This window comes from Pseudomonas sp. B21-036 (genome assembly GCF_024748925.1).
GTDB classification, from domain to species: Bacteria; Pseudomonadota; Gammaproteobacteria; order Pseudomonadales; family Pseudomonadaceae; genus Aquipseudomonas; species Aquipseudomonas palmensis.
In genome coordinates, this window is record NZ_CP087178.1 from 1,365,537 (window position 1) to 1,421,919 (window position 56,383).

General features: G+C 63.9%; 51 protein-coding genes (2 of these 51 only partly in view). 34 read left to right on the forward strand and 17 right to left on the reverse strand.

Translation table 11 applies throughout. The features are described 5' to 3' along the window. Positions 1–219 carry the beginning of a glycerol-3-phosphate 1-O-acyltransferase PlsB gene (plsB, locus tag LOY33_RS06070; RefSeq protein ID WP_258662257.1) on the reverse strand. 2,277 nt of this gene lie to the left of the window's left edge, so 219 of the gene's 2,496 nt are visible here — the first part of the coding sequence; its start codon is at positions 217–219; the stop codon falls past the left edge of the window. A 222-nt stretch (positions 220–441) separates the two neighbouring features. On the opposite strand from plsB, the gene LOY33_RS06075 reads away from it, so the two are divergent. Beyond that, positions 442–651 carry a cold-shock protein gene (locus LOY33_RS06075; protein ID WP_038996759.1) on the forward strand — a complete coding sequence of 70 codons (210 nt, stop codon included), beginning with the start codon at positions 442–444 and terminating at the stop codon, positions 649–651. A gap of 108 nt (positions 652–759) precedes the next feature. Here the strand turns inward: LOY33_RS06075 and LOY33_RS06080 are convergent, their stop codons facing one another. The 4 genes from LOY33_RS06080 to LOY33_RS06095 form a co-directional block, all read right to left on the reverse strand. After that, positions 760–1,137, reverse strand: coding sequence for a hypothetical protein (locus LOY33_RS06080; protein ID WP_043863238.1), 378 nt, complete (start codon positions 1,135–1,137; stop codon positions 760–762). Between the two features lie 19 nt (positions 1,138–1,156). After that, positions 1,157–1,969 (reverse strand): putative RNA methyltransferase, encoded by an 813-nt coding sequence (locus tag LOY33_RS06085; protein WP_054915009.1) that lies wholly within the window; start codon positions 1,967–1,969, stop codon positions 1,157–1,159. Further along, positions 1,969–3,120, reverse strand: a complete 1,152-nt coding sequence (gene dapE / locus LOY33_RS06090) for a succinyl-diaminopimelate desuccinylase (protein WP_043863240.1) — start codon at positions 3,118–3,120, stop codon at positions 1,969–1,971. Before dapE ends, LOY33_RS06085 begins: the two co-directional genes overlap by 1 nt. Positions 3,121–3,297: 177 nt before the next feature. Further along, complete coding sequence (locus tag LOY33_RS06095) at positions 3,298–5,889, reverse strand: glycosyltransferase (RefSeq protein WP_043863241.1); 2,592 nt, start codon at positions 5,887–5,889, stop codon at positions 3,298–3,300. 289 nt (positions 5,890–6,178) lie between these two features. On the opposite strand from LOY33_RS06095, the gene tcdA reads away from it, so the two are divergent. Next, the gene (tcdA, locus tag LOY33_RS06100; protein ID WP_058541484.1) at positions 6,179–7,003 is read left to right on the forward strand and encodes a tRNA cyclic N6-threonylcarbamoyladenosine(37) synthase TcdA; all 825 of its coding nucleotides are present in this window, start codon (positions 6,179–6,181) and stop codon (positions 7,001–7,003) included. Here the strand turns inward: tcdA and LOY33_RS06105 are convergent. The 5 genes from LOY33_RS06105 to pncA all read right to left on the reverse strand — a co-directional run bounded on the left by LOY33_RS06105 (position 6,982) and on the right by pncA (position 10,828). Beyond that, positions 6,982–7,392, reverse strand: coding sequence for a SufE family protein (locus LOY33_RS06105; RefSeq protein WP_078480074.1), 411 nt, complete (start codon positions 7,390–7,392; stop codon positions 6,982–6,984). The genes tcdA and LOY33_RS06105 overlap by 22 nt on opposite strands. After that, positions 7,389–8,594, reverse strand: coding sequence for a cysteine desulfurase (locus LOY33_RS06110; protein ID WP_258662260.1), 1,206 nt, complete (start codon positions 8,592–8,594; stop codon positions 7,389–7,391). The genes LOY33_RS06105 and LOY33_RS06110 overlap by 4 nt, the downstream gene beginning before the upstream one ends. Before the next feature lie 54 nt (positions 8,595–8,648). Beyond that, positions 8,649–9,683, reverse strand: a complete 1,035-nt coding sequence (dapD, locus tag LOY33_RS06115; RefSeq protein WP_043863245.1) for a 2,3,4,5-tetrahydropyridine-2,6-dicarboxylate N-succinyltransferase — start codon at positions 9,681–9,683, stop codon at positions 8,649–8,651. A gap of 39 nt (positions 9,684–9,722) precedes the next feature. Continuing rightward, positions 9,723–10,070 (reverse strand): ArsC family reductase, encoded by a 348-nt coding sequence (locus tag LOY33_RS06120; RefSeq protein WP_043863246.1) that lies wholly within the window; start codon positions 10,068–10,070, stop codon positions 9,723–9,725. A gap of 68 nt (positions 10,071–10,138) precedes the next feature. After that, complete coding sequence (gene pncA, locus LOY33_RS06125; RefSeq protein ID WP_258662262.1) at positions 10,139–10,828, reverse strand: bifunctional nicotinamidase/pyrazinamidase; 690 nt, start codon at positions 10,826–10,828, stop codon at positions 10,139–10,141. A gap of 158 nt (positions 10,829–10,986) precedes the next feature. Here pncA and LOY33_RS06130 point away from each other — a divergent pair, with 158 nt between their 5' ends. Beyond that, positions 10,987–12,633, forward strand: a complete 1,647-nt coding sequence (locus LOY33_RS06130) for a Na+/H+ antiporter (protein ID WP_043863248.1) — start codon at positions 10,987–10,989, stop codon at positions 12,631–12,633. Positions 12,634–12,742: 109 nt separating this feature from the next. Here LOY33_RS06130 and LOY33_RS06135 read toward each other — a convergent pair whose 3' ends face one another. The 4 genes from LOY33_RS06135 to map form a co-directional block, all read right to left on the reverse strand. Beyond that, on the reverse strand, positions 12,743–13,486 hold the full coding sequence (locus LOY33_RS06135) for a M12 family metallopeptidase (protein ID WP_258662263.1): 744 nt from the start codon (positions 13,484–13,486) through the stop codon (positions 12,743–12,745). 94 nt (positions 13,487–13,580) lie between these two features. Then, entirely contained in the window at positions 13,581–14,774 is a 1,194-nt protein-coding gene (gene dapC, locus LOY33_RS06140) for a succinyldiaminopimelate transaminase (protein ID WP_054915003.1), read from the reverse strand. 23 nt (positions 14,775–14,797) lie between these two features. After that, complete coding sequence (locus LOY33_RS06145) at positions 14,798–17,500, reverse strand: [protein-PII] uridylyltransferase (protein ID WP_043863250.1); 2,703 nt, start codon at positions 17,498–17,500, stop codon at positions 14,798–14,800. Positions 17,501–17,520: 20 nt separating this feature from the next. Beyond that, positions 17,521–18,303 carry a type I methionyl aminopeptidase gene (gene map / locus LOY33_RS06150; protein WP_043863251.1) on the reverse strand — a complete coding sequence of 261 codons (783 nt, stop codon included), beginning with the start codon at positions 18,301–18,303 and terminating at the stop codon, positions 17,521–17,523. Between the two features lie 345 nt (positions 18,304–18,648). Here map and rpsB point away from each other — a divergent pair, with 345 nt between their 5' ends. From rpsB to ispD, 23 genes are all read left to right on the forward strand, one after another. Further along, positions 18,649–19,389 (forward strand): 30S ribosomal protein S2, encoded by a 741-nt coding sequence (gene rpsB / locus LOY33_RS06155; protein WP_043863252.1) that lies wholly within the window; start codon positions 18,649–18,651, stop codon positions 19,387–19,389. A gap of 193 nt (positions 19,390–19,582) precedes the next feature. Then, the gene (tsf, locus tag LOY33_RS06160) at positions 19,583–20,446 is read left to right on the forward strand and encodes a translation elongation factor Ts (protein WP_043863253.1); all 864 of its coding nucleotides are present in this window, start codon (positions 19,583–19,585) and stop codon (positions 20,444–20,446) included. A gap of 182 nt (positions 20,447–20,628) precedes the next feature. Next, entirely contained in the window at positions 20,629–21,372 is a 744-nt protein-coding gene (gene pyrH, locus LOY33_RS06165; RefSeq protein WP_038614006.1) for a UMP kinase, read from the forward strand. Further along, on the forward strand, positions 21,369–21,926 hold the full coding sequence (gene frr, locus LOY33_RS06170) for a ribosome recycling factor (RefSeq protein ID WP_043863254.1): 558 nt from the start codon (positions 21,369–21,371) through the stop codon (positions 21,924–21,926). Before pyrH ends, frr begins: the two co-directional genes overlap by 4 nt. Before the next feature lie 18 nt (positions 21,927–21,944). Beyond that, entirely contained in the window at positions 21,945–22,700 is a 756-nt protein-coding gene (gene uppS / locus LOY33_RS06175) for a polyprenyl diphosphate synthase (protein WP_043863255.1), read from the forward strand. Next, positions 22,700–23,515: a phosphatidate cytidylyltransferase gene (locus tag LOY33_RS06180; protein ID WP_123752966.1), complete on the forward strand. Its 816-nt coding sequence runs from the start codon at positions 22,700–22,702 to the stop codon at positions 23,513–23,515. Before uppS ends, LOY33_RS06180 begins: the two co-directional genes overlap by 1 nt. Continuing rightward, positions 23,512–24,702 (forward strand): 1-deoxy-D-xylulose-5-phosphate reductoisomerase, encoded by a 1,191-nt coding sequence (gene ispC / locus LOY33_RS06185; protein ID WP_123752967.1) that lies wholly within the window; start codon positions 23,512–23,514, stop codon positions 24,700–24,702. Before LOY33_RS06180 ends, ispC begins: the two co-directional genes overlap by 4 nt. Positions 24,703–24,759: 57 nt before the next feature. Continuing rightward, a complete protein-coding gene (rseP, locus tag LOY33_RS06190) occupies positions 24,760–26,112 on the forward strand; it encodes an RIP metalloprotease RseP (RefSeq protein ID WP_123752968.1) in 1,353 nt (450 codons plus the stop codon). Between the two features lie 74 nt (positions 26,113–26,186). Beyond that, on the forward strand, positions 26,187–28,535 hold the full coding sequence (bamA, locus tag LOY33_RS06195; protein ID WP_043863259.1) for an outer membrane protein assembly factor BamA: 2,349 nt from the start codon (positions 26,187–26,189) through the stop codon (positions 28,533–28,535). Positions 28,536–28,580: 45 nt separating this feature from the next. Next, positions 28,581–29,084: an OmpH family outer membrane protein gene (locus LOY33_RS06200; protein ID WP_043863260.1), complete on the forward strand. Its 504-nt coding sequence runs from the start codon at positions 28,581–28,583 to the stop codon at positions 29,082–29,084. A 2-nt stretch (positions 29,085–29,086) separates the two neighbouring features. Then, the gene (gene lpxD, locus LOY33_RS06205; RefSeq protein ID WP_058541488.1) at positions 29,087–30,142 is read left to right on the forward strand and encodes a UDP-3-O-(3-hydroxymyristoyl)glucosamine N-acyltransferase; all 1,056 of its coding nucleotides are present in this window, start codon (positions 29,087–29,089) and stop codon (positions 30,140–30,142) included. Between the two features lie 112 nt (positions 30,143–30,254). Beyond that, complete coding sequence (gene fabZ / locus LOY33_RS06210; RefSeq protein WP_038613986.1) at positions 30,255–30,695, forward strand: 3-hydroxyacyl-ACP dehydratase FabZ; 441 nt, start codon at positions 30,255–30,257, stop codon at positions 30,693–30,695. Then, a complete protein-coding gene (gene lpxA, locus LOY33_RS06215; protein ID WP_043863262.1) occupies positions 30,692–31,468 on the forward strand; it encodes an acyl-ACP--UDP-N-acetylglucosamine O-acyltransferase in 777 nt (258 codons plus the stop codon). The genes fabZ and lpxA overlap by 4 nt, the downstream gene beginning before the upstream one ends. A gap of 1 nt (position 31,469) precedes the next feature. Further along, positions 31,470–32,597: a lipid-A-disaccharide synthase gene (lpxB, locus tag LOY33_RS06220; protein ID WP_123752969.1), complete on the forward strand. Its 1,128-nt coding sequence runs from the start codon at positions 31,470–31,472 to the stop codon at positions 32,595–32,597. After that, on the forward strand, positions 32,598–33,227 hold the full coding sequence (rnhB, locus tag LOY33_RS06225; RefSeq protein WP_054914999.1) for a ribonuclease HII: 630 nt from the start codon (positions 32,598–32,600) through the stop codon (positions 33,225–33,227). Between the two features lie 102 nt (positions 33,228–33,329). Next, positions 33,330–36,851 (forward strand): DNA polymerase III subunit alpha, encoded by a 3,522-nt coding sequence (dnaE, locus tag LOY33_RS06230; RefSeq protein WP_258662272.1) that lies wholly within the window; start codon positions 33,330–33,332, stop codon positions 36,849–36,851. Between the two features lie 106 nt (positions 36,852–36,957). Further along, entirely contained in the window at positions 36,958–37,905 is a 948-nt protein-coding gene (locus tag LOY33_RS06235) for an acetyl-CoA carboxylase carboxyltransferase subunit alpha (protein ID WP_043863266.1), read from the forward strand. Between the two features lie 63 nt (positions 37,906–37,968). Next, positions 37,969–39,252, forward strand: a complete 1,284-nt coding sequence (tilS, locus tag LOY33_RS06240; RefSeq protein WP_258662274.1) for a tRNA lysidine(34) synthetase TilS — start codon at positions 37,969–37,971, stop codon at positions 39,250–39,252. 271 nt (positions 39,253–39,523) lie between these two features. Beyond that, complete coding sequence (locus tag LOY33_RS06245; protein WP_043863268.1) at positions 39,524–41,152, forward strand: CTP synthase; 1,629 nt, start codon at positions 39,524–39,526, stop codon at positions 41,150–41,152. Positions 41,153–41,155: 3 nt separating this feature from the next. Then, entirely contained in the window at positions 41,156–42,001 is an 846-nt protein-coding gene (kdsA, locus tag LOY33_RS06250; protein WP_043863269.1) for a 3-deoxy-8-phosphooctulonate synthase, read from the forward strand. Between the two features lie 155 nt (positions 42,002–42,156). After that, positions 42,157–43,446, forward strand: coding sequence for a phosphopyruvate hydratase (eno, locus tag LOY33_RS06255; protein WP_043863270.1), 1,290 nt, complete (start codon positions 42,157–42,159; stop codon positions 43,444–43,446). Between the two features lie 160 nt (positions 43,447–43,606). Further along, complete coding sequence (ftsB, locus tag LOY33_RS06260; RefSeq protein ID WP_043863271.1) at positions 43,607–43,885, forward strand: cell division protein FtsB; 279 nt, start codon at positions 43,607–43,609, stop codon at positions 43,883–43,885. Then, entirely contained in the window at positions 43,882–44,592 is a 711-nt protein-coding gene (ispD, locus tag LOY33_RS06265) for a 2-C-methyl-D-erythritol 4-phosphate cytidylyltransferase (RefSeq protein ID WP_054914996.1), read from the forward strand. Before ftsB ends, ispD begins: the two co-directional genes overlap by 4 nt. A 95-nt stretch (positions 44,593–44,687) precedes the next feature. Here ispD and LOY33_RS06270 read toward each other — a convergent pair whose 3' ends face one another. Then, entirely contained in the window at positions 44,688–45,584 is an 897-nt protein-coding gene (locus tag LOY33_RS06270; RefSeq protein WP_123752971.1) for a LysR substrate-binding domain-containing protein, read from the reverse strand. A gap of 106 nt (positions 45,585–45,690) precedes the next feature. Between LOY33_RS06270 and LOY33_RS06275 the strand changes: the two genes are divergently transcribed. The 8 genes from LOY33_RS06275 (at position 45,691) to rpoS (ending at position 52,829) form a co-directional block, all read left to right on the forward strand. Next, positions 45,691–46,803, forward strand: coding sequence for an S-(hydroxymethyl)glutathione dehydrogenase/class III alcohol dehydrogenase (locus tag LOY33_RS06275; protein ID WP_258662287.1), 1,113 nt, complete (start codon positions 45,691–45,693; stop codon positions 46,801–46,803). A gap of 8 nt (positions 46,804–46,811) precedes the next feature. Next, positions 46,812–47,660: an S-formylglutathione hydrolase gene (gene fghA / locus LOY33_RS06280; RefSeq protein WP_043863275.1), complete on the forward strand. Its 849-nt coding sequence runs from the start codon at positions 46,812–46,814 to the stop codon at positions 47,658–47,660. A gap of 76 nt (positions 47,661–47,736) precedes the next feature. Then, positions 47,737–48,210 carry a 2-C-methyl-D-erythritol 2,4-cyclodiphosphate synthase gene (gene ispF, locus LOY33_RS06285; RefSeq protein ID WP_043863276.1) on the forward strand — a complete coding sequence of 158 codons (474 nt, stop codon included), beginning with the start codon at positions 47,737–47,739 and terminating at the stop codon, positions 48,208–48,210. Beyond that, positions 48,207–49,265: a tRNA pseudouridine(13) synthase TruD gene (gene truD, locus LOY33_RS06290; protein WP_043863277.1), complete on the forward strand. Its 1,059-nt coding sequence runs from the start codon at positions 48,207–48,209 to the stop codon at positions 49,263–49,265. Before ispF ends, truD begins: the two co-directional genes overlap by 4 nt. Beyond that, positions 49,253–50,002, forward strand: coding sequence for a 5'/3'-nucleotidase SurE (gene surE, locus LOY33_RS06295; protein ID WP_043863278.1), 750 nt, complete (start codon positions 49,253–49,255; stop codon positions 50,000–50,002). Before truD ends, surE begins: the two co-directional genes overlap by 13 nt. Then, positions 50,002–50,679, forward strand: coding sequence for a protein-L-isoaspartate(D-aspartate) O-methyltransferase (locus LOY33_RS06300; RefSeq protein WP_162484879.1), 678 nt, complete (start codon positions 50,002–50,004; stop codon positions 50,677–50,679). The genes surE and LOY33_RS06300 overlap by 1 nt, the downstream gene beginning before the upstream one ends. A gap of 173 nt (positions 50,680–50,852) precedes the next feature. Continuing rightward, a complete protein-coding gene (locus LOY33_RS06305) occupies positions 50,853–51,713 on the forward strand; it encodes a peptidoglycan DD-metalloendopeptidase family protein (protein ID WP_088514535.1) in 861 nt (286 codons plus the stop codon). A gap of 108 nt (positions 51,714–51,821) precedes the next feature. Beyond that, a complete protein-coding gene (gene rpoS / locus LOY33_RS06310) occupies positions 51,822–52,829 on the forward strand; it encodes an RNA polymerase sigma factor RpoS (protein ID WP_054914992.1) in 1,008 nt (335 codons plus the stop codon). Between the two features lie 536 nt (positions 52,830–53,365). Here the strand turns inward: rpoS and fdxA are convergent. Together fdxA and mutS are read right to left on the reverse strand one after the other, a co-directional pair. Then, a complete protein-coding gene (gene fdxA / locus LOY33_RS06315) occupies positions 53,366–53,689 on the reverse strand; it encodes a ferredoxin FdxA (protein ID WP_043863281.1) in 324 nt (107 codons plus the stop codon). A 139-nt stretch (positions 53,690–53,828) separates the two neighbouring features. Further along, a protein-coding gene (gene mutS, locus LOY33_RS06320) for a DNA mismatch repair protein MutS (protein WP_054914991.1) crosses the window boundary here: on the reverse strand, positions 53,829–56,383 show its 3' portion. 13 nt of this gene lie beyond the right edge of the window; the window shows 2,555 of its 2,568 coding nt (coding positions 14–2,568); the start codon falls outside the window, past its right edge — the gene reads right to left on this strand; it ends in the stop codon at positions 53,829–53,831.

Genomic DNA, 56,383 nt, shown 5'->3' on the forward strand with positions numbered 1-56,383 from the left:
CACGGGCAGCACCGGGCGCGGAAGCCCGGCTTTGGTGCATTCGCGGTCGAGCACGGCCAGATCGGTGAGCGCGGGTGATTGCAGCACGTAGAACACCGGACGGCTGCGGTCCAGGTTCAGCGAGAAGGATGACTGGTTGATGGTTTCGGAGCGCACCCACAGGTACAGCAGTCGGCGCAGGGCGCCGAAGATCAGGCGGCGCAAGGGGGAACGGGTCATTCGGTAGGTGCCCTGGGTAATGGGATTCGAGCAGATGCTCAGTAGGTTAGTGTGCCGTATCCGCGCAAGTTCAGCAAAAAGCGCCCCGGTCATGAAAATTGTTGAATGGCTGCGTTATAGTCGGTCCGCCACTTGCAGGACAAATCCGCAAGCGGCGTAGGTGGGGACTGGTGAGGCCCTGCCGACAAGGCGATTCCAAAATAAAAATCCGGAGTAGTTCAGATGTCGTCTCGTGAGACTGGAAGTGTGAAGTGGTTCAATGACGCCAAGGGATATGGCTTCATTCAGCGTGAGGGCGGTGCGGATGTGTTCGTGCATTACCGCGCGATCCGCGGTGAAGGGCATCGCACCCTGCTGGAAGGGCAACAGGTCGAGTACAACCTGACCCAGGGCCAGAAAGGCCTGCAGGCCGAAGACGTAGTGGGGCTGTAAAGCGGCAGGCGCCAGCCTTGCTGGCGATGGGCTGCGCAGCAGCCCCTTGGCCCGGCGATGCCGGGCTTCGCCAGCAAGGCTGGCGCCTAAGCAGAGCCGGTCAACGGCTCAACTGGTACGCCAGGTGATCTCTTCCTCGCCATCGGCGCTGATGCGGATCCAGCGGTCGGCGTCTTCTTCACCTTCCTCTTCCACCCAGCTACCCGGCGCGCAGCGCACTTCGACATTGAGGGCGGCGAATGCGGCGCGGGCGCAGGCGATGTCGTCCTCCCACGGGGTCTGGTCGCTTTCCAGGTACAGGCTGTTCCATTTGCCCACAGCCTTGGGCAGCCAGGTAACAGGTACGTTACCGGCCTTGCACTTGTAGGTCTGGCCCTTCTGCTGCCAGTCGCTGCACGGGCCGAGGGCCTGGCCCAGCCAGGCGGCGATCTGCTTGTGATCGACGTCGGCGTCCTTCAGGTAAATCTCGATATCGGGTTGGCGCATGGGGCTCTCCGGGTGCGGCTCAGTCTTGGCGCACAAAGTAATCGTAACGCATCGATACCGTCACCTCTAAGGGCTCGGGGTGATCGATGACGGCCGCGCGTCTTTCTGCGCTGGCGCGCCAGCCATGGGGGGTCATGGCCAGCAGGTTGGCGCGGTCGGCCGGGGCCGCCAGGCTCAGGCGAAACTCCAGCACTTCGCCGTGGGCGTGGTGCATGCCCTCGGGCACCAGGGCCAGGTGCTTGTCGTCGGCATAGTCGCGCACTTCATCGTACAGCCGTTCGCGCAGCTCCATCAGGTGACCGCGGGTGGGGCCGACCCGCATCAGGCCGCCGCCGGGGCTGAGCAGGCGCCTGGCTTCCTGCCAGTCCAGCGGGCTGAACACGCTGGCCAGGAACTGGCAGCTGGCATCGGCCAGTGGCACCCGGGCCATGCTCGCCACCAGCCAGGTGAGTGCCGGGTTGCGCCGGCACGCACGCTTGACCGCCTCGCGGGAGATGTCCAGGGCATAGCCGTCGGCCTGGGGCAGGGCGTCGGCCAGTTGCGCGGTGTAGTAGCCTTCGCCGCAACCGATGTCCAGCCAGCGCGCGGGGGCGCGCTCGGCCGCAAGCTCGGCCAGGCGCCGTGCCACCGGGGCGTAGTGCCCGGCATTGAGGAAGTCGCGACGTGCCTCGACCATGGCCTGGTTGTCGCCAGGGTCACGGCTGTTCTTGTGCTGCACCGGCAACAGGTTCAGGTAGCCTTGGCGCGCCCGGTCGAAGCGGTGCCCGGCAGGGCAGCCGACACCGTTGTCCAGGGCGCCGAGCGCGGCGCTGCAGATGGGGCAGATGAGCATCAGACGAGCAACCGGGTCAGGGTCTGGTAGTAGATCTCGGTCAGTACGTCCAGGTCGCTGGCCAGGACCCGCTCGTTGACCTGGTGAATGGTGGCGTTGACCGGGCCCAGTTCGACCACCTGGGTGCCCAGGGTGGCGATGAAGCGCCCGTCGGAGGTGCCGCCGCTGGTGGAGGCCTGGGTGTCGCGGCCGGTCACGGCCTTGATGCTGGCCGACACCGCGTCGAGCAGGTCGCCCGGTTCGGTGAGGAACGGCAGGCCCGACAGCGCCCAGTCCACCTGCCAGTCCAGGCCGTGCTTGTCGAGGATCGCCGCCACGCGGGCCTGCAGCCCTTCGACGGTCGACTCGGTGGAGAAGCGGAAGTTGAACAGTGCGGTCAGCTCGCCTGGCACCACGTTGGTGGCGCCGGTCCCCGAGTTGAGGTTGGAGATCTGGAAGCTGGTGGGGGGAAAGAAATCGTTGCCCTCGTCCCAGTGCTCGGCGGCCAGTTCGGCCAAGGCCGGGGCGGCCAGGTGGATCGGGTTCTTCGCCAGGTGCGGGTAGGCCACGTGGCCCTGCACGCCACGCACGGTGAGCCTGGCGCCAAGCGAGCCGCGACGGCCGTTCTTGACCACGTCACCGACCAGGGTGGTGCTCGACGGCTCGCCGACGATGCACCAGTCCAGGCGTTCGTTGCGCGCCGCCAGGCGTTCGACCACGGCCTTGGTGCCGTGATGGGCCGGGCCTTCCTCGTCGCTGGTGATCAGGTAGGCGACCTTGCCCTTGTGGTTCGGGTAGTCGGCGACGAAGCGCTCGGTGGCCACGATCATGGCGGCCAGGCTGCCCTTCATGTCGGCCGCGCCGCGCCCGCAGAGCATGCCGTCGGCGTCGATCAGGGCGTCGAACGGGTCGTTGGCCCAGGCCTGCACCGGGCCGGTGGGCACCACGTCGGTGTGGCCGGCAAAGCACAGTACCGGGCCGTCGTCGCTGCCGTGGGTGGCCCAGAAATTGTCGACGTCTTCGATGCGCATCGGTTCGAGCATGAAGCCGGCATCGCCCAGGCGCTGCATCATCTGTTTCTGGCAGTCGAAGTCCAGCGGGGTCACCGAGGGACGACGGATCAGGTCGCAGGCCAGTTCAAGGGTAGGCGAGAGGTCGGCTGGGGCCGTCATGAAGGACTCCGGGGTGCAAGGCTGGGGCAAAAAGAAGGGGCGTTATCTTATAGCAAAAGTGCGGGGAAGGGACTGTGGATCTGTGCTGTCTGTGCGGGCCTATCGCGGGTCAAGCCCGCTCCCACAAGGTACTGCGCAATCCCTGTGGGAGCGGGCTTGACCCGCGATGGCGGTTTATCAGGCGGCAGGTGCGGGCTGCGTGACATCCGCGGGCTTGGGCAGCGACGACAGCATGGCCATGATCAGCGCCGCCAGGTACGGCAGCGATTGCACCAGCAGCATGGTCACCCAGAAGCGCATGTCGTTGCTCGGCAGGCCCTGCACCAGGTAGATGCCCAGCGCCGCGCCCCACAGCAGCAGCATGATGAACAGCTCCTCGCGGGCCTCTGCCAGTGCCACCAGCAGCCCGTGGCTGTCGGCGTTCTTCGGCGTGCGGAAGAACGGAATGCTGCTGGTGAAGAACCCGTACAGTACCGCCTTGGCAATGGTGTGCGACAACGCCAGCCCCGCCAGCGCCGCCGAGAACGCGTCCTTGAGGTTGACCCCTACCGCGCGGCGGTACAGGAACACGATCTTGCCCACCTTGAACACGAACAGCGCCAGCGGCGGGATCGCGAAGATCAGCAGCGGCGGGTCGACCCGCTGCGGCACGATGATCATGGCCGCCGACCACAGCAGCGCACCCACGGTGAAGAAGATGTTCATGCCGTCGGCGATCCATGGCAGCCAGCCGGCCAGGAAGTGGTAGCGCTGACCGCGGGTCAGTTGGGTGTCCTTGCCGCGCAGCAGGCTGGAGGTGTGGCGCTTGATGATCTGGATCGCGCCGTAGGCCCAGCGAAAGCGCTGCTTCTTGAAGTCGATGAAGGTGTCGGGCATCAGGCCCTTGCCGTAGCTCTCGTGGGAATAGGCTGCCGAGTAACCCTTCTCGAACACGCGCAGGCCCAGTTCGGCATCTTCGCAGATGCACCAGTCGGCCCAGCCGAGCTCTTCGAGCACCGAGCGCCGGGTCATGGTCATGGTGCCGTGCTGGATGATTGCGTCACGGTCGTTGCGGGTGACCATGCCGATATGGAAGAAGCCCTTGTACTCGGCGTAGCAGAGCTTCTTGAAGGTGCTTTCGTTCTGGTCGCGGTAGTCCTGCGGCGACTGCACCACGGCGATCTTGGGGTCGGCAAAGTGCGGCACCATGTGCTTGAGCCAGTTGCGGTCGACACAATAGTCCGAGTCGATCACCGCGATCACTTCGGCGTCCTTGGCGGTGTGCGGGATCAGATAGTTCAGCGCACCACCCTTGAAACCTGCCAGCGGTGCCACATGGAAGAACTTGAAGCGCTCGCCCAGCAGCTCGCAATGGGCCTTGAGCGGCTCCCACACGGCCGGGTCCTTGGTGTTGTTGTCGATGATCAGCACTTCGAAGTCCGGGTAGTCCAGCGCCGCGAGGGCATCGAGGGTCTGCTTGACCATCTCCGGGGGCTCGTTGTAGCACGGCACATGCACCGACACCTTGGGCCGATAGGCGCTATCGGCCTCCACCGGCAGGAACAGCCGGCGGCGCTTGTGCGTCCATACCGCCTCGGCCAGTTCATGGGCCTCGGTCAGCAGCACGATGAACACCCCCAGCGCGCCGAGCGCCAGCAGGAAACCCACGGTGAGGCTGAACCAGGTGCTGTACTGCTGGCTGTAGTCATAGCCGATCCATACCAGCACCGAGCCGCACAGGAACGCGATGAAGGTCAGGAAGGTGCGCCCGCGCTGGCGCAGCGCCGAGCCGTCGATCAGCAGCAGGGTCAGCGACAGCATCGCCAGCACCACCGAGCCCACGGCCAGCACGCGCCACTGCGGAATGGCCACCACCGGGCCCTCGAAGTTGAATTTCTGCTGGCGCGCGGCATTGAACACGCCCCAGTAGGCGCCCACCGAACCTTCGTCACTGGCTTTCCAGGGCTGGTCGTAGGCTTCGATCACGAAGTAGTTGTAGCCCTGGCGGTTGAGCAGGTTGACCAGGCTGCGCAGGTAGATGGCCTGATCCGCCTGGGTGGCGTCGGCACCGCCGCGCATGCGGCCATTGCTGGGCCAGCCGACCTCGGACAGCAGCAGCGGCTTGCGCGGGAACAGTTGCTTGAGCTCGCGGGCGCGGTCGAGCACGAACTGCTCGGCCTGGCTCACCGGGATGAATTCCCAGTAGGGCAGGATGTGCGCGGCGATCAGGTCGGCGTGCCCGGCAAGCTCGGGGTTTTCCTTCCAGATGTGCCACTGTTCGCTGGTGGTGACCGGCACCTTCACTGCGGCGCGCACGCGGTCCATGTAGTCCATCAGGGCCTGGGGGGTGACCTCTTCGCGAAACAGCGCCTCGTTGCCGACCATCACCCGCACCACGCTGCGCGAGGTGTTGGCCAACTGGATGGCGGTCTCGATTTCGCGCTCGTTGCGTTCCAGGTCGGGGCTGATCCACACACCCAGGGTCACGCGCAGGCCGAACTCTTCGGCCAGACGCGGGATCAGCGCCTGGGTGCCTTCCACCGTATAGATGCGGATGCTGTCGGTCAGCTTGCTCAGTTGCTCGAGGTCTTCGCGCAGCTCGGCTTCGGTCGGGTACTGGCCCTTTTGCGGGCTTTCGCCCAGGCGAAAAGGCGAATACGAGAAGCCGGAGATCTGCTCCGGCCAGTCGGGGGCGGACACCGGGCGGTTGATCAGTGCCCAGAACCCGGTGAATAGCGCGGCAATCGCCATGACGACCACCAGGTTGATACCAAATTTACGCGATGACATAGATATTTCGGGTTCCGAAAAGTGGAACGGGCAAGCGCCGGCGGGCACGGATCCTACGCACCAGGCAGGTAGCGTGGTATAGGAAACGGGTGCATGTAGCGCTTGGATTTTCCTCAGATGCTGAAGTTCTGAAGCCCGTACAATTGCCGTCCAAAGCAGGGTTTGCACCGGTCATTAAAGCAGGGTTGGCGCCAGGTTTACCAATTCATGGCAATCAGTGCGTCGGTTGCGGGCTGTCATCCTGCGTTGTGGGGCCTATAATGCGCGCCGGTTTTTTCAGGGTTGGGCCATGAGTACAGAAGATCCACGCTTTGCCGGTGTTGCCCGGTTGTATGGCCAGCAGGGCTTGCAACGCCTGCGCGAGGCGCATGTGGCGATCGTCGGCATCGGCGGTGTCGGCTCGTGGGCGGCCGAGGCCATGGCCCGCAGCGGCGTTGGCGAAATTTCGCTGTTCGACCTGGATGACGTGTGCGTGAGCAACACCAATCGCCAGTTGCATGCGCTGCAGGGCAACGTGGGCAAGCCCAAGGTCGAGGTGATGGCCGAGCGCCTGCGCGCAATCAACCCGGACTGCAAGGTGCACGCGGTGGTGGACTTCGTCACCCGCGACAACCTGGCCCAGACCATCACCGATCATATCGACTGCGTGATCGACTGCATCGACAGCGTGATGGCCAAGGCTGCGCTGATTGCCTGGTGCAAGCGGCGCAAGATCCAGGTGATCTGCACCGGCGGTGCGGGCGGGCAGCTCGACCCCACGCAGATCCAGGTGGCCGATCTCAACCGCACGGTCAACGACCCGCTGGCCTCCAAGGTGCGTTCGACGCTGCGCCGCGACCACGGGTTTTCGCGCAACGTGAGCCGCAACTACGGGGTGCCGTGCGTGTTCTCCACCGAGCAGTTGCGCTATCCGCTGCCCGATGGCGGTATCTGCCTGCAGAAGAGCTTCGTCGGGGACGGGGTCAAGCTCGACTGCTCGGGCGGTTTCGGCGCGGTGATGATGGTGACGGCGACCTTCGGCATGGTCGCTGCCAGCAAGGCCGTGGAGAAACTGGTGGGTGGCAAGCGCCGCCCGGCCGATCGCGTAGCGGCTCAGGCGCCGGCGGCGAGCTGAGCCATGCGCTGCAGCACGGCGTTCAGGCCGTTGCTGCGGGACGGCGAGAGCTGTCGGCCAAGGCCCAGGGCGGTGAACCAGGCGGGCAGGTCCAGCTGCTGCAGCTGGCTGCCGGTCAAGCCTTCGGCCCGCACCAGCAGCAGCGCCAGCAGGCCGCGCAGCAGCCGCGCATCGCTGGCGGCCTTGAAGTGCCAGCGACCTTCGACCTGCTCGGCCACCAGCCACACCTGACTTTCGCAACCGTGCACGCGGTTGGCCTCGCACTGCTGCGTCGCGTCCAGGGGGGCCAGGCGCTCGCCCCATTGCATCAGCAGGCGGGCGCGCTGCTCCCAGCCGGCAGCCTGTTCGAATACATCCAGCGCCTCGCGGGCGGCGTCGGGCAGGCTCATCGCAGCAGCTCCAGGGCCTGGTCCAGGGCGCTGAAGAAGCGCTCCAGGTCGTGGGAATCGTTGTACAGCGCCAGCGACACGCGGATCGCGCCGTCCAGGCCCAGGCTGTTGACCAGCGGCATGGCGCAGTGATGGCCGGCGCGCACGGCGATGCCCTGTTCGGTCAGCAGGTGCGCAAGGTCGGCATTGTGCACGCCCTCGACCACGAAGCTGGCCAGGGCCAGTTGCGGCGCGCCCAGTATCCGCACCCCTTCACGATCGTTGAGGCCGCGCAGCAGATGGCGGTGCAGGGCGGCTTCATGTTCGACCACGCTGGTAGCGTCGAGGCTGGCCAGGTAATCCAGGCTGGCACCCAGCCCGATCACGCTGGCGATCGGCGGCGTGCCGGCCTCGAAACCCAGCGGGGCGGGGCGAAAGCTCGACTGCTGGTAGCCGGCCAGTTGCACCATCTCGCCGCCGAACTGCCAGTGACGCAGCAGGCCCAACGCCTCGCGGCGCCCATAGAGCACGCCAAGGCCGTCCGGGCCATACAGCTTGTGACTGGAAAACACATAGAAGTCGCAGTCCAGTTGCTGTACATCGTGACGCCCGTGCACCACGCCCTGGGCGCCATCGACCACGCTGAGGGCGCCCTGGGCGCGGGCGTGGTCGAGCAACGGTTGCAGCGGCTGCCAGGTGCCGAGCACATTCGACAACTGGCTCACCGCCAGCACGCGGGTACGCGGGCCGATCAGTTGCAGGGCCGCCTCCAGGTCGATATGCCCGTTGGCGTCGAGCGGCAGGATCACCAGCCTGAGGCCCCGGCGCTGGGCCAACTGCTGCCAGGGCAGCAGGTTGGCGTGGTGCTCCAGGGCGCTGACGGCGATCTCGTCGCCCGCCTCCAGGCGCCATTCCAGGCCATAGGCCAGCAGGTTGAGCGCCGAGGTGGCGCCATGGGTGAACACGATCTGCTGCGCATCGGCGGCATTGAGCCAGGCGGCGACTTTTTCGCGGCTGGCCTCGAAGGCCTGGGTGGCAAGTGCGCCGGGCAGGTGCTGGGCCCTGTGCACGTTGGCCGCACCCTGGGTGTAGTAGTGGCTCAGGGCGTCGAGCAAGTGCTGGGGTTTCTGCGTGGTGGCAGCGCTGTCCAGGTAGGTCTGGTGCTGGCGTTGCAGGGCGGCGATGGCAGGGAAGTCTGCGCGCCAGGGAGAGGGCTGGAACATGATGTGTAGGGCCTGATATCGGGTCTGGCAGAGGGCCAGACCCGATCGTACCACTTAGTTGTGGGCGTGCAGCGCTTCGTTCAGCTCGATGGCCGACTTGTGGGTCTTGCACTCGACCGCGCCGTTTAGCGAATTGCGGCGGAACAGCAGGTCGGTCTGGCCAGCCAGGTCGCGGGCCTTGACCACCTTGACCAGCTCGTTGTTCTCGTCGAGCAGGTTCACCTTGGTGCCGGCGGTGATGTACAGGCCGGCTTCGACGGTGTTGCGGTCGCCCAGCGGGATGCCGATACCGGCGTTGGCGCCGATCAGGCAGCCTTCGCCGACCTTGATGACGATGTTGCCGCCGCCCGACAGGGTGCCCATGGTGGAGCAGCCGCCGCCCAGGTCCGAACCCTTGCCGACGAACACGCCCGCCGAAACGCGGCCTTCGATCATGCCCGGGCCTTCGGTGCCGGCGTTAAAGTTGACGAAGCCTTCGTGCATGATGGTGGTGCCTTCGCCGATATAGGCACCCAGGCGCACGCGGGCGCTGTCGGCGATACGCACGCCGCTCGGCACCACGTAGTCGGTCATTTTCGGGAACTTGTCGACCGAGAACACTTCCAGCAGCTCGCCCTTGAGGCGGGCTTCGAGTTGCTGCTCGGCCAGTTCGGCCAGGTCGATGGCGCCCTGGCTGGTCCAGGCCACGTTCGGCAGCAGCGGGAAGATGCCGGCCAGGCTCAGGCCGTGGGGCTTGACCAGGCGGTGCGACAGCAGGTGCAGCTTGAGGTAGGCCTCAGGGGTGGAGCTCAGGGTGGCGTCTTCGGCCAGCAGCGTGGCCACCAGCGGCTTGTTGCTTTCGGCCAGGCGGGTCAGCAGTGCAGCCTGGGCGGCGTCGACGCCCTTGACGGCTTCGGCCAGTTGCGCGGCCTGGGCGTTGCTGAACGCGATGGCCTGGTTGCCGCCTTCATAGCCCAGGATCGGGGCGACGGCTGCGACCAGCTCGGCGCTCGGGGCGAGCAGTGGCTGTGCGTAGAAGACTTCCAGCCAGGCGCCTTGACGGTTTTGAGTGCCGACGCCGAAGGCCAGGCTGAACAGTGAAGTGGACATGCGGTTACCTCTTGCGAAATTGAGTGAAGGCGTCGCGGTTCAGCGCAGGGCTGCCGCGTACAGGTCCGGTTTGAAACCGACCAGGGTCTTGCCGCCCAGGTCGAGCACCGGGCGCTTGATCATCGAGGGTTGTGCCAGCATCAGCTCGACGGCCTTGGCCTGGTCGAGGTCGGCCTTCTGCGCGTCATCGAGCTTGCGGAAGGTGGTGCCTGCGCGGTTGAGTACCACCTGCCAGCCGTGCTCGTCGCACCAGCGGTTCAGGTGGTCCCGGTCTATACCCTGGGTCTTGTAGTCGTGAAAGTCGTACTGGATGTGGTGTTCTTCAAGCCAGGTACGGGCTTTCTTCATCGTGTCACAGGCTTTGATGCCGAAGAGAATATAAGCCATTGAACGTTAAGGGCGCGCGGGTGTTCCCGCAGCCGCCCCGAAACTCCTCGAAGAATGGGTGGGCTGGATTATGCGACAACATCGGGCAGGGCGCCACGGCTGGCGCCGCCCAGTTGCCGCGCCTGAATGAACTGCACCCCGGCAGCCTGCATCTGTGCCATCGCCGCCGCGCAGGAGCCTGCGGTATCGATGGCGCGGCAGGCGTCCAGCACCACATAGGTGGCAAACCCTTCGCGGCGTGCGTGCAGTGCCGTCCAGGCCACGCAGAAGTCCAGGGCCAGGCCGCACAGGAACAGCGTGTCGATGCCGCGCTCGCGCAGGTTGCCGGCCAGGCCGGTGGGGGTGATCTGGTCGGCTTCGGTGAACGCCGAGTAGCTGTCGACCTGGCGGTTGCCGCCCTTGCGCACGATCAGCTGTGCGTGGGCAATGTTCAGGTCCGGGTGAAACTGTGCGCCGGGGCTCCCTTGAATGCAGTGGTCGGGCCAGAGTGTCTGCGGCCCGTATGACAGTTCGATGACCTCGAACGGATTCTTGCCCGGGTGGCTCGAGGCGAACGAGGCGTGCCCGGCCGGGTGCCAGTCCTGGGCCAGCACCACGCGCTCGAACTGGCGGCCGAGCTGGTTGACCAGCGGCACGATCTCGTCGCCACCGGGCACCGCCAGGGCGCCGCCGGGGATGAAATCGTTTTGCACATCGATGACCAGCAGCGCACGGTTGGGGCTATCGTGGGTCAATAGGGTCGACGCGGGGGTGATCATGCGAGGCTCCTCATTTGTAGCATTGTGTTACAGATTGCCGGCGGGTCTGCGACTTAGGTGGGGCGGTTGTGTTCATGCAGATCCCGGTAACATGTTGTTTCAATGGCATAACCCTGGCCGTTGAGCGTATTTGAAACTGAACAGGAAAAACACGCCGTATGCAGTCAGCCTATACCGTTCTCATCCTGCTGATGCTGGTCAGTGTCTCGAAACTGGTGGGGCGATTGATCCCGCTGCCACTGCCGCTGGTGCAGATTGGTGCCGGTGCGCTGCTGGCCTGGCCGACCCTGGGCCTGCACGTGGCCCTGGACCCTGAGCTGTTTCTGTTCCTGTTCTTGCCCCCGTTGCTGTTCTCCGATGGCTGGCGCATGCCCAAGCGCGAGTTCTGGCGCCTGCGCGGGCCGATCCTGACCCTGGCGGTGGGGCTGGTGCTGTTCACGGTGGTGGGGGCCGGCTATTTCATCCACTGGATCCTGCCGAGCATACCGCTGCCGGTGGCCTTTGCCCTGGCCGCCGTGCTGTCGCCCACCGACGCGGTGGCGGTGTCGGCAATCAGCCAGGATCGCCTGCCCACCCCGTTGATGCACATGCTGCAGGGTGAGGCGCTGATGAACGATGCCTCGGGCCTGGTGACGTTCAAGTTTGCGCTGGTGGCGGCGATCACCGGGGTGTTCTCGCTGGCCGAGGCCAGTGTGACCTTCGTGCTGGTGGCCGTGGGTGGCCTGGCCATCGGCGTGGCGCTGAGCTGGTTGGTGGGGCGCCTGCGGGTGTGGATGATCGCGCGCGGCTGGGACGACCCGGCCACCCACGTGGTGTTCATGCTGTTGCTGCCGTTCGCCGCCTATGTGCTGGCCGAGCGCCTGGGCGCCTCGGGCATTCTCTCGGCGGTGGCGGCGGGCATGATGCAGAGCTGGCTTGACCTGCTGCCGCGCCAGACCAGCACGCGCCTGCTCAACCGCAGTGTGTGGTCGCTGCTGGAGTTCGCCTTCAACGGCCTGATCTTCCTGCTGCTGGGCCTGCAACTGCCCGATATCGCCAAGGCGGTGACCAGCCATGAGGCATCGCTGTGGCCAACCCTGCTGTACCGCTGCCTGGATGTGGTGGCGATCTTCCTGGTGTTGCTGGCGCTGCGGTTCATCTGGGTGCAGAGCATCTGGCGCCTGATCGGGGTGATCCGGCGCTGGCGCGGCAAGGAAGACCTGGTGCTGGTGCCCAACGCGCGTTCGTGCTGGCTGCTGACCGTGGGCGGCGTGCGGGGGGCGGTGACCCTGGCGGGCGTGATGTCGGTGCCGCTGCTGATCGGCGCGGGCAAGGCGTTCCCCGAACGCGACCTGCTGATCTTCATTGCCGCAGGGGTGATTCTGCTGTCGCTGGTATCGGCCTGCATTGCCTTGCCGTTGCTGCTGCGCGGGGTGGAGAAGAGCCCCGACGATACCCTGCGCCAGGAGGCGCGCGAGGCCTGGCGGCGCACCGCCGAGGCGGCGATCCATGCGTTGGAGGCCGAGGAACTGGTGGAGCCCGGCGCGCCCCAGGATGCCTCCCAGGCCGCACTGGCCGCCGAGTTGAAGGCGCGCCTGATGGCCGAGTACCGGCAGCAACTGGACGTGTTCAACGACAGTGCCGAGGCCCAGGCGCTGGCCGCGCAGATGGATCAGCTGGAGCGACGCCTGCGCCTGCGGGCGCTGCGGGCGCAGCGCCTGGAGCTGTACAGCCTGCACCGCCAGCACCAGATCGGTGATGACGTGGTGCGCCAGGTGCTGGGTGAGCTGGACATGAGCGAGGCCAACCTGGGGCCGGTCAAGTGAAGTGCTCGGGGTCGCATGGCGGCCCCGCGCTGAGGGGCAGTCGCGCGGACAGGTCAGGCGCATGCTGGCGCCCAGGTCCCGCTCGCTGCCGGGCTGGGCGGGGTGTACTTCACGGGTGTACCGGGGTGAAGGGGTAGGCCTTGCCCGCCAGCGCCTTGTCGCCGTCACTGAGCTGCGCCGAGCCGGTGAAAGCCACATTGTTCAGGGTGAAGGTGGCCGGAATCGGGTAGTGCATGACCGAACCCGGGTCGTAGGCGTTGTGCAATGCCTGCGTGCGTTCGATCCTGTTGAGGAAGTTTTCAGCAATCTCTTCCATGGGCATGCCGACCTGTTCGGCGTATTCCAGCAGCTTGGCCAGGTTCCACTGGATGTCCGCATCCGGGTGCTGATGCTCATGGTCCAGGCCCAGCGCGTGCCCGAACTCATGCAGCACGCTGCGCTGGAACTGCTCATCGCCAGGCCAGTCGCTGAGGGTCATGGTGCTGTCTTCGCGGAGCAAGGCGTCGGTACCGACCAGTGAATGGTTGATCCCCGTGCCGCTTGGCTTCATCTCGATCCTGATCTGTGCCTCGGCCCAGTCGGCGGTGCGCTGGAACTTGAGGTTGGCGTACGCCAGCCATTGGCAGGCAACCTCGAAGATGCTCTGTTGCGTCTGTTCCGGTACGTCGGCCGCGAAGGCGATGAGCAGGGTGCGGCCCGGCGCCCAGAGGCGGCTGTGGTAGGCAACGCCGCGTTTCTGACGACCCGAGCGCGAGGGCTGCGGGGCGTTGAGCGGGTTTTCTTTCAGGGCTGTTTCGTGGGATTGCTGCTGATCGGCCACCTGGGTGACCTTGCACAAGGTTGGTATGTCCATGCTGGAGCTCCTGTTGAGTGGAGCTCCATGATTGGCGGGCCGACCGGGCCTTGGGCGTTACTTATCTATCGGTCGGCCGACCAGGCGTACCGGCTCAGCCTTCGACGAATGCGCGGATGCGCTGGGCCGCCTCGACACATTCGGCAAGCGGGGCCACCAGCGCCAGGCGCACGCGCCCGGCCCCCGGATTGAAGCCCTCCACCTCGCGAGACAGGTACGAGCCCGGCACCACGGTCACGTGCTGCTGTTCGAACAGGTCGCGGCAGAACTGCGCGTCATCGCCGGGGACCTTCGGCCACAGGTAGAAACCGCCGTCGGGCTTCTGTACATCCATTACCGGGGCCAGCACCTGCAGCACGGCGTCGAACTTCTCGCGATACAGGTCGCGGTTCTCCAGGACATGCGCCTCGTCGTTCCAGGCGGCGATGCTCGCCAGCTGGGTCTGTACCGGCATCGCGCAACCGTGATAGGTGCGGTAGAGCAAAAAGGCCTTGAGAATCTCGGCATCGCCGGCCACGAAGCCCGAACGCAGGCCTGGCAGGTTGGAGCGCTTGGACAGGCTGTGGAACACCACGCAGCGCTTGAAGTCGCTGCGGCCAAGTTCCACGCAGGCGCTGAGCAGGCCGGGTGGCGGGGCCTGCTCGTCGAAGTACAGCTCGCTGTAGCACTCGTCGGCGGCGATCACGAAGTCGTGCTCGTCGGCCAGTGCGATGAGTTTTTTCAGGGTGTCCAGCGGCACCAGTGCGCCAGTCGGGTTGCCTGGCGAGCACAGGAACAGGATCTGGCAACGCTGCCAGATCTCGGCTGGCACCGCGTCGAAGTCCGGGTTGAAGCCGTTGCTGTCCAGGCACGGCAGGTAGTGCGGCTGGGCGCCGGCGAGCAACGCGGCACCTTCGTAGATCTGGTAGAACGGGTTGGGGCTGACGATCAGCGCGTCCTCACCACGGCTGACCACCGCCTGGGTGAAGGCGAACAGCGCCTCGCGGGTGCCGTTGACGGGCAGCACGTGCTGTGCGGCATTCAGCCAGCCGGCCGGTACACCGAAGCGGCGCTCGCACCAGTGCACGATGCTTTCGCGTAGCGCGGGCAGGCCCAGGGTGGTGGGGTACACCGCCATCTTGTCGAGGTTGTCGGCCAGCGCCTTGGCCACGAATGCCGGCGAGGCGTGCTTGGGCTCGCCGATCGACAGGGCGATGGCGCGCTTGTCTGCGGCCGGCGTCACGCCATCGAGCAGGGCACGCAGTTTCTCGAACGGGTAGGGCTGAAGCTGGTTCAAAGCGTTGTTCATTGGCGCTGGGTCTCGTCAATCGGTCAAAGGGTGAGGCGGGTCATCTCGACGCCGGTGGCCTGGTCGACGCGCAACTGCTCGACGATCTCGGCCTGCAGGCGGCGGCACAGTTCAGGGTCGGACAGCGGCTGGTTGTCGGCGTCGGTGATGAAGAACACGTCTTCCACCCGCTCGCCCAGGGTGGCGATCTTGGCGTTCTGCAGCGACAGGTCGAACTCCAGGAAGATCTTGCCGATGCGTGCCAGCAGGCCCGGGCGGTCCGGGGCGCTGAGCTCGAGGATGGTCACCGGGCGCTGGGCATCGTTGAGGATGGTCACCTGGGGCGCGAAGGTGAAGTGCTTGAGCTGGCGCGGTACCCGACGCTGGATGATGGTGGGGTAGTCGTCGGGGTTGCGCAGGGCTTCGGTGAGGCCTTCACGGATTTCCTTGACGCGCTGCGGGTTGTCGCCGATCGAGCCGCCGTCGTTGTCGAGCACGATGTAGGTGTCGAGGGTGAACTGGCTGCTGGAGGTGATGATGCGTGCGTCGTGGATGTTCAGGTTGAGCTGGTCCATCGCGGCCACGGTCACGGCGAAGAAGTCGTGCTGGTCGGGGGCATAGATGAAGATCTGCGTACCGCCTTCGAACTCGCGCTGGGTGGTCTCCTTGATCAGCACCAGCGGGCCGCCGTCGGCCGGCTGCTGCAGGATCGCGTCGGAGTGCCAGGCCACGTCCGCGGCGGTGTGGCGCAGGAAGTAGTCATCGCCCAGTTGCGACCACAGTTGTTCGACGTCGTCCGGGTCGGTGCCTTCGCGTACCAGGATGTCCAGAGCTGCGCTCTGGGTCTGGCGGATCTGCTCTTCGCGTTCCAGCGGGTTTTCCAGGCCGCGGCGCAGGGCCCGCTTGGTTTCGGTGTAGAGCTGGCGCAGCAGGCTGGCACGCCAGGAGTTCCACAGGCTCGGGTTGGTGGCGTTGATGTCGGCCACGGTGAGCACATAGAGGTAGTCCAGGTGCACCAGGTCGCCGACCAGCTGGGCGAAGTCGTGGATCACCTGCGGGTCGGAGAGGTCCTTGCGCTGGGCAGTGGTCGACATCACCAGGTGGTTCTGCACCAGCCACACGATCAACCGGCTGTCCCAGGCGGGCAGCTGGTGGCGGCTGCAGAATGCCTGGGCGTCCACCGCACCGATCTCGGAATGGTCGCCCTGACGCCCCTTGCCGATGTCGTGGTACAGGCCGGCGAGGTAGATCAGCTCGGGCTTGGGCAGGCGCCCCATGAGCTTGCTGGCCAGCGGGAATTTCTCGGACACGGGGGTGTACTGCAGTTTGCGCAGGTGCTTGATCAGGTTCAGGGTGTGCGCATCGACCGTATAGATGTGGAACAGGTCGTGCTGCATCTGCCCCACGATCAGGCCGAACTCGGGCAGGTAGCGCCCCAGGATGCCGTAGCGGTTCATGCGGCGCAGGTTGCGGTGGATGCCGATCTCGCACTTGAACAGCTCGATGAACAGGCTGGTGTTGCGGATATCGTTGCGGAACTCGTCGTCGATCAGGTGCCGGTGCTCGCGCAGCAGGCGGATGGTGTCGGCACGCACGCCCTTGATTTCGGGGTGCTGAGCCATCAGCACGAAGATCTCGAGCATGGCGAACGGGGTGCGCTTGAACACGTTGCTGCGCACCGCCTCGATGTAGCCGTCATGCAGCTGGAAGCGCGGGTTCAGCGGCTGGGTGCTGCTGGCGCTGTCATCGGCGAGGATGACTTCCTCGAAGTGCTGGATGATCAGGTCGCTGAGCTCGGCGATGCTCATCACCACCCGGTAGTACTGCTGCATGAACTGTTCGATGGCGCGCTTGGGGTTGTCATCGGTAAAGCCCAGCAACGCGGCGATGCTGCGCTGGTGGTCGAACAGCAGGCGGTCTTCGGCGCGCCCGGCGAGCATGTGCAGGGCGTAGCGCACCTTCCACAGAAACTCCTGGGACGAGGCCAGCAGGTTGTTCTCGCTCTCCAGCAGGAAGCCTTCGCCGGCCAGCGCATGCAGGTTGAGCGTGCCGTACTGGCGGCGCGCTACCCAGAGCACGGTCTGGATGTCGCGCAGGCCACCGGGGGAGCCCTTGACGTTGGGTTCCAGGTTGTACTCGGTGTCGTTGTACTTGTGGTGGCGCGCCTTCTGCTCGGCGCGCTTGGCCAGGAAGAATTCCTTGCTCGGCCACATGTGCGCCGTGCTGGTGACCTCGAGCATGCGCTGGCGCAGGTGTTCGGGGCCGCAGATGGTGCGGCTTTCCATCAGGTTGGTGACCACCGTGAGGTCGGCGCGCGCCTGTTCGGCGCATTCGTCCACCGAGCGCACGCTCTGGCCGACTTCCAGGCCGATGTCCCAGAGCAGGGTGAGGAAGCGCTCGATCGAGTCGCGAAACACCTCGTGGTCGGCGTCATCGAGCAGGATCAGCAGGTCGATGTCGGAGTAGGGGTGCAGCTCGCCGCGCCCGTAGCCGCCGGTGGCGATCAGGGCGATGTCGGCGGCTTCGCTCCAGCTGAACTGGTTCCATGCCTGTTGCAGGATGTTGTCGACGAACCAGGCGCGGTCCTCGATCAGTCGGCGGATCTCGCGGCCGCTGCGAAAGCGCCCGTCGAGCACCTCGCCGGCCTGGCGGATGGCTTTCTTGAAGGCCGCTATGGGGCTGGCCTTGAGGGCCAGTTCCGCCTGGAACTGGCCGCGGTCGAACAGCTCGGGGTCCACCTGGGGCATCGATGACGTTCCTGTGAGGGTCAGGCCGAAGTGCGCGGGATCGTGTCGTCCTTGCGCAGGGTGAAGATCTCGTAGCCGGTGGCGGTGACCACCAGGGTGTGTTCCCACTGCGCCGAGAGCTTGCGGTCCTTGGTGATGGCGGTCCAGCCGTCGCCCAGCACCTTGGTGTCGGCCTTGCCCTGGTTGATCATCGGCTCGATGGTGAAGGTCATGCCTTCCTTGAGTTCCATGCCGGTACCGGCGCGGCCGTAGTGCAGGATCTGCGGCTCTTCATGGAACACCTTGCCGATGCCGTGGCCGCAGAACTCGCGCACCACCGAGAAGCCGTTCTTTTCGGCGTGCTTCTGGATCACTTCGCCGATGTCGCCCAGGCGGCAGCCCGGCTTGACCAGCTCGATGGCCTTGTACATGCACTCCTGGGTGACCTGGGACAGGCGCTCGGCCCATACCGGCACGGTGCCGACGTGGAACATGCGGCTGGTGTCGCCGTGGTAGCCGTCCTTGATCACGGTCACGTCGATGTTCAGCGTGTCGCCATCCTTGAGCGGCTTGTCGCCCGGGATCCCGTGGCATACCACGTGGTTGACCGAGGTGCAGATCGACTTGGGGAAGCCCTTGTAGTTCAGGGGCGCGGGGATGGCCTGCTGCACGTTGACGATGTAGTCGTGGCACAGGCGGTCGAGTTCCTCGGTGGTGACACCGGGCTTGACGTGTTCTTCGATCATCTCCAGGACTTCGGCGGCCAGGCGGCCGGCGACACGCATCTTTTCGATGTCTTCGGCGGTTTTGATAGTGACGGTCATTGCAGGCTCTCTACGGCGCGCGCAGGCGCAAATGAAACGGGAAAGGCGTGATTCTAACAGAGCGAGGCGGCGGGCTGGGGCCTGGGCTGCTGGGCATTGCCTACTATTTATGTTGATTGCATCGGTCGCTGCGTGAGCAGGGCGGGTGCAACCCTCGGGTGTCGTCTGTTTTTTCGGTTTCGCTCGGCTCACTTGTGTGGTATAAAATGCGCCGCTTTCGGGGATAGCCCCGTCTGCTCAAACCCACACACGTGTCGACACGATGGCCTGGGTGCCCCTGACTTCGGTTTCGGGGTTGGTCATTGGGATACGTGGAGGCCCAACCCGACTTATCAAGGAACTATCATGTCCCAAGTCAACATGCGCGATATGCTGAAGGCCGGTGTGCACTTCGGTCACCAAACCCGTTACTGGAATCCGAAAATGGGCAAGTACATTTTCGGCGCGCGCAACAAGATCCACATCATCAACCTTGAAAAAACCCTGCCGATGTTCAACGAGGCACTGACCTTCGTAGAGCGCCTGGCCCAGGGCAAAAACAAGATTCTGTTCGTCGGCACCAAGCGTTCCGCTGGCAAGATCGTTGCTGAAGAAGCAGCACGTTGCGGTTCGCCGTACGTCGACCACCGCTGGTTGGGCGGCATGCTGACCAACTACAAGACCATCCGTGCTTCGATCAAGCGTCTGCGCGACCTGGAAACCCAGGCCGAAGATGGTACCTTCACCAAGCTGACCAAGAAAGAAGCGCTGATGCGCACCCGCGATCTGGAAAAACTGGACCGCAGCCTGGGTGGTATCAAGGACATGGGCGGCCTGCCTGATGCCCTGTTCGTGATCGACGTTGACCACGAGCGCATCGCTATCACCGAAGCCAACAAGCTGGGTATTCCGGTCATCGGCGTTGTCGATACCAACAGCAGCCCGGAAGGCGTTGACTACATCATCCCAGGCAACGATGACGCCATTCGCGCCATCCAGCTGTACATGGGTTCGATGGCTGACGCCGTTATCCGTGGTCGCAACAACGTTGCCGGCGGCACCGAAGTGTTCGCAGAAGAAGCAGCTGCACCGGCTGCCGAAGCCTGAGTAGCTGACGCTTAGCGTCGACTCGGCACGCAAAAAGGGGGCTTGGCCCCCTTTTTGCCACCTTGAAATCCTCTTGTCAGCGTCGCCGTTGCATCATTGCGAACTGCATGTGCTCTGGCAGTGGATTTCCAGAATTGAACGCCCGTCAGGTATCGGGTGGAATGGTTGAAAACCTATCCAAGAGGAATTTGAAATGGCAGCAATTACTGCAGCGCTGGTAAAAGAACTGCGCGAGCGTACCGGCGAAGGCATGATGGATTGCAAGAAAGCCCTGGAAAAGGCTGGCGGCGACATCGAAAAAGCCATTGACGACATGCGCGCTTCGGGTGCCATCAAGGCAGCCAAGAAAGCTGGCAACGTTGCCGCTGAAGGCGCCATCGCCATCAAGGCCGACGACAAGTCCGCTGTCCTGCTGGAAGTGAACTCGCAGACCGACTTCCTGGCCCTGCAAGACGACTTCAAGGCCTTCGTCGCCGAAAGCGTCGAGCAAGCCTTCGCTGAAAAACTGACCGACGCTGCGCCGCTGATCGCTGCGCGTGAAGCTGCTCGTGAAGCCCTGGTGGCCAAGGTTGGCGAAAACGTCAACATCCGTCGCCTGGTGCGCGTTGAAGGTGACGTTGTCGGTACCTACCTGCACGGCAACAAGATCGGTGTTGCAGTGGTCCTGAAGGGCGGCGACGTCCAACTGGCCAAAGAGATCGCCATGCACGTGGCGGCAAGCAACCCTGAGTTCCTGCTGCCGTCGGAAGTTTCGGCTGAAGCGATCGAGCGCGAAAAAGCCGTGTTCCTGCAGCTGAACGAAGAGAAGATCAAAGGCAAGCCTGAGAACATCGTCGAGAACATGGTCAAAGGCCGTATCTCGAAGTTCCTGGCCGAAGCCAGCCTGGTCGAGCAAGCCTTCGTCATGAACCCGGAAATCAAGGTCGGCGAGCTGGCCAAGAAAGCCGGTGCCGAAATCGTTTCCTTCACCTACTTCAAGGTAGGCGAAGGCATCGAGAAGCCAGTCGACAACTTCGCTGAAGAAGTTGCTGCACAGCTGGCTGCTGCCAAGCAGTAAGACAGAGTCACCTCTGTCGCCCCAAAGAGGCTGCCCGCTCACGCGCGCAGCCTCTTTGTCAAAGCGGGGGCGGTTTACAACGCCGCCCTTTCGCTGGCGCAGTCGCTGCGCCACGCTACAGTTAGCAGGCTGAAAACAGCCCGCCCAGATTTTTTTTCAAAACGCCGCAGGAGAGATTCGCAATGGCTCAGCAGGGCAGTGGTTATCAAGCTCGCTATAAACGCATTCTACTCAAGCTTAGCGGCGAGGCCCTGATGGGCTCGGAAGAGTTCGGCATCGACCCCAAGGTGCTGGATCGCATGGCGCTGGAAGTCGGCCAGCTGGTCGGTATCGGTGTGCAGGTCGGCCTGGTGATCGGTGGCGGCAACCTGTTCCGTGGCGCGGCGCTCAGCGCAGCGGGCATGGACCGCGTTACCGGCGACCACATGGGCATGCTGGCCACGGTAATGAATGCGCTGGCCATGCGCGATGCGCTGGAGCGCGCCAACATCACCGCCATCGTCATGTCGGCGATCTCCATGGTAGGCGTGACCGATCACTATGATCGCCGCAAGGCCATGCGCCACCTGAACTCGAAAGAAGTGGTAATTTTCGCGGCCGGTACCGGCAACCCGTTCTTCACCACCGACTCCGCCGCCTGCCTGCGCGCCATCGAAATCGATGCCGACGTGGTATTGAAGGCAACCAAGGTCGATGGTGTATACACTGCAGACCCATTCAAAGACCCGCATGCCGAGAAGTTCGATCATCTTACCTACGATGAAGTGCTGGATCGCAAGCTGGGCGTGATGGACCTGACAGCTATCTGTCTGTGCCGAGACCACAAGATGCCGTTGCGCGTCTTCAACATGAACAAGCCTGGCGCCCTGCTGAACATCGTGCATGGTGGCGCTGAAGGGACCCTGATCGAGGAAGTTCAAAAATGATCAACGAAATCAAGAAAGACGCCCAAGCGCGTATGCAGAAATCCCTGGAGTCTCTGGCTTATGCGTTCGGCCAGATTCGTACCGGCAAGGCACACCCCAGCATCCTGGCAAGCGTGATGGTGCCTTACTACGGTACCGACACCCCGATCAGCGGCGTGGCCAACGTCACCGTGAAAGATTCGCGCACCCTGCAAGTCGTGGCGTTCGAGCGCAACATGCTCGCTGCCGTCGACAAGGCCATCCAGAGCGCCGGTTTGAATCTCAATCCGACCAACCTGGGTGAGCTGCTGCTGATCAGCATGCCAGCCCTGACCGAAGAAACCCGCAAGGGCTTCACCAAGCAGGCGCGCAGTGCAGCCGAAGACGCGCGCGTTGCTGTGCGCAACATTCGCCGCGATGCTCTGGGTGAGCTGAAGAAGCTGGTCAAGGACAAGGAAATCAGTGAAGACGAAGAGCGTCGCGCCATCGCTGATATCGACAAGCTGACCAAAGATACCGAGGCCCAGATCACCAAGGCCACCGAAGAGAAAGAAAAGGACCTGATGGCCGTTTAAGGGCCGGGACTTTTTTCAATGGAAAAGACCAAACAGGGTGTGCCTCCATCGGTGCCGCGCCATGTCGCGATCATCATGGATGGAAATAATCGCTGGGCGAAGAAGCGCCTGTTGCCCGGCGTTGCCGGGCACAAGGCAGGCGTGGATGCGGTGCGCGCGGTCATCGAGGTGTGCGCCGAGGCCAAGGTCGAGGTCCTGACCCTGTTCGCGTTCTCCAGCGAGAACTGGCAGCGCCCGGCCGACGAGGTCGGTGCGCTGATGGAGCTGTTCTTCTCGGCGCTGCGTCGCGAGGCCAGGCGGCTCAACGAGAACAACATCAGCCTGCGCATCATCGGTGATCGCTCGCGCTTTCACCCTGAGTTGCAGGCTGCCATGCGCGAGGCCGAGGCGCTGACCGCAGGCAGCAATCGCTTCATCCTGCAGATCGCCGCCAACTACGGTGGTCAGTGGGATATCGCCCAAGCCGCCCAGCGCCTGGCGCGTGAAGTGCAGGCCGGGCATCTGCGCCCGGAAGACATCACCCCCGAGTTGCTGCAGCCGTGCCTGGCGACAGGCGATCTGCCGTTGCCCGACCTGTGCATCCGCACCGGTGGCGAGCACCGCATCAGCAACTTCCTGCTGTGGCAGCTGGCGTACGCCGAGCTGTATTTCTCCGACCTGTTCTGGCCGGACTTCAAACACGAGGCCATGCGCACTGCATTGGCCGATTTCGCTTCGCGCCAGCGCCGCTTCGGTAAAACCAGCGAGCAGGTCGAGGCTGGAGCCCGTGCTTAATGCTTAAACAACGCATCATCACTGCGCTGATTCTGTTGCCGATTGCCCTGTGCGGGTTTTTCCTGCTCGACGGGGCGAACTTTGCCTTGTTCATCGGCCTGGTGGTCACCCTCGGGGCCTGGGAATGGGCCCGCCTGGCCGGGCTGGTTGCCCAGGGCCTGCGCGTTGCCTATGCCGTGGTGGTCGCCGGCCTGCTGATGCTGCTGCACCTGATGCCGGAGCTGGCACCCTGGGTGCTGGGCGTTTCGGTGCTGTGGTGGGCGCTGGCTACCTGGCTGGTGCTGACCTACCCGCGTACCAGCGAGCTGTGGGCCAGTGTGGCCTGCCGCCTGCTGATCGGCCTGCTGGTGCTGTTGCCGGCCTGGCAAGGCCTGGTGCTGATCAAGCACTGGCCCCTGGGCAACTGGCTGATCATGGCGGTGATGGTCCTGGTATGGGGCGCCGATATCGGCGCCTACTTCTCGGGCCGGGCCTTTGGCAAGCGCAAGCTGGCGCCGCAGGTCAGCCCCGGCAAGAGCTGGGAAGGTGTCTACGGTGGCCTGGCGCTGAGCCTGGTGATCACGGCGGTGGTGGGCGTGACCCGCGAGTGGAGCGCCGGCGAGCTGATCCTCGGTCTGTTCGGTGCCGCCGTCGTGGTACTGGTGTCGGTGGTCGGCGACCTGACCGAAAGCATGTTCAAGCGCCGTTCCGGAATCAAGGACAGCAGCAACCTGCTGCCGGGGCATGGTGGGGTACTGGATCGCATCGACAGCCTCACGGCTGCCATCCCGCTGTTTGCCGTGCTGCTGTGGGCCGCCAACTGGGGCGCGCTGTGAGCCGCCCGCAACGGATCACGGTGCTGGGCGCCACAGGTTCCATTGGCCTGAGCACACTGGACGTGATTGCCCGTCACCCCGAGCGCTACCAGGCCTATGCCCTGAGCGGCTATTCGCGCCTGGGCGAGCTGCTGGCCCTGTGCCTGCGCCATGCTCCGGTGTTTGCCGTGGTGCCGGGCGATGAGGCCGCGCAGCAGTTGCAGGCCGACCTGCGTGCTGCGGGGTCGAGTACCGAGGTGCTGGTGGGCGAGCAGGGCCTGTGCCAGGTGGCGGCCGACCCGCAGGTGGATGCGGTGATGGCGGCCATCGTCGGTGCGGCGGGGTTGCGTCCGACCCTGGCCGCAGTGGAGGCGGGCAAGAAGGTGCTGCTGGCCAACAAGGAGGCGCTGGTGATGTCCGGCGCCCTGTTCATGCAGGCCGTGCAGCGCAGTGGTGCGGTACTGCTGCCGATCGACAGCGAGCACAACGCGATCTTCCAGTGCCTGCCCGGGGACTATGCCCGCGGCCTGGCCCGGGTGGGTGTGCGGCGCATCCTGCTGACCGCCTCCGGTGGCCCGTTTCGTGAAACGCCGCAGGCCGAGCTGGAGCACGTCACCCCGGAGCAGGCCTGTGCGCACCCGAACTGGTCCATGGGGCGCAAGATCTCCGTCGACTCGGCCAGCATGATGAACAAGGGCCTGGAGCTGATCGAGGCGTGCTGGCTGTTCGATGCCAGGCCTGCCCAGGTCGAGGTGGTGGTCCACCCGCAAAGCGTGATTCACTCGCTGGTCGACTACGTCGATGGTTCGGTGCTGGCACAGTTGGGCAACCCCGACATGCGCACGCCGATCGCCAACGCCCTGGCCTGGCCGCAGCGCATCGACTCGGGTGTGGCGCCGCTGGACCTGTTCGCCGTTGCCCGCCTGGATTTCCAGGCGCCGGACGAGCAGCGCTTTCCGTGTCTGCGCCTGGCGCGTGAAGCGGCGGACGCCGGCAACAGTGCCCCTGCGATGCTCAATGCGGCCAATGAAGTGGCCGTCGAGGCATTTCTTCAGCGGCGCATCCGCTTCCCGCAGATCCCGAGTATCATCGAGCACGTGCTCAACCAGGAAGCGGTCGTTGCCGTGCCGACGCTGGAGGCGGTGTTTGCAGCCGACCAGCGTGCACGCAGCCTGGCCGGGCACTGGTTGGATCGTCACGGGGTCTGAGGTGCGACGTCGCCACGGGTTGCGCCCGCTCCCGCTGAACGCTATTCGGAGAAAGACATGAGTGCGCTCTACATGATTATCGGCACCCTGGTCGCATTGGGCGTGCTGGTCACCTTTCACGAGTTCGGTCACTTCTGGGTGGCGCGGCGCTGCGGCGTCAAGGTTTTGCGGTTTTCCGTAGGGTTCGGCATGCCGCTGGTACGCTGGCATGACCGCCATGGCACCGAGTTCGTGGTGGCCGCCATTCCCCTGGGCGGCTACGTGAAGATGCTCGACGAGCGCGAAGGCGAAGTGCCTGCCGACCAGTTGGAGCAGTCGTTCAACCGCAAGAGCGTGCGCCAGCGCATCGCTATCGTCGCGGCCGGCCCCATCGCCAACTTTCTGCTGGCCATCGTGTTCTTCTGGGCACTGGCCATGCTTGGCAGCCAGCAGGCGCGGCCGGTCATCGGCGCGGTCGAGGCTGGCAGCCTGGCGGCCGCCGCAGGCCTTAGCGCCGGCCAGGAGATTGTCGCGGTCGACGGCAAGCCGACCAACGGCTGGGCAGCGGTCAACCTGCAGCTGGTGCGCCGGCTGGGTGAAAGCGGCGCGCTGCAGGTCAGCGTGCGTGAAGAGGGTGCCAGCACCGACAGCAGCCATGTGCTCAAGCTCGATGCCTGGCTCAAGGGTGCCGACGAGCCCGACCCGATCCGCTCCCTGGGCATCCGCCCATGGCGCCCGGCGCTGGTGCCGGTGCTGGCCGAACTTGATCCCAAGGGGCCGGCCCAGGCCGCCGGTCTGAAAACCGGCGACCGCCTGCTGGCACTCGATGGCAAGGCGCTTGACGATTGGCAGCAGGTGGTGGACACCGTGCGCGGCCGTGCCGGCAGCCGCATCGTGCTGAGCGTGGCGCGTGACGGGGCGACGCTGGAGTTGCCGGTAACCCTCGCCGCCCGTGGCGAAGGCCAGAATGCCAGTGGTTACCTGGGGGCGGGCGTGGCGCCGGTGGAGTGGCCTGCGGCCATGTTGCGCGAGGTCAGTTATGGCCCGCTGCAGGGCCTGGGCGAGGGTGTTTCGCGCACCTGGAACATGAGCGTGCTGACCCTCGATTCGCTGAAGAAAATGCTGTTCGGCGAGCTCTCGGTAAAAAACTTGAGCGGACCGATAACCATTGCTAAAGTGGCGGGCGCTTCGGCCCAGTCCGGCGTTGGGGATTTCCTGAATTTCCTCGCCTACCTGAGCATTAGCCTGGGGGTTCTTAATTTGCTGCCCATTCCTGTACTGGATGGGGGGCATTTGCTGTTTTACCTGATCGAATGGGCGCGTGGTCGTCCGCTTTCGGATCGGGTGCAAGGTTGGGGGGTCCAGATCGGTATCAGTTTGGTAGTCGGGGTGATGTTGCTTGCCCTGATCAACGATTTGGGTCGACTGTAACGCTTCGCTCAATTGCGAACCTGCCGCGTCCCGCGGTGGGTCGTTTATTGCCAGTTGGAATAAGAAAGGACTTCATGAAACGTCTGCTGCTAACTGCGGTTCTCGCCGTACTGATGATCGCTGAAGTTCACGCCGAGTCCTTCACCATCTCCGATATTCGTGTCAATGGTCTGCAGCGGGTTTCCGCGGGCAGCGTGTTCGGCGCCTTGCCATTGAACGTTGGGGACGAGGCCGATGATCGGCGCCTGGTGGATTCCACCCGTGCGCTGTTCAAGACCGGCTTCTTCCAGGACATCCAACTGGGTCGCGACGGCAACGTCCTGATCATCACCGTGGTCGAGCGTCCTTCCGTCTCGAGCATCGAGATCGAAGGCAACAAGGCCATCAGCACCGAAGACCTGATGAAGGGTCTGAAGCAGTCGGGCCTGGCCGAAGGTGAAATCTTCCAGCGTGCCACCCTCGAAGGTGTGCGCAACGAGCTGCAGCGCCAGTACGTGGCCCAGGGCCGCTACTCGGCCGAGGTCGACGCCGAGGTGGTGCCGCAACCGCGCAACCGCGTAGGTCTGAAAATCAAGATCAACGAAGGCACCGTCGCTGCCATCCAGCACATCAACGTGGTGGGCAACACCAAGTTCAGCGACGACGAGCTGGCCAGCCTGTTCGAACTCAAGACCACCAACTGGCTGTCGTTCTTCAAGAACGACGACAAGTATGCCCGCGAAAAACTGTCCGGCGACCTCGAGCGCCTGCGCTCCTACTACCTGGACCGCGGCTACATCAACATGGACATCGCCTCCACCCAGGTGTCGATCACCCCGGACAAGAAGCACGTCTACATCACCGTGAACGTCAACGAGGGCGAGAAGTACACCGTTCGTGACGTCAAGCTGTCCGGCGACCTGAAGGTGCCGGAAGACCAGGTCAAGGCACTGATGCTGGTGCAGCCTGGCCAGGTGTTCTCGCGCAAGGTGATGACCACCACCTCCGAGCTGATCACCCGCCGCCTGGGCAACGAAGGCTATACCTTCGCCAACGTCAACGGCGTGCCGCAGCCTCACGATGACGACCACACCGTCGACATCACCTTCGTCGTCGACCCAGGCAAGCGTGCCTACGTCAACCGCATCAACTTCCGTGGCAACACCAAGTCCGAGGACGAAGTGCTGCGCCGCGAGATGCGCCAGATGGAAGGTGGCTGGGCATCGACCTACCTGATCGACCAGTCCAAGACCCGCCTCGAGCGCCTGGGCTTCTTCAAGGAAGCCAACGTCGAGACCCCGGCCGTGCCGGGCACCGACGACCAGGTCGACGTGAACTACAGCGTCGAAGAGCAGGCATCGGGTTCGATCACCGCCAGCGTCGGTTTCGCGCAGAGCGCCGGCCTGATCCTGGGTGGTTCGATCAGCCAGAACAACTTCCTTGGTACCGGTAACAAGGTCTCCATCGGCCTGACCCGTTCCGAATACCAGAGCCGCTACAACTTCGGCTTCGTGGACCCCTACTGGACTGCCGATGGCGTGAGCCTTGGCTACAACGCCTTCTACCGCACCACCGACTACGACGACCTCGACGTCGACGTGGCCAGCTATGCGGTGGACAGCCTGGGTGCGGGCGTCAGCGTCGGCTACCCGATCAGCGAGACTTCGCGCCTGACCTTCGGCCTCACCGCCCAGCAGGACAAGATCAAGACCGGTCGCTACACCGTTGACGAGATCTTCGACTTCGTCAAAAAGGAAGGCGACAACTACCTGAACTTCAAGGCATCGGCCGGCTGGTCGGAGTCCACCCTGAACAAGGGCGTGCTGGCTACCCGTGGTCACTCCCAGAGCCTGGTGCTCGAGGCGACCACCCCGGGCAGCGACCTGTCGTTCTTCAAGCTTGACTACCGTGGCCAGCTGTTCAAGCCGATCAACAACGACTACACCCTGCGTCTGCACACCGAGCTGGGCTACGGCGACGGCTTCGGCGGCACCTCGGGCCTGCCGTTCTACGAGAACTACTACGCCGGTGGCTTCAACTCCGTGCGTGGCTTCAAGGACAGCAGCCTGGGCCCGCGCAGTACCCCGAGTAAAGGCAACAACCCTGGCACTGCGCGCGACCCGGACCAGGACCCACTGCCGTTCGGCGGCAACGTGCTGGTGCAGGGCGGCGTGGAACTGCTGTTCCCACTGCCGTTCGTCAAGGACCAGCGTTCGCTGCGCACCTCGGTTTTCTGGGACGTGGGTAACGTGTTCGACACCAACTGCGGCTCCAAGCCGGATTGCGAGAAGGTCGGCCTCAGCGGCCTGGCCAGTTCGGTCGGCCTGGGCGTGACCTGGATTACTGCACTGGGCCCGTTGAGCTTCAGCCTGGCGATGCCGGTCAAGAAGCCGGACGATGCCGATACCCAGGTGTTCCAATTCTCTCTGGGCCAGACCTTCTAAGGGTCTGCCCCGCGTAAACGACAACGGATTCTGTAGGAGTGCATCGTGCGTAAGTTGACTCAACTGGCTGTACTGGCTGCGACCCTGATCGCGACCCCGGCATTTGCCGAGATGAAAATTGCCGTCCTGAACTATCAGATGGCGCTGCTGGAATCGGACGCGGCCAAGAAGTACGCGGTCGATGCGGAGAAGAAATTCGGCCCGCAACTGACCAAGCTGAAAAACCTGGAAAGCAGCGCCAAGGGCATCCAGGACCGTCTAGTCAAGGGTGGCGACAAGATGGCCCAGGGCGAGCGCGAGCGTCTGGAGCTTGAATTCAAGCAAAAGGCCCGTGACTTCCAGTTCCAGTCCAAGGAGCTGAACGAAGCCAAGGCCGTTGCCGACCGCGAGATGCTCAAGCAGCTCAAGCCCAAGCTCGACGGCGCAGTGGAGGAAGTGATCAAGAAGGGTGCTTTCGACCTGGTACTCGAGCGTGGCGCGGTCATTGATGTCAAGCCTCAGTACGACATCACCCGCCAGGTCATCGAGCGCATGAACCAGTCCCGTTGAACATGACTGCGACCATGAAACTCGGCCAGCTGGCCGAGTTCCTCGGGGCCACCCTCAGTGGCCCGGCGGAGCTCGACATCACTGGCCTTGCGACCCTGCACGAGGCTGGCCCGGGACAACTGAGTTTCCTGGCCAACCCGCAGTACCGCAAATTCCTGCCTGAGAGCAAGGCCGCTGCGGTCCTGCTCAAGGCTGCCGATGCCGAGGGCTTTGCCGGTCACGCGCTGATCGTTGCAGATCCCTACCTGGCCTACGCACGTGTTTCCCACCTGTTCGATCCAAAGCCCAGGGCTGTGGCGGGAGTTCATCCCAGCGCCGTGGTGGCTGCAGACGCACAGGTCGATGCCAGCGCCAGCATCGGTGCCTGTGCAGTGATCGAAAGCGGGGCGCAGATCGGCCCTGGCGTGACCATCGGTGCCCACTGCTTCATCGGTGCGCGCAGCGTGATCGGCGAAGGCGGCTGGCTGGCCCCGCGCGTCACGCTGTACCACGATGTGCATATCGGCAAGCGTGTGGTGATCCAGTCCGGCGCCGTGCTGGGGGGTGAGGGTTTCGGTTTCGCCAATGAAAAGGGCGTATGGCAGAAGATTGCCCAGATCGGCGGCGTGAGCATCGGCGACGATGTCGAGATCGGCGTGAACACCGCCATCGACCGCGGTGCACTGGCCGATACCCGTATCGGCAATGGCGTGAAACTCGACAACCAGATCCAGATCGCCCATAACGTACAGGTCGGCGACCACACGGCAATGGCCGCGTGTGTCGGTATTTCCGGCAGCACCAAGATCGGCAAGCATTGCACCATCGCCGGCGGTGTCGGCATGGTCGGGCATATTGATGTGTGTGATGGGGTGTTCGTCTCCGGGATGACCATGGTCACCCGTTCCATCACCGAGCCAGGTGCCTATTCGTCCGGTACGGCCATGCAGCCGCTGGGTGAGTGGCGCAAGAGTGCCGCGCGCATTCGCCAGCTGGATGAGATGGCCAAACGTCTTCAACAAGTGGAAAAGCGACTCGAGGCCGTGACCTCGGGCGACAAAGCTTCATCAGAAGGCTGATACCATTTCCTGATCAAGAGCGCCCAGCCGCTAGACTGCGCTCCTTGATTTGCTAAAGGAGCGCCGCTCGAACGTGCGCGCTCCCTATCTTTACTACAGGCTTCCCCCCGAAATGATGGACATCAACGAGATTCGCGAATATTTGCCTCACCGTTACCCGTTCCTGCTGGTGGACCGGGTGGTGGACTTGGACGTAGAGGCCCAGCGCATTCGTGCCTACAAGAATGTCAGCATCAACGAGCCTTTCTTCAACGGTCACTTCCCGGCGCACCCGATCATGCCCGGCGTGCTGATCATCGAAGCGATGGCCCAGGCAGCCGGCATCCTCGGGTTCAAGATGCTGGACGTCAAACCCGCGGACGGTACCCTGTACTACTTCGTCGGTTCCGACAAGTTGCGCTTTCGCCAGCCGGTGCTGCCGGGTGATCAACTGATCCTCGAAGCCAAGTTCATCAGCTGCAAGCGCCAGATCTGGAAGTTCGAGTGCCAGGCGTCGGTGGACGGCAAGCCGGTATGCTCGGCCGAGATCATCTGCGCGGAACGCAAACTATGAGTTTGATTGACCCTCGGGCAATCATCGATCCATCGGCAAAGATTGCCGACGGCGTCGAGGTCGGCCCATGGTCGATCGTCGGTGCCGGGGTCGAGATCGGGGAAGGGACCGTGATTGGTCCGCATGTGATTCTCAAAGGGCCGACCCGCATCGGCAAGCACAACCGCATCTACCAGTTCGCCTCTGTCGGCGAAGACACCCCTGACCTCAAGTACAAGGGTGAACCGACGCGCCTGGTGATCGGCGACCACAACGTGATCCGCGAAGGCGTGACCATTCACCGTGGCACCGTGCAGGACCGTAGCGAAACCACCCTGGGTGATCACAACCTGGTCATGGCCTATGCCCATATCGGGCACGACAGCGTGATCGGCAACCACTGCATCCTGGTCAACAACACCGCGCTGGCCGGGCATGTGCATGTGGGCGACTGGGCGATACTGTCCGGGTTTACCCTGGTGCACCAGTTCTGCCATATCGGCGCCCACAGCTTTTCCGGCATGGGTACCGCCATCGGCAAGGATGTGCCGGCCTTCGTCACCGTGTTCGGCAACCCGGCCGAGGCGCGCAGCATGAACTTCGAAGGCATGCGCCGTCGCGGTTTCAGCGATGAAGCTATCCATGCCCTGCGCCGCGCCTACAAGGTGGTGTATCGCCAGAACCTGACGGTCGACCAGGCCATCGCCGAACTGGCCGAGCCCGCCCAGCAGTTCCCCGAGGTCGACCTGTTCGTCAAGTCGATCCAGAACTCCGCCCGCGGCATCACCCGCTGACATGGCGCCACTCTGTGTAGCGCTGGTGGCAGGCGAAGCCAGCGGCGATATTCTTGGCGCCGGCCTGATGCGTGCACTCAAGGCCCGCCATCCGCAGGTACGCTTTATCGGCGTCGGCGGCCCATTGATGGAAGCCGAGGGGCTGAGTTCCTACTTTCCCATGGAGCGCCTGGCCGTCATGGGCCTGGTCGAAGTGCTGGGTCGCCTGCGCGAGCTGCTCAAGCGCCGCAAGCTGCTGATCCAGACGCTGATCGAGCAGAAGCCGGACGTGTTCATCGGTATCGATGCGCCCGACTTCACCCTCAACATCGAACTGAAACTGCGCCAGGCCGGCATCAAGACCGTGCACTACGTCAGCCCTTCGGTATGGGCCTGGCGGCAGAAGCGTGTGCTTAAGATCCGCGAAGGCTGCGACCTGATGCTCACGCTGTTTCCGTTCGAGGCGCGGTTCTATGAAGAGCAGGGCGTGCCGGTGCGTTTCGTCGGCCACCCGCTGGCCGATACCATCCCGCTGCAGGCCGACCGCACTGCAGCGCGTGAAGCGCTGGGCCTGCCCGACGGCCCCTTGGTGGCGCTGATGCCAGGCAGCCGTGGCGGCGAAGTAGGGCGCCTGGGTTCACTGTTTCTGGATACCGCACAGCGGCTTCGCGAGCTGGTGCCGGGGGTGCGCTTCGTCTCGCCCTGCGCCAACCCGGTGCGCCGTGCCCAGCTCGAACAGATGCTCGAAGGCCGCGACCTGCCACTGACCCTGCTCGACGGCCAGTCGCACCAGGCCCTGGCAGCCTGCGATGCGGTATTGATCGCCTCGGGCACCGCTACCCTGGAGGCGCTGTTGTTCAAGCGACCCATGGTGGTGGCGTACCGTGTGGCCCCGGTGACCTACTGGATTCTCAAGCGCCTGGTCAAAAGCCCTTATGTATCGCTGCCCAACCTGCTGGCCCAGCGCCTGCTGGTGCCCGAACTGCTGCAGGAGGCCGCCACCAGCGAGGCCCTGGCGCAGACCCTGGCACCACTGGTGAATGGTGGCGAGCAGCAGACCGAGAGCTTCGATCAGATTCACCGTACCCTGCGCCGCGATGCCTCCAACCAGGCAGCCGACGCGGTACTGGCCTTGCTGGAACATCGATAAATGCAAATCGGACTGGATTTCAACCTGGTCGAAGACCTGGTCGCCGGGGTTGACGAAGTCGGCCGCGGCCCGCTGTGTGGCGCGGTGGTGACCGCTGCCGTGATCCTCGACCCGAGCCGGCCGATCCTGGGCCTGAACGATTCGAAAAAGCTCACCGAGGCGCGCCGCGAAAAGCTCTTCGACGAGATCTGCGAGAAGGCCCTGAGCTTTCACATCGCCCGCGCCGAGGTCGACGAAATCGACCAGCTGAACATTCTGCATGCCACCATGCTGGCCATGCAGCGCGCGGTCGAAGGCCTGCACATCACGCCCAAGCTGGCACTGATCGACGGCAACCGTTGCCCCAAGCTCAATGTGCCATCAGCGCCGGTGGTCAAGGGTGACAGCCAGGTGCCGGCCATCGCTGCGGCCTCTATCCTGGCCAAGGTGACCCGTGACCGGGAAATGGCTGCCTTCGAGCTGATCTACCCTGGCTACGGCATCGGCGGGCACAAGGGCTACCCGACCCCGCTGCACCTTGAAGCCCTGGCCCGGCTTGGCCCCACGCCGATTCACCGGCGCTCGTTCGCCCCGGTACGGGCTGCATTCGAGGCCCGTGGCCTGCAGGCCAACGGCCTGTTGCCGGTGTAGAGGCAACCCCCGTTCAGCCTGACCACTCCCGCGCAGGCTGTAGTTTTGATCGAGGCCCGGTACAATCCGGGCCTTGTTGTTTTGTGCTGCTATAGGATCATCATGTCGGCTTCTTTCGTTCATCTTCGCCTGCACACCGAATTCTCGCTGGTCGATGGCCTGGTGCGGATCAAGCCGCTGGTCAAGGCCCTGGCCGGGATGAACATGCCGGCGGTGGCCGTCACCGACCAGAGCAACATGTGCTCGCTGGTCAAGTTCTACAAGACCGCCATGGGCAGCGGGATCAAGCCGATCTGCGGGGCCGACCTGTGGCTGTCCAACGCCGACCCCGACCTGCCGCTGTCGCGCATCTGCCTGTTGGCGATGAACGCCAAGGGCTACCGCAACCTCACCGAGCTGATCTCCCGTGGCTGGATGGACGGCCAGCGCAATGGCGTGGTGGTCATCGAACGCGAGTGGATCGCCCCGGCCAGCGAGGGCCTGATCGCCTTGTCGGCGGCCAGGGAAGGCGATATCGGCATGGCACTGCTGGGCAACAACCCGCAGGAAGCCGAGGCCCTGCTGCGCGACTGGATGGCGATGTTCCCCGATCGCTTCTATGTCGAGGTGCAGCGCACCAACCGCAGCGGCGACGAAGAGTACCTGCACGCCGCCGTGGCCCTTGCCGACCGCCTGGGCGCGCCGCTGGTGGCCACCAACGACGTGCGCTTCATCAAGCAGACCGACTACGACGCCCACGAAACCCGGGTGTGCATCGGCGAAGGCCGTGCCCTGGACGATCCGCGGCGCTCGCGCAACTACAGCGACCAGCAGTACCTGAAAAGCCCGGAAGAAATGGCCGAGCTGTTCAGCGACCTGCCCGACGCCCTGGCCAACACGGTCGAGATCGCCAAGCGCTGCAACATCGAGGTGCAGCTGGGCAAGCACTTCCTGCCCGACTTCCCCACGCCCAACGGCATGGGCATCGATGAATACCTGCGCCATGTGTCCCATGAAGGCCTGGAAGAGCGCCTGGCGGTGCTCTGGCCCAAGGACACCACGCCCAACTATGAAGAGAAGCGCCAGGTCTACCTCGACCGGCTGAAGTTCGAGCTGGACATCATCATCCAGATGGGCTTCCCCGGTTACTTCCTGATCGTTATGGACTTCATCAAGTGGGCCAAGAACAACGGCGTGCCGGTAGGTCCGGGCCGGGGGTCGGGTGCCGGCTCGCTGGTGGCCTACGTGCTGAAGATCACCGACCTCGACCCGCTGGCCTACGACCTGCTGTTCGAACGTTTCCTCAACCCTGAACGGGTCTCGATGCCCGACTTCGACGTCGACTTCTGCATGGACGGTCGCGACCGCGTGATCGAGTATGTGGCCGACGCCTACGGGCGCAATGCGGTGAGCCAGATCATCACCTTCGGCACCATGGCGGCCAAGGCGGTGGTGCGTGACGTGGCGCGGGTGCAGGGCAAGTCCTACGGCCTGGCCGACCGCCTGTCGAAGATGATTCCGTTCGAAGTCGGCATGACCCTGGAGAAGGCCTACGAGCAGGAGGAAATGCTGCGCGACTTCCTCAAGACCGACGAGGATGCCAAGGAAATCTGGGACATGGCCCTCAAGCTCGAGGGCGTTACCCGGGGCACCGGCAAGCACGCCGGTGGCGTGGTCATCGCGCCGACCAAACTCACCGACTTCTCGCCGATTGCCTGTGACGAAGAGGGCGGCGGCCTGGTAACCCAGTTCGACAAGGATGACGTGGAGGCGGCCGGCCTGGTGAAGTTCGACTTCCTCGGCCTGCGTACCCTGACCATCATCAAGTGGGCGTTGGAGACGATCAACCGCGAGCAGGCCAAGGCCGGCCTGCCGGACCTGAACATCGACTTCATCCCGCTGGACGACAAGAAGACCTACGACCTGCTGCAGAAGGCCGAGACCACTGCGGTGTTCCAGCTCGAGTCGCGCGGCATGAAGGAGCTGATCAAGAAGCTCAAGCCCGACTGCCTGGAAGACCTTATCGCACTGGTGGCACTGTTCCGCCCGGGCCCACTGCAATCGGGCATGGTGGACGACTTCATCAACCGCAAGCACGGCCGCGCCGAGCTGGCCTACCCGCACTCCGACTACCAGTACGAAGGCCTCAAGCCGGTACTGGCGCCGACCTACGGCATCATCCTGTACCAGGAACAGGTGATGCAGATCGCCCAGGTGATGGCCGGCTACACCCTCGGCGGTGCGGACATGCTGCGCCGGGCGATGGGCAAGAAGAAGCCCGAGGAAATGGCCAAGCAGCGTGGCGGTTTCATCGAAGGCTGCGCCACCAACAACATCGACCCGGACCTGGCGGGCAACATCTTCGACCTGGTGGAAAAATTCGCCGGTTACGGTTTCAACAAGTCCCACTCAGCCGCCTACGGCCTGGTGTCGTACCAGACCGCCTGGCTCAAGACCCATCACCCGGCCGCGTTCATGGCTGCGGTACTGTCGGCGGATATGCACAACACCGACAAGGTGGTGACCCTGATCGAGGAAGTGCGCAGCATGAAGCTGCGCCTCGATGCACCGGATGTGAACACCTCCGACTTCAAGTTCACGGTCAACGACGACGGCCGCATCGTGTATGGCCTGGGCGCGATCAAGGGCGTGGGCGAGGGCCCTGTCGACGCGATCGTCGAGGCGCGCAGCAGCGGGCCGTTCAAGGACCTGTTCGACTTCTGCGAGCGGGTCGACCTCAAGCGCATCAACAAGCGCACCCTCGATGCATTGATCCGCAGCGGTGCGCTGGACCGCCTGGGGCCGTTCTTCCACGACGAAATCAAGGCCTACCAGGCCAACATCGACCGTAACCGCGCGGTGCTGCTGGGGGCGATGGAAGAGGCGATCAAGTCGGCCGAACAGACCGCACGCACCCACGACAGCGGGCACTCGGACCTGTTCGGCGGGTTGTTCGTGGAGGCCGACGCCGACGTCTATGCCAACCACCGCAACGCCCGCGAGCTGACCCTCAAGGAACGCCTGCGCGGCGAGAAGGACACCCTGGGCCTGTACCTGACCGGCCACCCGATCGACGAGTACGAAGGCGAGATCCGCCGTTTCGCCCGTCAGCGCATCATCGACCTCAAGCCGGCCCGCGATACCCAGACCGTGGCCGGCATGATCATTGCGCTGCGCGTGATGAAGAACAAGAAGGGCGACAAGATGGGCTTCGTGACCCTCGACGACCGCTCCGGGCGCATCGAGGCGTCGCTGTTTGCCGATGCGTTCATGGCCGCGCAGCCGTTGCTGCAGACCGACGCGATGGTGGTGGTCGAAGGGGAGGTCAGCAATGACGACTTCTCCGGTGGCCTGCGCCTGCGGGTCAAGCGCGTGATGAGCATGGAAGATGCACGTACCAACCTGGCCGAAAGCCTGCGCCTGAAGATCCATGCCGACGCCCTCAAGGGCGACCGCCTGGCGTGGCTGGGCGAGCTGTTCAAGCGCCATCGTGGCGCGTGCCCGATCAGCATGGAATACACCGGCAACGATGCGCGCGCCCTGCTGCAGTTTGGCGAAGGTTGGCGCATCGACCCCGCGGACGGACTGATTCAGGCCCTGCGTGACCAGTTCGGGCGTGAGAACGTCTTCCTGCAATATCGATGAATTGATGAATTTTTAATCTCGACCTGAATGCGCCTGATCCCTTAAGGTAGGGCGCCAAACGGATCAACCGGCCGGCCGCCTGGCCGTCGACCCAAGACGGATGCCTATGAACCCGAATTTTCTGGATTTCGAACAGCCGATTGCTGACCTGCAAGCCAAGATCGAAGAGCTGCGCCTGGTCGGCAATGACAACTCGCTGAACATCGGCGATGAAATCGCCCGTCTGCAAGACAAGAGCAGCACGCTGACCGAGAGCATTTTCGGCAACCTGACCAGCTGGCAGATCGCGCGCCTGGCGCGTCACCCGCGTCGTCCGTACACCCTGGACTACATCGACCACATCTTCACCGAGTTCGACGAGCTGCATGGCGACCGCCACTTCTCCGACGACGCCGCGATCGTTGGTGGCATCGCCCGCCTGGACGACCAGCCGGTGATGGTGATCGGTCATCAGAAAGGCCGTGAAGTGCGCGAGAAGGTACGCCGCAACTTCGGCATGCCACGCCCTGAAGGCTACCGCAAGGCGTGCCGCCTGATGGAAATGGCCGAACGCTTCAAGATGCCGATCCTGACCTTCATCGACACCCCGGGCGCCTACCCCGGCATCGACGCCGAAGAGCGCAACCAGAGCGAAGCGATTGCCTGGAACCTGCGCGTGATGGCTCGCCTGAAAACGCCGATCATCGCCACCGTGATCGGCGAAGGCGGTTCGGGCGGTGCACTGGCCATCGGCGTTTGCGACCAGCTGAACATGCTGCAGTACTCCACCTACGCGGTGATTTCGCCGGAAGGCTGCGCCTCGATCCTGTGGAAGACTGCCGAGAAGGCTGCTGACGCAGCCGAAGCGATGGGCATCACGGCCGAGCGCCTCAAGGGCCTGGGTATCGTCGACAAGGTGATCGGCGAACCACTGGGCGGCGCACACCGTGACCCGGCGGCAGCCTCGGCCAACATCCGCGCTTCGCTGATCGAGCAGTTGGACATGCTCAAGGCGTTCGACAACGACGCGCTGCTCAAGCGCCGTTATGATCGCCTGATGAGCTACGGGCTCTGATCTGAACTCATCGGTGGCCCTTTCGCTTCTGTAGGAGCCGGCTTTGCCGGCGAAGGGCCACCGATGATCGACCTGCGCAACACCCTGTCCCCCTGGCACCAAGCTACCGGCTGGTGCGTCGCCCTCTCTGGCGGCCTCGACTCCACCGTGCTGCTGCACCTGCTGGCCCAACAGCCGGCTGCGCCCCTTCGTGCCCTCCATGTCCACCACGGTCTGCAAGCCGCTGCCGATGCGTGGCCGGCCCACTGCCAGCGCCTGTGCGACAGCCTGGGCGTACCGCTGGACATCATCCATGTGCACGTCGCCCCTGGCGCCAGCCTGGAGCAGGGCGCCCGGGACGCGCGCTATGCAGCCTTCGCCCAGGCCCTGCGCCCGGGCGAACTGCTGCTGACCGGCCAGCACCGCGACGACCAGGCCGAGACGCTGCTGTTTCGGCTGTTGCGCGGGGCCGGCCTGCGTGGCCTGTCGGGGATGCCGGCGCAGCGGGCGCTGGGGCAGGGCAGCCTGCTGCGACCCTTGCTGGATACCCCGCGTGATGAACTGCTGGCCTACGCCACCGCGCATGGCCTGCACTGGATAGAAGACCCCAGCAACGATGACACCCAGTTCTCGCGCAACTACCTGCGCCACCAGGTGCTGCCGGCGCTGACCCGACGCTGGCCCCAGGCGTCGCGCAGCCTGGCGCGCAGCGCCGCGCACCTGGCCGAGGCGCAGGGCCTGCTCGATGAAGTGGCGCAGCAGGACCTCGCACAAGCCTCGACCCCTGATGCCTTCGCCTGGTTGGGCTGCCCGTCGCTGGATCTGGAGGTGCTGCGCCAACTGTCCCCGGCACGCCAGCGCAACGCCCTGCAGTACTGGCTGGCGGCGCGCACGCGCCTGCCGGACACCCGCCACTGGTCGGGTTGGGAAGACGTGCGCGATGCCGGCGGCGAAGGGCGTCCTGTATGGCGCCTGGCCGATGGCGAGCTGCACCGCAGTGGCCTGCGCATCTACTGGCTGGATGCGCACTGGCTCACGCCGCCGGCGCAGCCGGTGCCTTGGCTCGACCCGCGCCAGCCGCTTGCACTGCCCGGTAATGGCCAGTTGACACTAGGCGGTAGGTTGCCGCAGGGCCCGCTGCAGGTGCGCTATCGCCAGGGCGGCGAGAGGATGGCGGTCGAGGGCAGAGGCCATCGCGACCTCAAGCGGTTGCTCAACGAGCGCCAGCTACCCTTGTTCGCCCGCCAGCGCGTGCCGCTGCTGTACCGCGACGGGCAGTTGCTGGCGGTGGCCAACCTGCCGGGGCTGGGGCTTGCCGACGGGCAACTGCACTGGTGCGTACCGACAAGCGCGCAAGGTTTGAGATGAAAGGGACATTCCGGTAGACTACGCTCCCTTCTTGATACAACTTCTGTGACTTCATCTGAATCACGGCAGTTGCCGATTACCAAGCAGTTTTTTGCTGGGCGATTCTAAAAATGTTTAGCGAGCTCCTTACCGGGTTTTCAACCCCCGGTCTGACCAGGCGCGGCAGTTTTTTAAGATGCACTGTGATTGACGCAGGTGATCGGGGGCTTCGGCCTTCCTTCGCTTTCCCCGGCGGCACTGACCGCTTTAACGCAGACTTCTAGGGTTTTTCATGACGCGCTACATATTCGTCACGGGCGGTGTTGTTTCTTCATTGGGGAAAGGCATTGCCTCGGCTTCATTGGCGGCCATCCTGGAGGCGCGGGGGCTCAAGGTCACCATGCTCAAGCTGGACCCGTACATCAACGTCGACCCGGGCACCATGAGCCCGTTCCAGCACGGTGAAGTGTTCGTCACCCACGACGGCGCCGAGACCGACCTGGACCTGGGCCACTACGAGCGGTTCATCCGCACGACCATGACCCAGAACAACAACTTCACCACCGGCCGCGTGTACGAGCACGTGCTGCGCAAGGAGCGCCGTGGTGACTACCTGGGTGCCACCATCCAGGTGATCCCGCACATCACCGACGAAATCAAGCGCCGCATCATCAAGGGCGCCGGCGATGCCGACGTGGCCATGGTCGAGATCGGCGGTACCGTGGGTGACATCGAGTCGCAACCGTTCCTCGAGGCCATCCGCCAGCTGCGCTTCGAAGTGGGCGCCAAGCGCGCGATGCTGATGCACCTGACCCTGGTGCCGTACATCGCCACCGCCGGCGAGACCAAGACCAAGCCTACCCAGCATTCGGTCAAGGAACTGCGCTCCATCGGCCTGCAGCCGGACGTGCTGGTGTGCCGTTCCGATCACCCGATCGACAGCTCGTCGCGCCGCAAGATCGCGCAGTTCACCAACGTTGAAGAACGTGCGGTGATCGCGCTGGAAGACGCCGACACCATCTACAAGATCCCGGGCATCCTGCACTCCCAGGGCCTGGACGACTTCGTCGTCGAGCGTTTCGGCCTGCAGTGCGGCAGCGCCGACCTGTCCGAGTGGGACGCGGTGGTCGATGCCAAGCTCAACCCCGAGCACGAAGTCACCATCGCCATGGTCGGCAAGTACATGGAACTGCTCGATGCCTACAAGTCGCTGATCGAAGCGATGAGCCATGCCGGCATCAGCAACCGCACCAAGGTCAACCTGCGCTACATCGACTCCGAAGACATCGAGAACCAGGGCACCGGCCTGCTCGAAGGCGTGGACGCCATCCTGGTACCGGGCGGTTTCGGCCTGCGCGGCGTGGAAGGCAAGATCACTGCCGTTCAATACGCCCGCGAGAACAAGGTGCCTTACCTGGGTATCTGCCTGGGCATGCAGGTGGCGGTCATCGAATTCGCCCGCAACGTGATGGGCTGGAAGGACGCCAACTCCACCGAGTTCGATCGCGCCAGCGGTCACCCTGTGGTGGGCCTGATCACCGAGTGGGAAGATGCCACCGGCGCTGTCGAGACCCGTACCGAAGCCTCGGACCTTGGCGGCACCATGCGTCTGGGCGCCCAGGAGTGCCAGCTGCAAAGCGGCTCCAAGGTGCACGACTGCTACGCCAAGGACGTGATCGTCGAGCGTCACCGTCACCGCTACGAGGTCAACAACAACCTGCTGCCGCAACTGATCGAGGCGGGCCTGGTGGTCTCGGGTCGTTCCGGCGACGGCGCACTGGTCGAAGTGGTCGAGTCCAAGGACCATCCGTGGTTCGTGGCCTGCCAGTTCCACCCGGAGTTCACCTCTACCCCGCGTGACGGCCACCCGCTGTTCAGCGGCTTCGTCAAAGCTGCATTGGCTCAAAAGAACAAGGCCTGATCCATGACCCAGAAGATCATTCGCGTCGGTAACATCGAGATCGCCAACGACAAGCCGTTCGTCCTGTTCGGCGGCATGAACGTGCTGGAATCCCGTGACCTGGCCCTGAAGGTCTGCGAAGAGTACGTGCGGGTTACCGAGAAGCTCGGTATCCCCTACGTGTTCAAGGCCAGCTTCGACAAGGCCAACCGTTCGTCGATCAACTCCTACCGCGGCCCTGGCCTGGAAGAGGGGATGAAGATCTTCGAAGAGATCAAGCGCACCTTCAACGTGCCGGTGATCACCGACGTGCACGAGCCGCACCAGGCGCAGGCCGTGGCCGACGTGTGCGACATCATCCAGCTGCCGGCCTTCCTGTCGCGCCAGACTGATCTTGTTGTCGCGATGGCCAAGACCGGCGCGGTGATCAACATCAAGAAGGCGCAGTTCCTCGCACCCCAGGAGATGAAGCACATCCTGAGCAAGTGCGAAGAGGCCGGCAACGACCAACTGATCCTCTGCGAGCGTGGTTCGAGCTTCGGCTACAACAACCTGGTGGTGGACATGCTCGGCTTCGGCATCATGAAGCAGTTCGAGTACCCGGTGTTCTTCGACGTGACCCATGCCCTGCAGATGCCGGGTGGTCGCGCCGATTCCGCAGGTGGCCGCCGTGCCCAGGTCACCGACCTGGCCAAGGCCGGCCTCAGTCAGGGGCTGGCGGGCCTGTTCCTCGAGGCCCACCCGGACCCAGACAATGCCAAGTGCGACGGCCCGTGCGCCCTGCGCCTGGACAAACTGGAGCCATTCCTGGCCCAGCTCAAGCAACTGGACGAACTGGTCAAGAGTTTTCCGACGGTAGAAACCGCGTAAACCTCGATTCTCCGGTAAAGTACCGCCCGTTCATCCCCTGACCCCCGGGTCAGGGGCTTGTCCTCGTCAGGCCTGCCCGTGCGCCGACCGCCTGTGACGGACCCGGTTTTTTTCTCAGCTGCGTTGTTTTCGTCAATTCTGGAGTGCTTACAACAATGGCAAAAATCGTCGACATCAAAGGTCGTGAAGTTCTCGATTCGCGCGGTAACCCTACCGTCGAAGCGGACGTACTGCTCGACAACGGCATCATCGGCAGCGCCTGTGCGCCGTCGGGTGCTTCCACTGGCTCGCGCGAAGCGCTGGAGCTGCGTGATGGCGACAAGAGCCGTTACATGGGCAAGGGCGTACTGAAGGCCGTCGCCAACATCAACGGCCCGATCCGCGACCTGCTGCTGGGCAAGGACCCGGTCGAGCAGAAAGCGCTCGACCTGGCGATGATCAAGCTCGACGGTACTGAAAACAAAGGCAACCTGGGCGCCAACGCCATCCTCGCCGTGTCCCTGGCTGCCGCCAAGGCCGCTGCTCAGGACCAGGACCTGCCGCTGTACGCGCACATCGCAAACCTCAATGGCACCCCTGGCCAGTACTCGATGCCGGTCCCGATGATGAACATCATCAACGGCGGCGAGCACGCCGACAACAACGTCGACATCCAGGAGTTCATGGTGCAGCCGGTCGGCGCCAAGACCTTCTCCGACGCGCTGCGCATGGGCACCGAGATCTTCCACCACCTCAAGGCAGTACTGAAGGCCCGTGGCCTGAACACCGCCGTGGGTGACGAGGGTGGTTTCGCACCTAACCTGGCTTCCAACGAAGACGCGCTGTCGGCCATCGCCGAAGCCATCGCCAACGCCGGCTACACCCTGGGCACCGACGTGACCCTGGCGCTGGACTGTGCGGCCAGCGAGTTCTACGAGGACGGCAAGTACAACCTGTCCGGTGAAGGCAAGTCGTTCGACGCAGCCGGTTTTGCCGACTACCTCAAGGGCCTGACCGAGCGTTTCCCGATCATCTCGATCGAAGACGGCCTGGACGAGTCCGACTGGGCTGGCTGGAAGATCCTGACCGACAAGATCGGCGACAAGGTGCAACTGGTCGGTGACGACCTGTTCGTGACCAACACCAAGATCCTGAAGGAAGGCATCGACAAGAAGATCGCCAACTCGATCCTGATCAAGTTCAACCAGATCGGCACCCTGACCGAAACCCTGGAAGCCATCCAGATGGCCAAGGCCGCCGGTTACACCGCGGTGATCTCGCACCGTTCGGGCGAAACCGAAGATTCGACCATTGCCGACCTGGCCGTGGGTACCGCTGCCGGCCAGATCAAGACCGGTTCGCTGTGCCGCTCCGACCGCGTCTCCAAGTACAACCAATTGCTGCGTATCGAAGAGCAACTGGGCAGCAAGGCTGTGTACCGTGGTCGCGGCGAGTTTCGCGGCTAAGCCAGAGATGGTAAAAAGGCCGCAGTGTGAGGCTGAAAGACGCAGCTAATCTTTCAGCAACCCTGTGCAGCAAGTGCTTTCCCCACAAAGCCTGGCTTCGGTCAGGCTTCGTGCCATCAGCCCCTTGTGCACGGGCGGCCTTTTTCCAGTGGATACCCTGATGCGTAGTCCCTATTGGTTGTTCCTCGTCTTGCTCCTGTTGCTGGGTGGCCTGCAGTACCGTCTGTGGGTGGGCAACGGCAGCCTGGCCCAGGTTGCCGACCTCAAGCAGCAGATCGCCGACCAGCACGCTGAAAACGAGCGTCTGCTGGAGCGTAATCGCGTGCTTGATGCCGAAGTGCTGGAGTTGAAGAAAGGTATGGAAACCGTCGAAGAACGCGCTCGTCATGAGCTGGGTATGGTCAAGGAGGGTGAAACCCTCTACCAGTTGGCCCAATGACGGCGTCCCTGCCTGCCTTCTGGGCAGTGATTCCTGCCGCGGGTGTTGGTGCCCGCATGGCGGCCGACCGTCCCAAGCAGTACCTGCAACTGGGCGGGCGGACGATTCTCGAGCATAGCCTCGACTGTTTTCTCGACCATCCATGCCTCAAGGGCGTGGTGGTCAGCATTGCTGCCGACGACCCTTACTGGCCGGGCCTGGCCTGCGCCAGCGATACGCGCATCCAGCGTGCGGCAGGTGGGCGCGAGCGTGCCGATTCGGTGCTCAACGCCTTGCTGCTGCTGCACGCCCAGGGCGCGGCCGACAACGACTGGGTGCTGGTGCACGATGCGGCGCGGCCGAACCTGGCGCGCGACGACCTTGACCGCCTGCTGGGCGAGCTGGCGAATGACCCGGTGGGCGGGCTGCTGGCGGTGCCGGCGCGCGACACGCTCAAGCGTGCCGATGCCAACGGGCGGGTAAGCGCCACTATCGACCGCAGCACGGTGTGGCAGGCGTACACCCCGCAGATGTTCCGCCTGGGGGCATTGCACCGTGCGCTGGCAGACAGCCTGGTGGCGGACGTGGCGATCACCGACGAGGCGTCGGCCATCGAATGGTCGGGGCAGGCGCCGCGCCTGGTCGAAGGGCGCAACGACAATATCAAGGTGACGCGACCGGAAGACCTGGAGTGGCTGAGGCAGCGCTGGGCCAATCGCGGCAATTGACCGCGGTGGCCCATTCTCTGGCAAGCCAGCCTTGCACAAGGGACTGCAGTACGTTCAAGGGCGGGTGAATGATTTGTGGGAGCCCGCGACGTTTTCTACACGCTGCGGTACTCAGGCAGCTGTCCCAACTTCTCCCGTAGATAATCCACCAGCTTGCGCACCTTCGGCGACAGGTGCCGCTGTTGCGGGTACAACGCCCACACCGCCGTATTCGGCGGCTGATGCGCTTCAAGCAGCGACACCAGCGCGCCACTGCCCAGATGCTCCAGCACGTAGTAGTCCGGCAACTGGCACAGGCCCATCCCCTGCAGCGCCGCATCCAGCACCGCCTGCCCGCTGTTGCAGCGCCAGTTGCCCTGCACCCGCTGACTGATTTCCCGGCCCTCCTGCTGCAAGGCCCAGATATCCGTGCTGCCGATCAGGCAGTTGTGCCGCGCCAGCTCCGACACGCTGTGGGGCCGCCCATAGCGCTCCAGGTACGCTGGCGAGGCGCACAGGTACATGCGCCGTGGGGCCAGGCGTGCCGCCACCAGGCGTGACTCCTGCAACCGACCCAGGCGAATCGCCATGTCCATGCCTTCGTGCAGCAGGTCGAGGGTGCGGTTGGTCAGCTCGATGTCCACCCGCAACTGCGGGTACTGCGCCATGAAGCGGGTGACCAGCGGCACGATGAAGCGCTCGCCATAGGCCACCGCACAGGTCATGCGCAGCAGCCCCTTGGGCTCGCTGGTCAGGTCGCCTATGGCGCGCAGGGCCTCTTCGCGGCCATCCTGCAGGCGCTGGCAGTGCTGAAGAAAGGTCTGCCCGGCCTCGCTCAAGGTCACCTTGCGCGTGCTGCGGTACAAAAGGCGCGTCTGCAGGCGATCTTCCAGGCGCGCCACCGCGCGGCTCACGTGCGACGACGATACCCCCAGGCGCTCGGCTGCCGCAGTGAACTGGCCCGTTTCGGCCACCGCGACGAATTCGTCGATCCCTTCCCAGCGGCTGCTCATCAATTATCCCTGCATGGCAATAATGTTTTGTGTTTGGCTCGATTATTAATCAAAAGACGATGAATTACACTTCACGCCTGAACTGAAACCTTTGTGGAGAACCTTGATGATCAAGTCCCGTGCTGCCGTTGCCTTCGAAGCCAAGAAACCGCTGGAGATCGTCGAAGTCGACGTGGCCATGCCCAAGGACGGCGAAGTGCTGTTGCGCGTGGTCGCCAGCGGCGTCTGCCACACCGACGCCTACACGCTGTCGGGCGCCGACCCGGAAGGCATCTTCCCGTCCATCCTGGGCCATGAAGGCGGCGCCATCGTCGAGGCCATCGGTGAGGGCGTGACCTCGGTGGCGGTGGGCGATCACGTGATCCCGCTCTACACCCCGGAATGTCGCCAGTGCAAGTTCTGCAAGTCGGGCAAGACCAACCTGTGCCAGGCCATCCGCGCGACCCAGGGCAAGGGCCTGATGCCCGACGGCACCACGCGTTTTGCCTACAAGGGTCAGCCGCTGTTCCACTACATGGGCACCTCGACCTTCTCCGAATACACCGTGCTGCCGGAAATTTCCGTGGCCAAGATCCAGAAAGAGGCCCCGCTGGAGAAGGTGTGCCTGCTCGGTTGCGGCGTGACCACCGGCATCGGTGCGGTACTCAATACCGCCAAGGTCAAGCCGGGTGACACCGTGGCCATCTTCGGCCTGGGCGGCATCGGCCTGTCGGCCGTGATCGGTGCGGTCAAGGCCAAGGCCAGCCGCATCATCGCCATCGACATCAACCCGGCCAAGTTCGAGATCGCACGCCAGCTGGGTGCCACCGACTGCATCAACCCCAAGGACTACGATCGCCCGATCCAGGAAGTGATCGTGGACCTGACCGATGGCGGCGTGGACTTCTCGTTCGAGTGCATCGGCAACGTGCAACTGATGCGTGCGGCCCTGGAGTGCTGCCACAAGGGCTGGGGCGAGTCGGTGATCATCGGCGTCGCCGGTGCCGGCCAGGAGATCGCAACGCGTCCGTTCCAGCTGGTCACCGGCCGCGTCTGGCGCGGCTCGGCATTCGGTGGCGTGCGTGGTCGCACCGAGCTGCCAAGCTATGTGGACATGGCCGAGCAGGGCGAGATCCCGCTGGACACCTTCATTACCCACACCATGGGCCTGGAGGACATCAACAAGGCCTTCGACCTGATGCATGAAGGCAAGAGCATCCGCAGCGTCATCCACTTCTGAGGTCTGCCATGAGCCTGGAAAACATCTCCTGCCAGAAGAGCTTCGGCGGCTGGCACAAGCGCTACCGGCACCGCTCCAGCGTGCTGGGGTGCGACATGGTGTTTGCCGTGTACCTGCCGCCGCAGGCGGAGCAGGGCGGCAAGCTGCCGGTGCTGTACTGGCTGAGCGGGCTGACCTGCACCGACGAGAACTTCATGCAGAAGGCCGGCGCGCACAAGCTTGCCGCCGAGCTCGGCCTGATCATCGTGGCGCCGGACACCAGCCCGCGCGGGCCACAGGTACCGGACGACCCGGACGGCGCCTGGGACTTCGGCCTGGGCGCGGGGTTCTACCTCAATGCCACCGAACAGCCGTGGGCCGAGCACTACCGCATGCACGACTATGTGGTGGATGAGCTGCCGGCACTGGTGGAGGCGCATTTCCCGGCCTCCGCTGCGCGCAGCATCAGCGGTCACTCCATGGGTGGGCACGGCGCGCTGGTGTGCGCCTTGCGCAACCCCGGGCGCTATGTGTCGGTGTCGGCGTTCTCGCCCATCGGCAACCCGATGGACTGCCCCTGGGGCCAGAAGGCGTTCAGTCGCTACCTGGGCGAGGAGCGTTCACGCTGGCGCGAATGGGATGCCAGCGTGCTGATCGCGCAGGCGCAGGAAACGCTGCCGCTGCTGGTCGATCAGGGCGATCGCGACGACTTCCTGCAAACCCAGCTCAAGCCCGAAGTGCTGGCCCAGGCCGCGCAGGCGGCTGGTTACCCGCTGACGTTGCGCCTGCAGCCTGGCTACGACCACAGCTACTACTTCATCGCCAGCTTCATCGATGACCACCTGCGCCACCATGCGGCGGCATTGGGGCGGGCGTAGGGCTAGTCCTACAAATAAGCCAAACCCCCGGCAAAGCAGGTAGAATCACGCCCTGACTCAATCAGGGCGTTTTTTTATGCGTATTGGCCACGGCTACGATGTGCACCGCTTCGCGGAAGGCGATTTCATCACCTTGGGTGGGGTGCGCATTGCGCACAAGTTCGGCCTGCTGGCCCATTCCGACGGCGATGTGCTGCTGCACGCGCTGAGCGATGCACTGCTGGGCGCCGCCGCGCTGGGTGATATCGGCAAGCATTTCCCCGATACCGACCCGCAGTTCAAGGGCGCCGACAGCCGCGTGCTGCTGCGCCACATCCTGTCGATCATCCATGCCAAGGGCTGGAAGGTGGGCAACGTCGACGCCACCATCGTGGCCCAGGCACCCCGGATGGCCGCGCACATCGAAACCATGCGTACCCTGATCGCCCAGGACCTGCAGGTCGAGCTCGACCAGGTCAACGTCAAGGCCACCACCGAAGAGAAGCTCGGCTTCACCGGCCGTGAAGAAGGCATCGCCGTTCACGCCGTCGCGTTGTTGCTGCGCGCATGACCGAACTCGAACTGCTCGGCCCGCAGGCAGCCGGGCCGGCGCTGGGCAGCGCCATCCTCAAGGCCACGGCCGAAGATTTCCAGGTCGATGAAGTGCTCGACATTCCCCTGTCGGGTGAAGGCGAGCACTTGTGGCTGTGGGTCGAGAAACGCGACCTCAATACCGAGGAGGCCGCCCGCCGCCTGGCCCGCGCCGCCGGCGTACCGCTGCGCACCGTGAGCTATGCCGGCCTCAAGGACCGTCAGGCGCTGACTCGCCAATGGTTCAGCCTGCACCTGCCGGGCAAGGCCGACCCTGACCTGAGCGCGGCTGAAAACGAAACCCTGAGCATCCTCAGACACACCCGCCACTCGCGCAAACTCCAGCGTGGCGCGCACTCGGCCAACGGCTTCACCCTGCGCCTCACAGCGCTCAGCGCCGATCACCAGGCCCTGGACGCGCGCCTCGAGCAATTGCGCATACAAGGCGTGCCCAACTACTTCGGCAGCCAGCGATTTGGCTTTGCGGGCGGCAACGTGCACGATGCGCGCCAGTGGGCCGAGCGCAAGGCCCTGCCCGAGCAGCGCAATGTGCGCTCGCGGCTGCTGTCCAGCGCACGCAGCTACCTGTTCAACCGGGTGCTGGCCGAGCGGGTTGCCGATGGCAGCTGGCAACAGGCTCAGGTCGGCGACCTGCTGGCGTTCACCGACAGCCGCAGCTTTTTCGCGGCGGGCGAGGCCGAGTGCAGCGACCCGCGCCTGGCAATACTCGACCTGCACCCTACCGGGCCGCTGTGGGGCGAGGGCCTGCCGGCCACCAGTGGGGCAGGCGGTGCGATCGAGCAACGCGTGGCCGAACAGGAGGCAGCCCTGTGCCAATGGCTGGGCAATGCCAACCTCAAACAGGAGCGGCGCATTCTGCGGCTGCCCATTGGCGGCTTGACGTGGCATTATCCCGAGCCTGATATCCTGCAACTGGAATTCGTCCTTCCGGCCGGATGCTTCGCCACCGTGGTGGTGCGCGAACTCGTCGATCTGGTGCCGGCAGGGCAGACGGACAGCCCATGCGTATTCTGATTTCGAACGACGACGGGGTCACCGCACCCGGTCTCGCCGCGCTGCATGCTGCGCTGGCGGATTATGCCGAGTGCGTGGTGATTGCCCCGGACCAGGACAAGAGCGGCGCCAGCAGTTCGCTGACGCTCGACCGCCCGCTGCATCCGCAGACCCTGGCCAACGGCTACATCAGCCTCAACGGCACACCGACCGATTGCGTGCACCTGGGCCTGAACGGGCTGCTGGAGCATCCGCCGGACATGGTCGTCTCGGGTATCAACCTGGGCGCCAACCTGGGCGATGACGTGCTTTACTCGGGCACGGTCGCCGCGGCGCTGGAAGGTCGATTCCTGGGGGGCACCTCGTTTGCCTTCTCGTTGCTCTCGCGCCTGCCGGACAACCTGCCCACTGCCGCCTATTTTGCGCGCAAGCTGGTCGAGGCGCATGCAAGCCTTGAGCTGCCACCGCGCACCGTACTCAATGTGAACATTCCCAACCTGCCGCTGGAACACATCCGTGGCATCCAACTGACACGCCTGGGGCATCGTGCACGTGCGGCGGCGCCGACCAAGGTGGTCAACCCGCGCGGCAAGGAAGGCTACTGGATCGCGGTGGCCGGCGACGCCGAGGATGGCGGCCCGGGTACCGATTTTCACGCGGTGATGCAGGGCTATGTCTCGATCACCCCGCTACAGCTTGACCGCACCTTCAACGATGCCTTCGACCGTCTCGAGGGTTGGCTGGAGGGGCTGCTCTGATGCGAGAGCCGGAGGATCTGATGCGCCATGGTATCGGTTTTACTTCGCAGCGAACCCGTGAACGGCTGATCCAGCGTTTGATCGAGGAAGGCATCAAGGACCAGCGGGTGCTCGAGGCCTTGCGCAACATCCCGCGGCACATGTTCGTCGACGAGGCGCTGTCGCACCGTGCGTATGAAGATACCGCCCTGCCCATCGGCAACAACCAGACCATCTCGCAGCCGTTCATGGTCGCGTACATGAGCGAGGTGCTGCTGGAGGACGGTCCGCTGGACAAGGTGCTGGAGATCGGCACCGGGTCTGGCTACCAGACCGCAGTGCTGTCCAGGCTGGTGGAGCGGGTGTTCTCGGTAGAGCGCATCAAGCCCCTGCAGGACCGCGCCAAGGAACGGCTGGTCGAGTTGAACCTGCGCAACCAGGTGTTCCGCTGGGGCGACGGTTTCGAGGGATGGCCGGCACTGGCCCCCTACAATGGCATCATCGTCACCGCTGGCGCACCCGAAGTGCCCCAGGCCTTGCTCGACCAGTTGGCACCGGGCGGGCGCATGGTGATACCGGTGGGCGCCAGTGGCGAGACACAGCAATTGCTGTTGATAGTGCGCGAAGAACAGGGCTTCTCGCGGCGCAAACTGTGCGACGTACGCTTCGTGCCGTTGCTCAATGGCACATTGAGCTGAGTCGATTTTTTCGCGGGCGTCGAATTCCCGGTGCATTGCCGGGTCTATGGGGCGTGCGGTTTCTTGAACGATCGCACAACCTGGCAAGCAGTTGATCTGCATTGCCTGTGCGCTCGGTTATAATTGCAACAATATTGCATTCCTACATCGGTCACCACATAAGGGAGCGGCGGGTGAGTCACACAGTCATTCGGCAGCGCATGGGTCTATCGAGCTTAAAGCTTCTGGTGATTGCACTCGCCTTGGGAACCCTGGTTTCAGGGTGTTCCAGTTCATCTTCGAGCAGCGTGCGGGTGGTCGACCGCAACAGCGCCGCGCCCAAGCGCCCGGTGGTCACTACGGGGCAGTACGTGGTTCGCCCGGGCGATACGCTGTTCTCGATTGCCTTTCGCTACGGCTGGGACTACAAGGAGCTCGCTGCGCGCAACGGTATCCCGGCGCCTTATACCATCCGGCCCGGCCAGGCGATCCGCTTCGGCTCCGGCACGGCTACCAGCAGCGGCTCGCGGGTCGTCACCTCCACCTCGCCCTCCAGCAAGACCACGGTCACCCGTCGTCCGGCAGGTACCCCGGCACCGGCAAAAACCACGTCTTCAGGCGGTACCAGCGCGCCGCCCGTCGTCGCCACCACCCCTGTCCAGGTGCCGGCTTCGGAGCGTTCGGCCGGTGGCTGGGCATGGCCGGCCAACGGTGTGCTGATTGGAAAATTCGCTTCAAACGGTAGTTTGAATAAAGGCATTGATATCGCCGGTGATTTGGGACAGCCTGTTTTTGCTGCGTCGGATGGTTCCGTTGTGTACGCCGGAAGTGGCTTGCGGGGCTACGGTGAACTGGTAATCATCAAGCACAGCGATACCTACGTCAGTGCCTACGGTCACAACCGCAGGCTGTTGGTTCGGGAGGGACAGCAGGTCAAGGTTGGGCAGACAATTGCCGAAATGGGGTCCACGGGCACCGACCGGGTGAAGCTTCACTTCGAGATTCGCCGCCAGGGCAAACCTGTAGATCCGTTGCAATTCCTGCCACGTCGTTGATAAGCATGTACCCGGCCTGTTCCTTCGCGTAGTGGGGACAGGCTCAGCGTTGCCAAGGATAAAGGCGCCGCTTGAGTCTGAGTTCGAACTCAGCAAAGGACTATAACAATGGCTCTCAGTAAAGAAGTGCCGGAGTTTGACATCGACGATGAGGTGCTCCTTATGGAAACCGGCATCGTTTTGGAAACGGATGTGGTGTCAGACGAACCTGCTGTATCTCCGGTTCGGACCCGGGCCAAACAAGGCTCACCGCTCAAACAGCACAAGTACATCGATTACACTCGAGCACTTGATGCAACTCAGCTCTACCTCAACGAAATCGGCTTTTCGCCCCTGCTTTCCCCGGAAGAAGAAGTTCATTTTGCGCGTCTGTCGCAAAGTGGCGACCCTGCCGGGCGCAAACGCATGATCGAAAGCAACCTGCGCCTGGTGGTGAAGATTGCGCGCCGTTATGTCAACCGCGGGCTATCGCTGCTCGACCTGATCGAAGAGGGCAACCTGGGCCTGATTCGCGCAGTCGAGAAGTTCGACCCCGAGCGTGGGTTCCGTTTCTCGACCTACGCCACCTGGTGGATCCGGCAGACCATCGAACGCGCCATCATGAACCAGACGCGCACCATTCGCCTGCCGATCCATGTGGTCAAGGAACTGAACGTCTACCTGCGTGCAGCACGCGAGCTGACCCAGAAACTCGATCACGAGCCGTCACCGGAAGAGATCGCCAACCTGCTGGAAAAACCCGTAGGGGAGGTCAAGCGCATGCTCGGCCTGAACGAGCGCGTGTCTTCGGTGGACGTTTCACTGGGCCCGGACTCTGACAAGACCCTGCTCGATACCCTCACGGACGATCGTCCCACCGACCCCTGCGAGCTGTTGCAGGACGACGACCTGTCCCAGAGCATCGACCTGTGGCTGAGCGAACTGACCGACAAGCAGCGTGAGGTGGTGATTCGCCGCTTTGGCCTGCGCGGGCATGAGAGCAGCACCCTGGAGGATGTTGGCCTGGAGATTGGTCTTACCCGGGAGCGGGTACGTCAGATCCAGGTGGAGGGCCTCAAGCGGCTGCGGGAGATCCTGGAGAAGAACGGTCTGTCCAGCGAGTCGCTGTTCCAGTAACTGCGACGGCTGTGAAAAGGCGCCTCGACCCAGTCGAGGCGTTTTTGTTCGTGCCTGTCTAAAGCGCTCAGACACGCGCAGAAACACCGATACCACGGCGGCAACCTTTCCCGGTTGCGTATTGTTATTGGATTTGTAGGTTATCGCTTACAAGATCCGTAAGCCTTTACATCAAGAGGGTGTAAATTCCAGTCGGTTTTGACGTGGTATTTTGTCTAACCAATTGATATTGAAAGAGTTTATTGTGAGGTGGCGTCACCTTCCGGACTTTTTTTGAGAGCTTTTACCAGTTGCTCTGCCGGCTGCAGGGGATAGTATCTGAACTGTGTCTACGGACTGACACAGGTTCTCAAGGATGAGCGCCAAGGACATCGCGGGATGCGATTCATCAGGATGATGATAGGGAATACAGGGACTACGGAAAAAAATGTGGGCGGGTCATACCGCCCCTTTTTTTTGCCTGCGAAAAAGTGGCTGGCCCTGCAGCGAACATAAAAAAAGGCCCCGAAGGGCCTTTTTCATTGATCCGGCGTCGATCAACGCTCCAGATCTGCAATCTTGCCCGGCTTGCCATCCCACTCTGCAGCGTCTGGCATCGAATCCTTCTTCTCGGTGATGTTCGGCCAGATTTCGGCCAGCTCGGCGTTGAGCTCGATGAAGTTTTCCATGCCGGCCGGCACTTCATCTTCCGAGAAGATCGCAACGGCGGGGCACTCAGGCTCGCACAGTGCACAGTCGATGCACTCATCCGGGTGAATGACCAGGAAGTTCGGGCCTTCGTAGAAGCAGTCCACCGGACAGACTTCTACACAGTCGGTGTACTTGCACTTGATGCAGTTGTCGGTGACGACGAAGGTCATTTCTAATTTTCTCCTCAGGCGACGGCAGCGTTCCCTTCCAGACAGGGCCGCTCGGTTCGGTAGGTCGTCAGCGAGCCAGGCTAATAACTCGCTGCCCCGCCGAACCGCGCGGGATTCTATCAGTTTGTGCGATGGGGCGTTATAACAGAGTCTTTAGTGTATAGAGCATTTCGATAGCTTGGCGTGGCGTCAGGTTGTCCACGTCGAGCTTGCCGATTTTCTCGATCACCGGATGCGGCAGGCTGGCGAACAGGTCGCTCTGGTGCGGCGTGCTGGGCGCTCCCGGGCTTGCTGGCGCGGTTTCGTGGGGCAGGCTGTTGGTTTCCAGGCGGCCCAGGTGCTCGCGGGCTCGCTGGATCACCGGTGCCGGCACGCCTGCCAGTTGTGCCACTGCCAGGCCGTAGCTCTGGCTGGCAGGCCCTGGCAGCACATGGTGCAGGAACACGATGCGTTCGTTGTGCTCGGTAGCGTTCAGGTGCACGTTGGCCACCAGCGGCTCGCTTTCGGGCAGCACGGTCAGTTCGAAGTAGTGCGTGGCGAACAGCGTGTAGGCGCGCAGCTGGGCCAGGCGCTCGGCGGCGGCCCAGGCCAGCGAGAGGCCGTCGAAGGTACTGGTGCCGCGGCCCACTTCGTCCATCAGCACCAGGCTGCGTTCGGTGGCGTTGTGCAGGATGTTGGCGGTTTCGCTCATCTCCACCATGAAGGTAGAGCGCCCACCGGCCAGGTCGTCGCTGGAGCCGATACGGGTGAAGATGCGGTCCACCAGCGACAGCTCGCAGCTGGCGGCCGGCACGAAGCTGCCGATATGCGCCAGCAGCACGATCAGTGCGGTCTGGCGCATATAGGTGGACTTACCACCCATGTTCGGGCCGGTGATCACCAGCATGCGCGTGTTGTCGTCCAGGCCCAGGTCGTTGGCCACGAACGGCGTGGTCAACACCTGCTCGACCACCGGGTGGCGACCCTGGCTGATGCGCATGCACGGTTCGTCGACGAATGTCGGGCAGTTGAGGTCAAGGTTCAGCGCACGCTCGGCCAGGTTGCTGACCACATCCAGTTCGGCCAGCGCCGCGGCGGTGTCCTGCAGCGGGGCCAGGTGGCCGATCAGGGTTTCGAGCAACGCATCGTAGAGCATCTTCTCGCGCGCCAGGGCACGGCTCTTGGCCGACAGCGCCTTGTCTTCGAACGTCTTGAGCTCGGGGGTGATGAAGCGCTCGGCGCCCTTGAGGGTCTGGCGGCGGATGTAGTCGGCCGGCGCCTGTTCGGCCTGCTTGCTCGGCAGCTCGATGAAGTAGCCATGCACACGGTTGTAGCCGACCTTGAGGTTGGCAAGGCCCGTGCGGGCCTTTTCGCGGGCTTCGAGGTCGATCAGGAACTGCCCGGCGTTCTCGCTCATCGACAGCAGGTCGTCGAGCTCGGCGTCATAGCCGACCTTGAGCACGCCGCCATCACGGATCACCGCAGGCGGGTTGTCGATGATCGCCTTCTGCAGCAGGTCGGCCAGTTCCGGGTAGGTACCGGCGATGGCCGCCAGGCGCGCCAGGTGCGGTGCCTCCAGCTCGGCCATGGCGTTCTGCAGTTCAGGCAGCGCGCCAAGCGCGTCGCGCAGGCGCGCCAGGTCCCGTGGGCGAGCATTGCGCAGGCCGATACGGGCGAGAATCCGCTCGATATCGCCGATGTCCTTCAGTTGCGGTTGCAGCTTCTCGAAGCGGTAGCCGTCGAGCAGGCAGCGAATCGAGCTCTGGCGGGCTTGCAGCACCTTCAGGTCACGCAGCGGCCGGTTCAGCCAGCGGGTCAGCAGGCGGCTGCCCATGGCGGTCTGACAGCGGTCGATCACCGATTGCAGGGTGTTGTCGCGGCCCCCGGCCAGGTTGACGTCCAGCTCCAGGTTGCGCCGGCTGGCGCCGTCTAGCACCACGGTGTCGTCCAGCCGCTCGTGCTTGAGGCTGCGCAGGTGCGGCAGGGCGGTGCGCTGGGTTTCCTTGGCGTAGGCGAGCAGGCAGCCGGCGGCGCCGATGGCCAGGGTCAGCTTCTCGCAGCCGAAGCCCTTGAGGTCCTGGGTTGCGAACTGCTGGCACAGGCTCTTGCGCGCCGAGTCACGGTCGAAGTCCCATGGTGCGCGGCGGCGCGAGCCACGGCGCTTCTCGGCGGGCAGGCCCTGGGGCCAGTCGTCGGGGATCAGCAGCTCCACGGGGTTGACCCGCTCGAGCTCGGCCAGCAGGTTTTCCCAGCCCTTGAACTCCTGCACGGTGAAGTTGCCGCTGGTGATATCCAGCACGGCCAGGCCGAACAGGCGTTCGTCACCCAGTACGGCGGCGATCAGGTTGTCGCGGCGCTCGTCGAGCAGGGCTTCGTCGCTGACCGTGCCTGGGGTGATGATGCGCACCACCTGGCGTTCCACCGGGCCCTTGCTGGTGGCCGGGTCGCCGATCTGCTCGCAGATCACCACCGATTCGCCCAGCTTCACCAGCTTGGCCAGGTAGCCTTCGGCGGCGTGGTAGGGGATACCGCACATGGGGATCGACTGGCCCGCCGACTGCCCGCGGGCGGTCAGGGTGATATCCAGCAGTTTGGCGGCCTTCTTCGCGTCTTCGTAGAAGATCTCGTAGAAATCGCCCATGCGGTAGAACATCAGCTGGTCCGGGTGCTGGTTCTTCAGCTTCCAGTACTGCTGCATCATCGGGGTGTGTGCGG

What these genes read in the sequence shown, in the direction of transcription:
- LOY33_RS06075 (WP_038996759.1), top strand. Translation starts at nt 442, where the DNA reads ATGTCGTCTCGTGAGACTGGAAGTGTGAAGTGGTTCAATGACGCCAAG.
- LOY33_RS06080 (WP_043863238.1), bottom strand. Translation starts at nt 1,137, where the DNA reads ATGCGCCAACCCGATATCGAGATTTACCTGAAGGACGCCGACGTCGAT.
- LOY33_RS06085 (WP_054915009.1), bottom strand. Translation starts at nt 1,969, where the DNA reads ATGCTCATCTGCCCCATCTGCAGCGCCGCGCTCGGCGCCCTGGACAAC.
- dapE (WP_043863240.1), bottom strand. Translation starts at nt 3,120, where the DNA reads ATGACGGCCCCAGCCGACCTCTCGCCTACCCTTGAACTGGCCTGCGAC.
- LOY33_RS06095 (WP_043863241.1), bottom strand. Translation starts at nt 5,889, where the DNA reads ATGTCATCGCGTAAATTTGGTATCAACCTGGTGGTCGTCATGGCGATT.
- tcdA (WP_058541484.1), top strand. Translation starts at nt 6,179, where the DNA reads ATGAGTACAGAAGATCCACGCTTTGCCGGTGTTGCCCGGTTGTATGGC.
- LOY33_RS06105 (WP_078480074.1), bottom strand. Translation starts at nt 7,392, where the DNA reads ATGAGCCTGCCCGACGCCGCCCGCGAGGCGCTGGATGTATTCGAACAG.
- LOY33_RS06110 (WP_258662260.1), bottom strand. Translation starts at nt 8,594, where the DNA reads ATGTTCCAGCCCTCTCCCTGGCGCGCAGACTTCCCTGCCATCGCCGCC.
- dapD (WP_043863245.1), bottom strand. Translation starts at nt 9,683, where the DNA reads ATGTCCACTTCACTGTTCAGCCTGGCCTTCGGCGTCGGCACTCAAAAC.
- LOY33_RS06120 (WP_043863246.1), bottom strand. Translation starts at nt 10,070, where the DNA reads ATGGCTTATATTCTCTTCGGCATCAAAGCCTGTGACACGATGAAGAAA.
- pncA (WP_258662262.1), bottom strand. Translation starts at nt 10,828, where the DNA reads ATGATCACCCCCGCGTCGACCCTATTGACCCACGATAGCCCCAACCGT.
- LOY33_RS06130 (WP_043863248.1), top strand. Translation starts at nt 10,987, where the DNA reads ATGCAGTCAGCCTATACCGTTCTCATCCTGCTGATGCTGGTCAGTGTC.
- LOY33_RS06135 (WP_258662263.1), bottom strand. Translation starts at nt 13,486, where the DNA reads ATGGACATACCAACCTTGTGCAAGGTCACCCAGGTGGCCGATCAGCAG.
- dapC (WP_054915003.1), bottom strand. Translation starts at nt 14,774, where the DNA reads ATGAACAACGCTTTGAACCAGCTTCAGCCCTACCCGTTCGAGAAACTG.
- LOY33_RS06145 (WP_043863250.1), bottom strand. Translation starts at nt 17,500, where the DNA reads ATGCCCCAGGTGGACCCCGAGCTGTTCGACCGCGGCCAGTTCCAGGCG.
- map (WP_043863251.1), bottom strand. Translation starts at nt 18,303, where the DNA reads ATGACCGTCACTATCAAAACCGCCGAAGACATCGAAAAGATGCGTGTC.
- rpsB (WP_043863252.1), top strand. Translation starts at nt 18,649, where the DNA reads ATGTCCCAAGTCAACATGCGCGATATGCTGAAGGCCGGTGTGCACTTC.
- tsf (WP_043863253.1), top strand. Translation starts at nt 19,583, where the DNA reads ATGGCAGCAATTACTGCAGCGCTGGTAAAAGAACTGCGCGAGCGTACC.
- pyrH (WP_038614006.1), top strand. Translation starts at nt 20,629, where the DNA reads ATGGCTCAGCAGGGCAGTGGTTATCAAGCTCGCTATAAACGCATTCTA.
- frr (WP_043863254.1), top strand. Translation starts at nt 21,369, where the DNA reads ATGATCAACGAAATCAAGAAAGACGCCCAAGCGCGTATGCAGAAATCC.
- uppS (WP_043863255.1), top strand. Translation starts at nt 21,945, where the DNA reads ATGGAAAAGACCAAACAGGGTGTGCCTCCATCGGTGCCGCGCCATGTC.
- LOY33_RS06180 (WP_123752966.1), top strand. Translation starts at nt 22,700, where the DNA reads ATGCTTAAACAACGCATCATCACTGCGCTGATTCTGTTGCCGATTGCC.
- rseP (WP_123752968.1), top strand. Translation starts at nt 24,760, where the DNA reads ATGAGTGCGCTCTACATGATTATCGGCACCCTGGTCGCATTGGGCGTG.
- bamA (WP_043863259.1), top strand. Translation starts at nt 26,187, where the DNA reads ATGAAACGTCTGCTGCTAACTGCGGTTCTCGCCGTACTGATGATCGCT.
- lpxD (WP_058541488.1), top strand. Translation starts at nt 29,087, where the DNA reads ATGACTGCGACCATGAAACTCGGCCAGCTGGCCGAGTTCCTCGGGGCC.
- fabZ (WP_038613986.1), top strand. Translation starts at nt 30,255, where the DNA reads ATGATGGACATCAACGAGATTCGCGAATATTTGCCTCACCGTTACCCG.
- lpxA (WP_043863262.1), top strand. Translation starts at nt 30,692, where the DNA reads ATGAGTTTGATTGACCCTCGGGCAATCATCGATCCATCGGCAAAGATT.
- lpxB (WP_123752969.1), top strand. Translation starts at nt 31,470, where the DNA reads ATGGCGCCACTCTGTGTAGCGCTGGTGGCAGGCGAAGCCAGCGGCGAT.
- rnhB (WP_054914999.1), top strand. Translation starts at nt 32,598, where the DNA reads ATGCAAATCGGACTGGATTTCAACCTGGTCGAAGACCTGGTCGCCGGG.
- dnaE (WP_258662272.1), top strand. Translation starts at nt 33,330, where the DNA reads ATGTCGGCTTCTTTCGTTCATCTTCGCCTGCACACCGAATTCTCGCTG.
- LOY33_RS06235 (WP_043863266.1), top strand. Translation starts at nt 36,958, where the DNA reads ATGAACCCGAATTTTCTGGATTTCGAACAGCCGATTGCTGACCTGCAA.
- tilS (WP_258662274.1), top strand. Translation starts at nt 37,969, where the DNA reads ATGATCGACCTGCGCAACACCCTGTCCCCCTGGCACCAAGCTACCGGC.
- LOY33_RS06245 (WP_043863268.1), top strand. Translation starts at nt 39,524, where the DNA reads ATGACGCGCTACATATTCGTCACGGGCGGTGTTGTTTCTTCATTGGGG.
- kdsA (WP_043863269.1), top strand. Translation starts at nt 41,156, where the DNA reads ATGACCCAGAAGATCATTCGCGTCGGTAACATCGAGATCGCCAACGAC.
- eno (WP_043863270.1), top strand. Translation starts at nt 42,157, where the DNA reads ATGGCAAAAATCGTCGACATCAAAGGTCGTGAAGTTCTCGATTCGCGC.
- ftsB (WP_043863271.1), top strand. Translation starts at nt 43,607, where the DNA reads ATGCGTAGTCCCTATTGGTTGTTCCTCGTCTTGCTCCTGTTGCTGGGT.
- ispD (WP_054914996.1), top strand. Translation starts at nt 43,882, where the DNA reads ATGACGGCGTCCCTGCCTGCCTTCTGGGCAGTGATTCCTGCCGCGGGT.
- LOY33_RS06270 (WP_123752971.1), bottom strand. Translation starts at nt 45,584, where the DNA reads ATGAGCAGCCGCTGGGAAGGGATCGACGAATTCGTCGCGGTGGCCGAA.
- LOY33_RS06275 (WP_258662287.1), top strand. Translation starts at nt 45,691, where the DNA reads ATGATCAAGTCCCGTGCTGCCGTTGCCTTCGAAGCCAAGAAACCGCTG.
- fghA (WP_043863275.1), top strand. Translation starts at nt 46,812, where the DNA reads ATGAGCCTGGAAAACATCTCCTGCCAGAAGAGCTTCGGCGGCTGGCAC.
- ispF (WP_043863276.1), top strand. Translation starts at nt 47,737, where the DNA reads ATGCGTATTGGCCACGGCTACGATGTGCACCGCTTCGCGGAAGGCGAT.
- truD (WP_043863277.1), top strand. Translation starts at nt 48,207, where the DNA reads ATGACCGAACTCGAACTGCTCGGCCCGCAGGCAGCCGGGCCGGCGCTG.
- surE (WP_043863278.1), top strand. Translation starts at nt 49,253, where the DNA reads ATGCGTATTCTGATTTCGAACGACGACGGGGTCACCGCACCCGGTCTC.
- LOY33_RS06300 (WP_162484879.1), top strand. Translation starts at nt 50,002, where the DNA reads ATGCGAGAGCCGGAGGATCTGATGCGCCATGGTATCGGTTTTACTTCG.
- rpoS (WP_054914992.1), top strand. Translation starts at nt 51,822, where the DNA reads ATGGCTCTCAGTAAAGAAGTGCCGGAGTTTGACATCGACGATGAGGTG.
- fdxA (WP_043863281.1), bottom strand. Translation starts at nt 53,689, where the DNA reads ATGACCTTCGTCGTCACCGACAACTGCATCAAGTGCAAGTACACCGAC.